The 57671-nt window shown below is 73.1% G+C and carries 51 protein-coding genes (2 of these 51 only partly in view); 27 read left to right on the top strand and 24 right to left on the bottom strand.

Annotated features, from left to right (window positions below; all coding sequences use genetic code 11):
* A protein-coding gene (locus tag HDA31_RS11000) for a glycoside hydrolase family 2 TIM barrel-domain containing protein (RefSeq protein WP_178064981.1) crosses the window boundary here: on the bottom strand, window positions 1-2728 show its 5' portion. 404 nt of this gene lie to the left of the window's left edge; the window shows 2728 of its 3132 coding nt (coding positions 1-2728); the start codon lies at window positions 2726-2728; the stop codon falls past the left edge of the window.
* A 385-nt stretch (window positions 2729-3113) separates the two neighbouring features.
* Between HDA31_RS11000 and HDA31_RS10995 the strand changes: the two genes are divergently transcribed.
* The gene (locus tag HDA31_RS10995) at window positions 3114-3458 is read left to right on the top strand and encodes a hypothetical protein (protein ID WP_178064980.1); all 345 of its coding nucleotides are present in this window, start codon (window positions 3114-3116) and stop codon (window positions 3456-3458) included.
* A gap of 13 nt (window positions 3459-3471) precedes the next feature.
* Here the strand turns inward: HDA31_RS10995 and HDA31_RS10990 are convergent, their stop codons facing one another.
* Window positions 3472-4491, bottom strand: coding sequence for a phosphotransferase family protein (locus HDA31_RS10990; RefSeq protein ID WP_219824897.1), 1020 nt, complete (start codon window positions 4489-4491; stop codon window positions 3472-3474).
* Window positions 4488-5705, bottom strand: coding sequence for an acyl-CoA dehydrogenase family protein (locus HDA31_RS10985; protein ID WP_074473122.1), 1218 nt, complete (start codon window positions 5703-5705; stop codon window positions 4488-4490). Before HDA31_RS10985 ends, HDA31_RS10990 begins: the two co-directional genes overlap by 4 nt.
* Window positions 5706-5797: 92 nt before the next feature.
* Between HDA31_RS10985 and HDA31_RS10980 the strand changes: the two genes are divergently transcribed.
* Both HDA31_RS10980 and HDA31_RS10975 read left to right on the top strand, forming a co-directional pair.
* On the top strand, window positions 5798-6454 hold the full coding sequence (locus tag HDA31_RS10980) for a TetR/AcrR family transcriptional regulator (protein ID WP_219824896.1): 657 nt from the start codon (window positions 5798-5800) through the stop codon (window positions 6452-6454).
* Between the two features lie 74 nt (window positions 6455-6528).
* Window positions 6529-8109: a long-chain-fatty-acid--CoA ligase gene (locus HDA31_RS10975; protein ID WP_178064979.1), complete on the top strand. Its 1581-nt coding sequence runs from the start codon at window positions 6529-6531 to the stop codon at window positions 8107-8109.
* Window positions 8110-8158: 49 nt separating this feature from the next.
* On the opposite strand, the gene HDA31_RS10970 is transcribed toward HDA31_RS10975, so the two are convergent.
* The 3 genes from HDA31_RS10970 to HDA31_RS10960 are packed head-to-tail and all read right to left on the bottom strand — an operon-like array spanning window position 8159 to window position 11042.
* Window positions 8159-8827, bottom strand: coding sequence for a LutC/YkgG family protein (locus tag HDA31_RS10970; RefSeq protein ID WP_178064978.1), 669 nt, complete (start codon window positions 8825-8827; stop codon window positions 8159-8161).
* Window positions 8824-10272: a lactate utilization protein B gene (locus HDA31_RS10965; protein ID WP_178064977.1), complete on the bottom strand. Its 1449-nt coding sequence runs from the start codon at window positions 10270-10272 to the stop codon at window positions 8824-8826. Before HDA31_RS10965 ends, HDA31_RS10970 begins: the two co-directional genes overlap by 4 nt.
* On the bottom strand, window positions 10269-11042 hold the full coding sequence (locus HDA31_RS10960) for a (Fe-S)-binding protein (protein WP_246383870.1): 774 nt from the start codon (window positions 11040-11042) through the stop codon (window positions 10269-10271). The genes HDA31_RS10965 and HDA31_RS10960 overlap by 4 nt, the downstream gene beginning before the upstream one ends.
* A 169-nt stretch (window positions 11043-11211) precedes the next feature.
* Between HDA31_RS10960 and HDA31_RS10955 the strand changes: the two genes are divergently transcribed.
* Both HDA31_RS10955 and HDA31_RS10950 read left to right on the top strand, forming a co-directional pair.
* Entirely contained in the window at window positions 11212-12000 is a 789-nt protein-coding gene (locus HDA31_RS10955; protein WP_178064975.1) for an IclR family transcriptional regulator, read from the top strand.
* Window position 12001: 1 nt separating this feature from the next.
* Window positions 12002-12859 (top strand): fumarylacetoacetate hydrolase family protein, encoded by an 858-nt coding sequence (locus tag HDA31_RS10950; RefSeq protein WP_178064974.1) that lies wholly within the window; start codon window positions 12002-12004, stop codon window positions 12857-12859.
* Window positions 12860-12917: 58 nt separating this feature from the next.
* Here HDA31_RS10950 and HDA31_RS10945 read toward each other — a convergent pair whose 3' ends face one another.
* The 10 genes from HDA31_RS10945 to HDA31_RS10900 form a co-directional block, all read right to left on the bottom strand.
* Window positions 12918-13700, bottom strand: a complete 783-nt coding sequence (locus HDA31_RS10945) for an MBL fold metallo-hydrolase (protein WP_043968338.1) — start codon at window positions 13698-13700, stop codon at window positions 12918-12920.
* A gap of 50 nt (window positions 13701-13750) precedes the next feature.
* Window positions 13751-14683 carry a zinc-dependent alcohol dehydrogenase gene (locus HDA31_RS10940; protein ID WP_178064973.1) on the bottom strand — a complete coding sequence of 311 codons (933 nt, stop codon included), beginning with the start codon at window positions 14681-14683 and terminating at the stop codon, window positions 13751-13753.
* Between the two features lie 3 nt (window positions 14684-14686).
* Window positions 14687-15616 carry an NAD(P)-dependent oxidoreductase gene (locus HDA31_RS10935; protein WP_178064972.1) on the bottom strand — a complete coding sequence of 310 codons (930 nt, stop codon included), beginning with the start codon at window positions 15614-15616 and terminating at the stop codon, window positions 14687-14689.
* 48 nt (window positions 15617-15664) lie between these two features.
* Entirely contained in the window at window positions 15665-16462 is a 798-nt protein-coding gene (locus HDA31_RS10930) for an SDR family oxidoreductase (RefSeq protein WP_178064971.1), read from the bottom strand.
* A 46-nt stretch (window positions 16463-16508) separates the two neighbouring features.
* A complete protein-coding gene (locus HDA31_RS10925) occupies window positions 16509-18101 on the bottom strand; it encodes an ABC transporter substrate-binding protein (protein WP_178064970.1) in 1593 nt (530 codons plus the stop codon).
* Between the two features lie 79 nt (window positions 18102-18180).
* A complete protein-coding gene (locus HDA31_RS10920) occupies window positions 18181-19173 on the bottom strand; it encodes an ABC transporter ATP-binding protein (protein ID WP_178064969.1) in 993 nt (330 codons plus the stop codon).
* On the bottom strand, window positions 19170-20201 hold the full coding sequence (locus HDA31_RS10915) for an ABC transporter ATP-binding protein (RefSeq protein ID WP_178064968.1): 1032 nt from the start codon (window positions 20199-20201) through the stop codon (window positions 19170-19172). Before HDA31_RS10915 ends, HDA31_RS10920 begins: the two co-directional genes overlap by 4 nt.
* A complete protein-coding gene (locus HDA31_RS10910) occupies window positions 20198-21088 on the bottom strand; it encodes an ABC transporter permease (RefSeq protein WP_178064967.1) in 891 nt (296 codons plus the stop codon). The genes HDA31_RS10915 and HDA31_RS10910 overlap by 4 nt, the downstream gene beginning before the upstream one ends.
* Complete coding sequence (locus tag HDA31_RS10905) at window positions 21085-22065, bottom strand: ABC transporter permease (protein ID WP_141723664.1); 981 nt, start codon at window positions 22063-22065, stop codon at window positions 21085-21087. The genes HDA31_RS10910 and HDA31_RS10905 overlap by 4 nt, the downstream gene beginning before the upstream one ends.
* The gene (locus HDA31_RS10900; protein WP_178064966.1) at window positions 22062-24764 is read right to left on the bottom strand and encodes a family 78 glycoside hydrolase catalytic domain; all 2703 of its coding nucleotides are present in this window, start codon (window positions 24762-24764) and stop codon (window positions 22062-22064) included. The genes HDA31_RS10905 and HDA31_RS10900 overlap by 4 nt, the downstream gene beginning before the upstream one ends.
* 309 nt (window positions 24765-25073) lie before the next feature.
* Between HDA31_RS10900 and HDA31_RS10895 the strand changes: the two genes are divergently transcribed.
* Window positions 25074-25436, top strand: a complete 363-nt coding sequence (locus HDA31_RS10895; RefSeq protein ID WP_246383868.1) for an ArsR/SmtB family transcription factor — start codon at window positions 25074-25076, stop codon at window positions 25434-25436.
* 68 nt (window positions 25437-25504) lie between these two features.
* On the opposite strand, the gene HDA31_RS10890 is transcribed toward HDA31_RS10895, so the two are convergent.
* Window positions 25505-26884: a hypothetical protein gene (locus tag HDA31_RS10890; protein WP_246383866.1), complete on the bottom strand. Its 1380-nt coding sequence runs from the start codon at window positions 26882-26884 to the stop codon at window positions 25505-25507.
* Entirely contained in the window at window positions 26881-27930 is a 1050-nt protein-coding gene (locus tag HDA31_RS10885) for an NAD-dependent epimerase/dehydratase family protein (protein WP_246383864.1), read from the bottom strand. The genes HDA31_RS10890 and HDA31_RS10885 overlap by 4 nt, the downstream gene beginning before the upstream one ends.
* A gap of 154 nt (window positions 27931-28084) precedes the next feature.
* Between HDA31_RS10885 and HDA31_RS10880 the strand changes: the two genes are divergently transcribed.
* Genes HDA31_RS10880 through HDA31_RS10850 form a run of 7 tightly spaced genes read left to right on the top strand, consistent with a single transcriptional unit; the run spans window position 28085 to window position 33501 of the window.
* Window positions 28085-28744 carry a glycosyltransferase family 2 protein gene (locus tag HDA31_RS10880; RefSeq protein ID WP_074473108.1) on the top strand — a complete coding sequence of 220 codons (660 nt, stop codon included), beginning with the start codon at window positions 28085-28087 and terminating at the stop codon, window positions 28742-28744.
* A gap of 11 nt (window positions 28745-28755) precedes the next feature.
* Complete coding sequence (locus tag HDA31_RS10875; protein ID WP_178067446.1) at window positions 28756-29427, top strand: TIGR04282 family arsenosugar biosynthesis glycosyltransferase; 672 nt, start codon at window positions 28756-28758, stop codon at window positions 29425-29427.
* Window positions 29424-30065, top strand: a complete 642-nt coding sequence (locus HDA31_RS10870; protein ID WP_246383861.1) for a class I SAM-dependent methyltransferase — start codon at window positions 29424-29426, stop codon at window positions 30063-30065. The genes HDA31_RS10875 and HDA31_RS10870 overlap by 4 nt, the downstream gene beginning before the upstream one ends.
* Window positions 30062-31279 carry a molybdopterin-dependent oxidoreductase gene (locus HDA31_RS10865; RefSeq protein WP_246383859.1) on the top strand — a complete coding sequence of 406 codons (1218 nt, stop codon included), beginning with the start codon at window positions 30062-30064 and terminating at the stop codon, window positions 31277-31279. The genes HDA31_RS10870 and HDA31_RS10865 overlap by 4 nt, the downstream gene beginning before the upstream one ends.
* Window positions 31276-31767: a hypothetical protein gene (locus tag HDA31_RS10860; protein ID WP_178064963.1), complete on the top strand. Its 492-nt coding sequence runs from the start codon at window positions 31276-31278 to the stop codon at window positions 31765-31767. The genes HDA31_RS10865 and HDA31_RS10860 overlap by 4 nt, the downstream gene beginning before the upstream one ends.
* 10 nt (window positions 31768-31777) lie before the next feature.
* Window positions 31778-32488: a response regulator transcription factor gene (locus HDA31_RS10855; protein ID WP_178064962.1), complete on the top strand. Its 711-nt coding sequence runs from the start codon at window positions 31778-31780 to the stop codon at window positions 32486-32488.
* Window positions 32485-33501: a sensor histidine kinase gene (locus HDA31_RS10850; RefSeq protein WP_178064961.1), complete on the top strand. Its 1017-nt coding sequence runs from the start codon at window positions 32485-32487 to the stop codon at window positions 33499-33501. Before HDA31_RS10855 ends, HDA31_RS10850 begins: the two co-directional genes overlap by 4 nt.
* A gap of 31 nt (window positions 33502-33532) precedes the next feature.
* Here HDA31_RS10850 and HDA31_RS10845 read toward each other — a convergent pair whose 3' ends face one another.
* The 3 genes from HDA31_RS10845 to HDA31_RS10835 are packed head-to-tail and all read right to left on the bottom strand — an operon-like array spanning window position 33533 to window position 36971.
* A complete protein-coding gene (locus tag HDA31_RS10845; RefSeq protein WP_178064960.1) occupies window positions 33533-35314 on the bottom strand; it encodes a hypothetical protein in 1782 nt (593 codons plus the stop codon).
* A 2-nt stretch (window positions 35315-35316) separates the two neighbouring features.
* On the bottom strand, window positions 35317-36363 hold the full coding sequence (locus HDA31_RS10840) for a macro domain-containing protein (protein WP_178064959.1): 1047 nt from the start codon (window positions 36361-36363) through the stop codon (window positions 35317-35319).
* The gene (locus HDA31_RS10835) at window positions 36360-36971 is read right to left on the bottom strand and encodes an NUDIX domain-containing protein (RefSeq protein WP_178064958.1); all 612 of its coding nucleotides are present in this window, start codon (window positions 36969-36971) and stop codon (window positions 36360-36362) included. Before HDA31_RS10835 ends, HDA31_RS10840 begins: the two co-directional genes overlap by 4 nt.
* A gap of 134 nt (window positions 36972-37105) precedes the next feature.
* On the opposite strand from HDA31_RS10835, the gene HDA31_RS10830 reads away from it, so the two are divergent.
* From HDA31_RS10830 to HDA31_RS10795, 8 genes are all read left to right on the top strand, one after another.
* Window positions 37106-39235: a TIR domain-containing protein gene (locus HDA31_RS10830; protein ID WP_178064957.1), complete on the top strand. Its 2130-nt coding sequence runs from the start codon at window positions 37106-37108 to the stop codon at window positions 39233-39235.
* A 28-nt stretch (window positions 39236-39263) separates the two neighbouring features.
* On the top strand, window positions 39264-39500 hold the full coding sequence (locus HDA31_RS10825; RefSeq protein WP_246383858.1) for a RyR domain-containing protein: 237 nt from the start codon (window positions 39264-39266) through the stop codon (window positions 39498-39500).
* 136 nt (window positions 39501-39636) lie between these two features.
* Window positions 39637-39897, top strand: a complete 261-nt coding sequence (locus HDA31_RS10820) for a hypothetical protein (RefSeq protein WP_178064955.1) — start codon at window positions 39637-39639, stop codon at window positions 39895-39897.
* 191 nt (window positions 39898-40088) lie between these two features.
* Entirely contained in the window at window positions 40089-40478 is a 390-nt protein-coding gene (locus HDA31_RS10815) for a hypothetical protein (protein WP_178064954.1), read from the top strand.
* A 122-nt stretch (window positions 40479-40600) separates the two neighbouring features.
* Window positions 40601-42067 (top strand): family 43 glycosylhydrolase, encoded by a 1467-nt coding sequence (locus HDA31_RS10810; protein WP_178064953.1) that lies wholly within the window; start codon window positions 40601-40603, stop codon window positions 42065-42067.
* Between the two features lie 279 nt (window positions 42068-42346).
* Window positions 42347-43606 carry an outer membrane protein assembly factor BamB family protein gene (locus HDA31_RS10805; protein ID WP_178064952.1) on the top strand — a complete coding sequence of 420 codons (1260 nt, stop codon included), beginning with the start codon at window positions 42347-42349 and terminating at the stop codon, window positions 43604-43606.
* Between the two features lie 357 nt (window positions 43607-43963).
* Window positions 43964-44542 (top strand): hypothetical protein, encoded by a 579-nt coding sequence (locus HDA31_RS10800; protein ID WP_178064951.1) that lies wholly within the window; start codon window positions 43964-43966, stop codon window positions 44540-44542.
* Window positions 44543-45166: 624 nt separating this feature from the next.
* On the top strand, window positions 45167-46825 hold the full coding sequence (locus HDA31_RS10795; protein WP_178064950.1) for an AfsR/SARP family transcriptional regulator: 1659 nt from the start codon (window positions 45167-45169) through the stop codon (window positions 46823-46825).
* A gap of 1 nt (window position 46826) precedes the next feature.
* Here the strand turns inward: HDA31_RS10795 and HDA31_RS10790 are convergent, their stop codons facing one another.
* From HDA31_RS10790 to HDA31_RS10780, 3 genes are read right to left on the bottom strand one after another with little or no spacing between them, the layout of a single operon-like run.
* A complete protein-coding gene (locus HDA31_RS10790) occupies window positions 46827-47465 on the bottom strand; it encodes a GAF domain-containing protein (RefSeq protein ID WP_178064949.1) in 639 nt (212 codons plus the stop codon).
* Window positions 47410-48276, bottom strand: a complete 867-nt coding sequence (locus tag HDA31_RS10785) for a S8 family peptidase (RefSeq protein ID WP_178064948.1) — start codon at window positions 48274-48276, stop codon at window positions 47410-47412. The genes HDA31_RS10790 and HDA31_RS10785 overlap by 56 nt, the downstream gene beginning before the upstream one ends.
* Window positions 48264-51275 (bottom strand): adenylate/guanylate cyclase domain-containing protein, encoded by a 3012-nt coding sequence (locus HDA31_RS10780; protein ID WP_178064947.1) that lies wholly within the window; start codon window positions 51273-51275, stop codon window positions 48264-48266. Before HDA31_RS10780 ends, HDA31_RS10785 begins: the two co-directional genes overlap by 13 nt.
* Window positions 51276-51653: 378 nt before the next feature.
* Between HDA31_RS10780 and HDA31_RS32160 the strand changes: the two genes are divergently transcribed.
* The 6 genes from HDA31_RS32160 to HDA31_RS10755 form a co-directional block, all read left to right on the top strand.
* Entirely contained in the window at window positions 51654-51785 is a 132-nt protein-coding gene (locus HDA31_RS32160) for an SH3 domain-containing protein (RefSeq protein WP_260422032.1), read from the top strand.
* Between the two features lie 93 nt (window positions 51786-51878).
* Window positions 51879-53048, top strand: a complete 1170-nt coding sequence (locus HDA31_RS10775; protein WP_178064946.1) for a radical SAM protein — start codon at window positions 51879-51881, stop codon at window positions 53046-53048.
* Between the two features lie 2 nt (window positions 53049-53050).
* Window positions 53051-55111: a prolyl oligopeptidase family serine peptidase gene (locus HDA31_RS10770; RefSeq protein ID WP_178064945.1), complete on the top strand. Its 2061-nt coding sequence runs from the start codon at window positions 53051-53053 to the stop codon at window positions 55109-55111.
* Window positions 55108-56322, top strand: coding sequence for a glycosyltransferase (locus tag HDA31_RS10765; protein ID WP_219824895.1), 1215 nt, complete (start codon window positions 55108-55110; stop codon window positions 56320-56322). Before HDA31_RS10770 ends, HDA31_RS10765 begins: the two co-directional genes overlap by 4 nt.
* A gap of 2 nt (window positions 56323-56324) precedes the next feature.
* The gene (locus tag HDA31_RS10760; protein WP_178064944.1) at window positions 56325-57275 is read left to right on the top strand and encodes a DUF6895 family protein; all 951 of its coding nucleotides are present in this window, start codon (window positions 56325-56327) and stop codon (window positions 57273-57275) included.
* 5 nt (window positions 57276-57280) lie between these two features.
* A protein-coding gene (locus HDA31_RS10755) for an MFS transporter (RefSeq protein ID WP_178064943.1) crosses the window boundary here: on the top strand, window positions 57281-57671 show its 5' portion. The gene runs 932 nt beyond the window's last position; the window shows 391 of its 1323 coding nt (coding positions 1-391); the start codon lies at window positions 57281-57283; the stop codon falls past the right edge of the window.

The following is a 57671-nucleotide window of genomic DNA, read 5'->3' as shown; positions in this document are numbered from 1 at the left end:
CGTTGGCCGGGGGCGGCGGCGCCACCACTGCCGGCGCGGCCGACACGACGGTGGCCCGGTCCAGCGCGACGGGGCCGTTGCCGACGACCCGTACCCGCACGACGTGCTGCCCCTGGGTGAGGGTGCCGCTGTTGAACAGCGCCACGTTGCCGCGGCGGGCGGACGCCTGGAAGCTGACCGTCTGCTCCGGACCGCCGTCGACCGAGACGGCGGCCGAGCCGTGCGACGGGTCCTGCACCCCGAACAGCACCACGCGGTTGCCGGTGACGGTGAGGGTGGCCGTGTCGCCGGCGGTGCCGCTGCGGGTGTAGTCCTTGCTGAAGGTCTGGTTGTCCCCGACGGCCTGCCAGCTGCCCGCGTAGACGAAGCTCTGCCGGTCGTTGACGTCGACCGGGAAGCCGAACGTGTACGCTCCGGCCGGCACGATCGGGTCGGTGAACGCCGTCGTGTTCACGGTGACGTTCGCCGACGTCAGGCCCGGCGCGGACGCCGTCAGCGTCACCGCGCCCGTCTGGCCCAGCGCGCTCTTGACGTACACCGCGCCGGTGCCGGCCTCCAGGGCCAGCGGGCTCTCCCCCACGACCGCCCCGGGCCCGGTGACGCTGAACGACACGGGGGCGCTGTTGGTGGGCACCACCTGGTTGTTGCTGTCCAGGGCCCGGACCACGACGCGGGTCATGTCGCCGCCGTCGGCCTTGATCGCGGAGTCGTCGGCCGTCAGCGTCAGCCGGGTCGCCGCGCCCGGGGTGTGCCGGGTGTCGGTGGCCACGACCTGCCCGCCGATCCAGCAGTCCGCCCGCAGTTGCCCACTGCTCACGGTGATCCCGGTGAACTGGAACATCGGGTGCGGCAGGCTCGTGTACGCGTTGGGGTTGATGCGCCCGCGGGACGCCCCGTTGACGAACAGCTCGACCTGCTGGCAGTTGCCGCCGACGTAGACGGTGCCGCTGGAGACGCCGGGCGTCCACTGGCTGGCGATCGACACGTACGGCCCGTACAGCGCGGGGTCGCGCTGCGAGGCGTACGCGGCGGCGGCGATCTTCGGGATCCGGAAGATGTCCGAGACGCCGTGGTAGCAGGTGTAGTCCTGGCACGACGGCGGGGTGACGAACGTGGTGTTGTAGTCGAACGCCGCCCAGCCCAGCGCGCCGGCCATGTTCGACCTGCCGGCGGCGGTGTTCTGCACGTTCAGGTGCACCCGCATCGTGTTGACCTGCGTCTGCTCCGGGTCCCACGACTTGTGCGGGGAGGTGTGCCCGACCGCCTCGGTGACCAGCCACGGCAGCACGGTCGGCGCCTCGGCGGTGCCGGAGAAGTCGTTGTAGGTGTAGACGTCCTCCAGCAGCTCGCTGCCCTTGAAGTTGCGCACGCCGCCGGTGGGACGCGACGGGTCGAGCTGCCGGGCCAGGTTGTTGGTGCGGGTGTAGAAGTTGTGGTTGTCGCCGGACTCGTTGATCCGCACCCCCCACAGCACGACCGACGGGTGGTTGCGGTCGCGCATCACCATCTCGCGGACGTTCTCCACCGCGATGTCCTGCCAGGCGGTGTTGCCGATGTGCTGCCAGCCGGGGATCTCCTCCATGACCAGCAGGCCGATCTCGTCGGCGCGGTCGAGGAACTCCGGGTCCTGCGGGTAGTGCGAGGTCCGCACGATGTTCGCGCCGAGCTCGTACTTGATGATGTCGGCGTCCTTGGCCTGGAGCCGGTTGGGCGCGGCCCGGCCGATGTAGGGGTAGGACTCGTGCCGGTTGAGCCCGCGCAGCTTCAGCGCCTGGCCGTTGATGTAGAACTTGCCGTCGCTCTTGTTGAACTGGATGCTCCGGATGCCGATCCGGGTCTTGTGCTCGTCCACGTAGGTGGAGCCGTCGCGCACCTGCGTGTAGACGGTGTAGAGGTACGGCCGGTCCGGGTGCCAGGCGGTGGGGTTGGCGATCGTGCTGGTGTTGTAGGCGAACTCGACGGCCGACTGCGCCCCGATGGTCTGGGTGGCCGTGCCGGTGGCCACGACGTTGTTGGTGGCGTCGACGACCTGGGTGACGACGGTGACCGAGCGGGACTGTGCGCTGTCGTTGCGCACCCGGGTCCGCGCGTTGACCGTGTTGGTGTTCGGCGTGGTGAGGTACGTCCAGTCCACGTGCACCGGGTCGGTGACGATCATGTTGACGTCGCGGACGATCCCGCCCCAGACGTAGTAGTCGATCGCGCCGCCCTCCGGCGGGATGTCGTTGCGGGTCATGGAGTCGACCTTCACCGCGATCACGTTGTCGGCGCCGCCGATGTTGAGGTACGGCGTGATGTCGTACGTGAAGGAGGTGTAGGCGCCCTTGTGCTGGCCGACGAAGGTGCCGTTGACGTAGACGTCGGCGACCTTCGCGACGCCCTGGAACTCGACGGCGATCCGGCGGCCGGAGTACTGGGCGGGCAGCGTGAAGTGGCGGCGGTACCACGAGGCGGGCGCCTCGAAGTCGCCCTTGGGGAAGCCCTTGTGCGGATGGGTCCGGAAGTAGGGCAGCGTCACGGGGACGAAGCCGCTCTCGTCCAGCCCCACGGCCTGCCCGGCGCCGCCGGGCACGTCGCCGGAGAACAGCCAGTGGGTGTTGAAGTTGAGCACGGACCGGTTGGACCCCTGCGGAACGTAGGGGGCGGCGGACGCCGGTCCCGGCGGCCCGATCAGCACGAGCGCGGCGGCGGTGACCAGCGCCGTGAGGGCAGCGGCTAGCTTTCGCATTGTCCTCCCCATCTCTCGGGAATGCGGGTTGAAGAGCCGGGCCATCCGGGCACCAGCGCCCGGCGCCGGAGTCGACATCGGTGTTCCTCACCCCCGCGTGGCCGCCAGCACCGACTGACCGGGGACGGCCAGCTTGACGACGCCCGTCCGGGTGCAGGCAGGGCTGCTGCGGCACGTGCGCTCCCCCGCCTGGCGGAGGGTGACGGGAGCATGGCCAACGTAATTCGTATGACATCTGATGTCAATATCGTTACATGGGAGTATGTCGATGAATTGGGCGGCTCGTACTGCGGTGCGGGCGGGCGGGCCGTACGGTCGGTCCAGGCGCGGTCGCGCCGGCTGCCACACCGTCCGGACGTGAACGCATGTCGATCGGAGGACCCCGATGAGCCTGATCACGACAGTCGCCGCCGGCCTGGCCGCGACCGCGCTGGGCGGCGCGACGCTCGGCGCCCCGGCCGCCACCACCACGCTGGCCGTCGACGGTCACTGCAAGGCCCAGTTCGGCATCGGCCAGTGGCGCGACTTCGGCTGCACCGCGTCGGCCACCGGCGGCGCCGGCGACTACCGCTACACGTGGCAGCCGCTGACGCCGTTCACGGGCCTCTACGCCGACCAGGGCCCGGCGAGCAGCGGATACTGTTCGGCGTACGCCGACGTCATCGTGCGGGTGACGGTCGCCAGCGGCGCCGAGACCGCCAGCGCGGACATCCGGTTCCCCTGCTTCTGAAGGGGTGCCCGGATCACCGGCCGAGCCGGGCCAGCCCGGCGGCGAGCAGGCCGGGCACGGCACCGCCCACCGTCTCGAAACCGGAGCCGACGGTCATCCCCTCCACGAACCGGCGGTGCACGCCCTCCGCGATCACGGCCAGCTTGTAGTAACCCAGCGCCTCGTAAAAGGTCAGATGGGTGAGGTCGCGGGACGTGCCGGCGGCGTAGCCCGCCACCAGCTCGTCGCGGGTCGGGAAGTGGTCGCTGCCGGTCACCGGGCAGCCGTGCGGCAGCACGGGCGCGCACACCGGGTCGGTGTAGACCAGCAGCAGACCCAGGTCGGTGAGCGGGTCGCCGATCGTGGCCATCTCCCAGTCGAGCAGCGCGGCCGCGCCGGACAGGTCCGCCGCGTAGATGATGTTGTCCAGCCGGAAGTCGCCGTGCACGATGCCCGGCGCGGACTGCGGCGGCACGGCGGCCGCCAGGCGTCGGTGCAGTTCGTCGGCGTCGGCGGACGGCCGGGTCGCGACGACGTCCCACTGCCGCTTCCAGCGGTGCACCTGTCGCAGCAGGAAGCCCTCCGGCCGGCCGAAGGCGTCGAGGCCGACGCTCGCGGGCGCCACGGAGTGCAGCCGCAGCAACAGGTCGACCATCGAATGCCCGACGGCGCGCACGGTCGACGGCGCGAGGACGGCGAGTTGCCCGGGGTCGCGGATCACCACGCCGTCGACCCAGGCCGCGAGGCTGAACGGCGCCCCGATCACGGCCGGGTCCGCGCAGTACAGCACGGGTGCCGCGACCGGCACGGTCGAGCCGGCCAGGGCGGCGGTGACCCGGAACTCGCGGTGGATGTCGTTCGCCGAGGGCGCGATGGTGCCGAACGGAGGACGCCGAAGCGCCCACGACCGGTCGCCGGCGTGGACGGCGTACGTCAGGTTGGAACGCCCACCGTCCACGAAGTCCACCCGCAGGCCCCCGACGAGGCCCGGGATGCGGTCGGCCAGGTACGCCTCCAGCGCGGGCAGGTCCAGCGGACGCAGGTCGGCGGTCATGCCGGCAGCGCTCCCCGCACCGCCGCGTCGCGCTCCTGGGCCCGGCGCTTGACCGCCCGACGGGAGATCGCCCAGCGATGGGTCTCGCTCGGCCCGTCGTAGATCCGGAACGGGCGCACCTCCCGCAGGTAGCGCCCGAGCATGAGGTCGCCCGAGACGCCGAGGGAGCCGCAGATCTGCAGCGACCGGTCGACGATCCGCCACACCGCCTCCGCGACGAACGCCTTCGCGACGGAGGTGGACTGCGCGGCGCGGCCTCCGGAGTCGAGTTCCCACGCCGCCCGCAGGATGAGGGCGCGGCTGGCCTCGATCTCGATCTCGCTGTCGGCGAGCATCTGCTGGATCATGCCCAGGTCGGCCAGCGCCGACCCGAAGGCCCGCCGGCCCGCCGCGCGGTCCAGCGCGACGTCCTGGGCGTGGCGGGCCAGGCCGAGCCACCGCATGCAGTGCGTCAGGCGTGCCGGCGCGAGCCGGACCTGGGCGTTGTCGAACCCCTGGTCCACCGCGCCGAGGACCCGGTCGGCCGGGACGAAGCAGTCCTGTAGCAGGAACTCGCCGTGCCCGCCGACCATCGCCTCGTCGAGGGTCTCGATCGTCCGGACCAGCTCCAGCCCGGGGGCGTCGGTGTCGACCAGGAACATCGTCGCCCCACCCCGGTCGCCGGGTTGGCCGGAGGTGCGGGCCATGACGATGGCGAACGCCGCCCCGTCGGCGCCGGTGGTGAACCACTTGCGCCCGTTCAGGACCCACCCACCCGACACCGGGCGGGCCGTGGTGGCGAGCGCGCTCGGGTCGGATCCCGCCCCCGGCGCCGGCTCGGTCATGGCGAAGCAGGAACGGATCAGCCCGGCCGCGAGCGGGCGGAGGTACCGCTCCTGCTGGTCGGGGTCGGCCACCGCCGCCAGCAGGTGCATGTTGCCCTCGTCGGGGGCCGCGATGTTGAGCGCCAGCGGGCCGAACAGCGAGTAGCCGGCCTCCTCGAAGACGAGCGCCTGCCCGCGCCGGTCGATGCCCAGGCCGCCCCACCGCGGGGGCAGGTGCGGGCAGAAGACCCCCGCCTGTCTCGCCGCGGCCTGCAGATCGAGCCGCACCTGCTCCGGCAGCGCATGGGCGCTGCCCCGGTGCTCGCGCTCGACGGCGAGCACCGTGCCCCGGACGAACGCCCGGGTGCGTTCGGCGACGGAGCGGGCAGCGTCGTCGGGGGTGAGATCCACGGCCAAGACTGCCTCCGATGCCGTCAACCTGAGCTAACGCTCACTAGCCGATACAGGGAAGCAGCCCCGCGGGAGCGTGTCAACATGTGCCGGTGGAATCCCGGAAGATGGACGACCAGGCACGCCCGCACACCCCCGCCCCCACCGCTGCGGGCGGGCGGCCGGATCGGGGCGAGCAGGTTCGGGCCGCAGCGCTCGACCTGTTCGCCGCCCGCGGCTACCAGCTCACCACCATGGACGAGATCGGCGAACGCGCCGGAATCCGGGGCCCCAGCGTGTACAAGCACGTGCGCTCGAAGCAGGACCTGCTCGCCGGGATCATGCTGCGCACCATGACGGCGCTGCTGGAGGACCAGCAGGTCGCCCTAGACGGCGGCACCGACGTCGGGAGCCGGCTGCGCCGGGCCGCCGAGGCCCACGTGCGCTACCACGCCCGGCACGCGGCGGAGGCGTTCGTCGGCAACCGGGAGATCAACAGCCTGGACGAGCCGCACCGCAGCGACATCCTCGACCGGCGCGCCACCTACGAGCGGCGGCTGCGCCAGCTCATCACCGACGGCGTCGACCTCGGCCGGTTCCGGGTCCCGTCGGCCCGGCTCGCCTCGTACGCGATTCTCGACATGGGCATCGGCGTGGCGATGTGGTTCCGGCCCGACGGCGAGTTCACCGAGGACGAGGTCGTCCGCCAGTACGGGGAGATGGCCCTGCGGATCGCGGGGCACCACCACCAGGCCGGTTCACATATTTGAACCTGTTGACAGCATCTGGAACAGGTGGAAACAATGGCCGGACTCTCCAGCCGAGCGAGACGGAACCCTCTGTTATGGCGAGCAGCGCCCGAGCGGGCCGTGCCGACCGGGACGGGCCCCACAGCAGCCTCAGCTTCGAACCCCTGACCCCGACCGCCTTCCTCGACCGGGCCGCGGCGGTGCACGCCGACCGGTTGGCGGTCGTCGACGGCGCGCTTCGGCTGACGTACCACCAGTTCCACGACCGGTGCCTGCGCCTGGCCGGCGCGCTGGCCGACCTCGGCGTCCGGCCGGGTGACCGGGTCGCCGTCCTGGCACCGAACACGCACCTCATGCTGGAGGCACACTTCGGGGTCCTCTACGGCGGCGCGGTCCTCGTCACCCTGAACACCCGGCTCTCCGCCGACGAACTGCGCTACATCCTCGACCACGCCGGCTGCCGGGTCCTGCTGCACGACCCGGATCTCGCCGGGTTCGCCGCCACGATCGTCCGGGCGCTGCCCGGGGTGCGGCTGGTCGACGGCGGCGCGGAGTACGAGCGGCTGCTCGCCGCCGCGCCGCCGCGCCGGGTGCCGGTGCCCGACGAGCGGGCGCTGATGGCGTTGAACTACACCAGCGGCACCACCGGCCGCCCCAAGGGGGTCATGTACCACCACCGGGGCGCCTACCTCCAGTCGCTGGCGATGGTCGCCCACTTCGGGCTGCGCGCCGACACCGTCTACCTGTGGACACTGCCGATGTTCCACTGCAACGGCTGGTGCTTCACCTGGGCGGTGACCGCGGCCGGGGGCACCCACGTCTGCCTGCCCAGGGTCGCGCCGGATCGGGTCTGGGAACTGATCCGCGACGAGCGGGTCACCATGCTGTGCGCCGCGCCCACGGTGCTCGTGTCCCTCGCCGAGGCGGACGCGGCCGGCGCCGGCGCGGGCCGGCAGGTCACGGTCGCGGTCGGCGGCGCGCCGCCGTCGCCCAGCCTGCTGCGCCGGTGCGCGGCGCTCGGCTTCGACGTCACGCACCTGTACGGGCTGACCGAGACCTTCGGCCCGGCGGCGATCTGCGACTGGCGGCCGGAGTGGGATGACCGGCCGGCCGCGGAGCAGGCGACGCTGCGCGCCCGGCAGGGCGTGGCCAACGTGGTCTCGTGCGAGCTGCGGGTGCTGGACGCCGACGAACGCGACGTCCCCGCCGACGGCGAGACGGTCGGCGAGGTCGCGATCCGCGGCAACAACGTGATGCTCGGCTACTACCGGGACGAGGCGGCGACCCGGGAGGCCGGACCGGGCGGCTGGTTCCGCACCGGCGACCTCGGGGTCCGGCACCCCGACGGCTACCTCCAACTGCGCGACCGCGCCAAGGACGTGATCATCTCGGGCGGGGAGAACATCTCGTCCATAGAGGTCGAGGCGGTGCTGTGCAGCCATCCCGCGGTGCTGGAGGCCGCGGTGGTCGCGGTGCCCGACGAGCGCTGGGGCGAGCGGCCGGTGGCCTTCGTGACGCTGCGGCCCGGCGCGCCCGCCGACCCGGACGCGCTGCGCGCCCACGTGCGGGCCCACCTGGCCGCCTTCAAGGTGCCCGACCACATCGAGTTCGGCGACCTGCCCAAGACGGCCTCCGGCAAGGTCCGCAAGGTCGAGCTACGCGCCACCGTCCGGTAGGGGCGGGACCTGCCGGCACTCGACAGGGCCCCGCCCGGCCGGGCTCGGCCTACCGGCCCTCGGCCACCACCAGCACGTCCAGGGTGCGCGGACCGTGCACCCCCTCGACCCGGTCGAACTCGATGTCGCTCGTGGCACTGGGCCCGCTGATCCAGGTCATCGGCCGGGTGGCGTCCAGTCGGGCGATCGCGTCCGGCACGGCCGGCACGATCTGGTCGGCACGCACCACCACCAGGTGGTAGTCGGGAACCAGGGTGACCGCGCGCCAGCCCTGGCCCGGCCCCGAGTCGAGCACGATCGTGCCGGTGAGCGCGATCGCCAGGGCGCAACCGGAGACCACGCCGTCGAAGGCGTCGAGCGCGACCGGGTCCGGTGGCGCGTCGCCGCCGACCACCTGCCAACCGGGCGCGGTCCACCGGGCGGGCAGGCCGTGGGGGACGCAGATCCGGGTCCGGCCGTGCTCGCCCAGGATGCCGGCGATCGTCTCGCCGACCTCGTCCGCGCCGCACCGGTACGCGCTCGCCCGGTAGTCGGTCAGCCGCTCCACGAACAACCCGACCGGGTCGTCGGCGGGGCGCGCGCCGACGCCCCGGTAGTCCCGGGACACCCCGACGCCGGGCGGCTGCGTCCCGACGGCGAGCCGGACCCGGCGCAGCACCTCGGCCCGCGCGGCGTCGGCGTCGCGTCCGGTCCCGCCGGCGGACCCGTCGCGGCTCACCGCCGCCTGCCCCGGGCCCGGAACGGGCGGCGCGGCGGGCGGGGCGCGTCCCGCGACCTCGTCCACGCCGACATCGGCGGCGGCAGCCGGCGGATCCAGCCGGTGCGCCGGCCCAGGACCCGCCCCAGCCACAGCGCCCGTAGGGCGGCGGACCAGCGCCCCGGGCTGGACATGAGCCAGCCGAGCACCGACATCGCGGCGGCCTCGGACGTCGGCAGCCGCCGCTGCCGCGCGCCCGCCGCCACCGCCTGCGCCCGCAGGTGCACCAGCATGCGCGGGATGTCGATCGCCACCGGGCACGCGTCGAAGCAGGCCCCGCACAGGGTCGACGCGAACGGCAGGTGGGGGTGGTCGGCCACCCCGGTCAGTTGCGGGGTGAGCACCGCGCCGATCGGCCCGGGATAGACCGAGCCGTAGGCGTGTCCGCCCGTGCGCTCGTAGACCGGGCAGACGTTCAGGCACGCCGAGCACCGGATGCACCGCAGGGCCGCCCGACCGGCCGGGTCGGCCAGGGTCGCGGTGCGCCCGTTGTCGAGCAGCACGAGGTGGAACTCCTGCCCCTCCACCGCGCCGGTCCACATCGACGTGTACGGGTTCATCCGCTCGGCGGTCGACGAGCGGGGCAGCAGTTGCAGGAACACCTCGAGGTCGCGCCAGCTCGGCAGGACCTTCTCGATCCCCATGACGGTGATCAGGGTGCGGGGCAGGGTGAGGCACATCCGCCCGTTGCCCTCGGACTCGACGACCGCCAGGGTGCCCGTCTCGGCGATCGCGAAGTTCGCCCCGGAGACGGCCACCCGCGCCGTGAGGAACCGCTGCCGCAGGTGGGCCCGTGCCGCCTCGACCAGCTCGGCCGGCTCGTCGCCGAGCGCGGGGTCCACGCCGACCATCTCGCGCCGGAAGATGTCGCGGATCTCCCGCCGGTTGCGGTGGATGGCGGGCACGAGGATGTGACTGGGGTGGTCCCGGCCGAGTTGCACGATCAGCTCGGCCAGGTCGGTCTCGACGGCGCCGATGCCGCCCCGGGCCAGCGCCTCGTTGAGGCCGATCTCGGCGGTGACCATCGACTTGACCTTGACCACTTCGGTCGCGCCGGCCTGCCGGACCAGGTCGACGACGATGGCGTTGGCCTCCGCCGCGTCCCGGGCCCAGTGCACCGTGCCGCCCCGGGCGGTCACCGCCTGTTCGAGCTGGAGCAGGTAGCGGTCGAGGTGGTCGAGCACGTCGTCCTTGATGGCGGCTCCGGCGGCCCGGAGCTGCTCCCAGTCGTCGAGCTCGGCGACCGTCTGCAGTCGCCGGCCACGGATGGTGCGGGTGGCGTGCGAGAGGTTGCGCCGCAGCTGGTCGTCGCGCAGCGCCTCGGCGGCGGCGGTCGGGAACGGCGTCGCGGCGTGCAGGTTGCCGACGCCGGGCGACGCGGTGGGCAGGCCCAGGAACACCGTCACGGTCGTCTCCTCGGGTGCGGCGGAGCACCGGGCGGTGCCCACGGTCGGTCTCGGGTCGCGGCCAGGATCTCGGCCAGGTGCACGGTGCGGGCCCCCGCCGCCGCGCGGGAGAGCCCGCCGCCGAGGTGCGTGAGGCACGAGGCGTCCCCTGCGGTGACGACGGTCGCCCCGGTGGCGTCGACCGCCCGCAGCTTGTCGGCGAGCATGGCGGCGGACACCGACGCGTTCTTCAGCGCGAAGGTGCCACCGAAGCCGCAGCAGGAGTCGGCGTCGGGCAGGTCGACGAGTTCGATGCCCTCGACCCGGTCCAGCAGTCGTCGCGCCCGGTCGCCGGTGCGCAGCAGGCGTAGCGCGTGGCACGCCTGGTGCAGCGTCACCCGGTGGGGGAACCACGCACCGACGTCCAGCACGCCGCACACGTCGACGAGGAACTCGGAAAGCTCGTAGGTGCGTGCCGCGACGGCGGCCGCCGCGGCGGCCAGCCCCTCGTCGCCGGCCGCCCGGGCGAGTTCGACGTGCTGGTGCCGGATGGCCGCCACGCACGAGCCGCTGGCCACGACGATCGCCTCGGCGTCGGCGAACGCCGCGACGTGGTTGCGGACCAGGGCCAGCGCCTGGTCGGGGTAGCCGGAGTTCACGTGGAGCTGACCGCAGCAGGTCTGTCGCCGGGGCACGGCCACGTCGAGGCCCAGCCGTTCGAGCACCGCGACCGTCGCGGCGCCGACGCGGGGCACCAGCCCGTCCACGAGGCACGTGACGAACAGCGCCACCCGGACCGGGGGCGGAGCTGACGCGGCGGTACGGGCGGAAGGCCCGGCATCCTGGCCCAATCGATGTCCTTTCGGCGTGCCGCCCGACCCGGTGACCCACGGGCGGCGACGAGGTTGTATGGTACCAGTATCAAAACCACGGTTCATCTACATGAACAGGGCCGTTCCTATGAGCACTCTCGTCAAGTCGGCAGACCGCACGCTGGCGATCCTCGACCTGCTGACCGAGCACCGTGACGGGTTGACCCTGACCGAGGTCCAGCGCCGCCTGGAGTTCCCGAAGAGCAGCACCTACGTGCTGCTCATGACGATGACGGCCCGGGGCTTCCTCGAACAGGACCCGGACACCCGCCGGTTCCGCATCGGCATCCGGCTGTGGCAGGCCGGCCAGAGCTACGTCGCGATCAACGACCTGGAGAAGGTCGCGCTGCCGTACATGGAGACCCTCCGGGACACGCTGAACGAGACGGTCCAGCTCGCCACCCTCGACGGCACCGACAACGTCTACATCGCCAAGGTCGATCCGGATCACCACCTGCGCCTCGCCTCCCGGGTCGGCGTGCGCCTGCCGGCGTACGCGACCGGCATCGGCAAGGCGCTGCTCAGCCAGCTCGACGAGGACGACCTGCGGGACCGCTTCGCCGACACGGAGTTCGTCCGGTACACGCCGCAGACCGTCACCTCGCTCCCCGAGCTCGTCGCCGCCGTCCGGCAGGCCCGCACGCACGGGTACGCGATCGACAACTGCGAGTACACCCCGGGCGTCTTCTGCGTCGCCGCCCCGCTGAACGGCCTGCGGGCCACCACCCGGGCCGCCATCAGCGTCTCCATTCCCGAGGTCCGCAAGACACCCGAACTCATCCGGCGCACCATCGACACGCTCTGCTCCACGGCCCACCAGCTCTCGCTGCGCCTGGGCTACCGGGACGGCGCCGCACCCACGACACGAAGGGACTGACATGGAGTTGTTCCGCTTCGGCGCTCCCGGCAAGGAACGCCCGGCCGTGCGCCACGAGGGCCGGGAGTACGACCTCACCGGGCTGACCGCCGACCTGGACGGTTCCTTCTTCGAGACCGACGGCATCGAGCGGGTGGCCGCCGCCCTCGCCGCCGGCACGCTCGACCCGGTCGACACGGCCGGGCAGCGGATCGGCGCACCGATCGCGCGCCCGCCCGCCGTGGTGTGCATCGGAATGAACTACGCGGCCCACGCCACGGAGTCCGGCGCCGCACCGCCGGAGCACCCGGTGGTCTTCCTCAAGCACCCCGGCTGCGTGGTCGGCCCGGACGACGACGTCGTCCTGCCGCTCGGGTCGACGAAGACCGACTGGGAGGTCGAGCTCGCCGTCGTCATGAAGCGCACGCCGCGCCACCTCACCGACCCGGCCGACGCACTGGACTACGTGGCCGGCTACGCGCTCGCCAACGACCTGTCCGAGCGCGCCTTCCAGATCGAGGTCTCCGGCGGCCAGTGGTCCAAGGGCAAGTGCGCGGAGACGTTCAACCCGCTCGGGCCGGTGCTGCGCCCGGCGAGCGAGCTCGACCCCGGCCGGCTGCGGCTGCGGTCCTGGGTCAACGGTGAGCCCCGGCAGGACTCCAGCACCGCCGACATGATCTTCTCGGTGCCCGAGCTGATCGTCCACCTCAGCCAGCACATGCTGCTGATGCCGGGCGACGTCGTCAACACCGGCACCCCGGAGGGCGTCGCGCTGTCCGGCCGCTTCCCCTATCTCAGGGTCGGCGACGTCGTGGCCCTGGAGATCGAGGGCCTGGGCCGGCAGGAGCAGACCGTCGTCGGGCACCGGGCGACCGGCTGACCCCGCCGCTTCCCGCTGTCCGGCCGGGCCGGACAGCGGGAAGCGCACCCCGGGCACGTCACCGCCCGGGCGGCTCGGCGACCAGCCCGTCCGGGTACGCGGTGAGCTGGTCGGCGTCGTAGAGGGTCAGCGGCACGTCGGCGACCCGTCGCACCCGCTCGTGCGCCGCCATGGCCTCGTAGATGTTCTCGCAGATCCCGATCGGGTGGTCGGAGTCCAGGTTGCGGCGGGTGAAGTAGGCGTCGGTGACGGTGACGACGCCGACGGTGCTGTCGATCTCGACGGCCATCGAGGCGCGGTGGTGCGACCCGGTCCACCAGGTACGGATGCCGGGCACGACCTCGTCCTCGTCGGCGAGCAGCCGGACCCGGTCCCACGCCTCGTGGGTGAGGTGGTGGAGCACCTCCGGCGACAGGGAGGACCAGCGGTCGTCGTGCGGGTGCTTCGTCGTCCGGTGGAAGTGGGTCCACCCCCGCTCGGTCAGGCAGATCTGCGCACGGGGGAAGAACGGCACGTTCGACGTGGTGTAGAGCTGCAACGGGGTCAGCAGGACGTGCGTGATGTCCTCGGGGGCGAGGCCATGGGCGGCCAACTGGTCGGGCAGCCACTGCCCGGGGGCCCGCCGCAGGGCGGCCCGCTCGCCGAGGAAGGTGGCCCACCGCGCGTTCATCGGGCCCAGGTCCCGGGCCGGGCCGGTGCTCACCAGCGCGTTGACGCCCGGGCCCTGGATCAGGACCGCCTGGAAGGCGAGCCGGTACCAGCGGTCCCAGTCCGACATCCAGTACACCTCGGGCCCCGGCACGTCACCGTCACCGAGATGAAGTAGCCGCACGCCGTACATGGCGTTCCTCCTTTCCTTGGGGTCGGCCGGCAGGGGTCGTCGCCGCGCCGTCACGGCCGCAGCACCGCCTTGACCACGTCCTGGCGGCCCCGCATCAGCTCGGTGAAGATGGTGGCCCCGTCGGCGAGGTCGAACGGCGAGGTCCAGTCCAGCGCGACCGTCTCCGCGAGGGCGACCGCGTGGGCGAACTCGGCGCCCGTGTAGCAGTACGAGCCCACGACGTGCTTCTCCTCCCGGACGATCTGCTGTCCGTCGAAGCCGGCGTCGCCGCTGAGCAGGCCCACCCAGACGGCCGTGCCGCCCGGACGCAGGCGCTGCACCGACAGCCGGTGGGTGGCCGCGGCGCCCACCGCGTCGATGATCACGTCGAACTCGCCGGTCAGGGTCGGGCCGACGGCCGCCGCGCCGAGGCGCTCGGCCACCGCCAGGCGGGCCTCGGACAGGTCGCAGACCGTCACCTCGTCCGAGTGCTGGCGGGCGACGAGCAGCGAGACCAGGCCGATCGTGCCGGCGCCCAGGACCGCGATCCGCGCGCCCTCGGCCGGGCGGGCCAGGTTCAGGGCGTGCACGGCGTTCGCCAGCGGTTCGATCATCGCGGCCGTCTCGAACGACATCGTGGGCGCCAGCGGGTGCAGCGCGTGCTCGGGCACCGCCACGTGCTCGGCGAACGCGCCGGGCCGGTGGATGCCGAGGATCTGCCGGCGGCGGCACAACTGCTCGCGGCCGAGGCCGCACAGGTCGCAGGTGCCGCAGCTGAGCAGCGGGTTCACCGTGACCCGACGCCCGTCGCTCGTGGTGCCGGAGAACTCGTGTCCCATGATCAGCGGCGGGCTGCGGAAGTGGGAGTCGCCGATGCCGTGCAGTTCGCTGCCGCAGATGCCGACGGCGCGGACGGCGACGACGACCTCACCGTCGGACGGCACGGGCGGCGCGACGTCGAGCAGTTCCACCGTGTTCGGCCGGGTGAAGACGAGAGCGCGCACCGGTCAGCCCGCCGTGGTCAGCAGGTCGCGCAGGATCTCGGCGGCCCGCCGCTGCAACTGCGGCAGCGACACCGTCGACAGGTACGCGAGGTGGGGGGTCACCAGGGCCCGCGGGTGCCCGGCCAGCTTCGCGGACGTCTGCTCGGGTGGCTCGCTGGCCAGCACGTCGAGCGAGGCGAAGCCCAGCGTGCCGGCGTCGAGCGCCGCCAGCAGGTCGGTCTCGACCACGAGGGCGCCCCGGGCCGTGTTCACCAGGTGGCCGTCGGCCCCGAGCGCGTCGAGCACCGCGCGGTCGACGATCCCGCGCGTCTGTGGCGTCGCGGGCACGTGCAGGGTGAGGTGGTTGACCGCGGCGGCGAGCTCGACCAGCGTCGGGTGCGCCGTGACGCCGGCGGGCACGTCGGGGACGAACGGGTCCCACACGTGCACCGGGAAGCCCAGGGCGAGGGCCCGCGAGGCGACCTCGCGGCCGATGCGGCCGAAGCCGGCGACGCCGACGGGGTCCTGCGCGGGCGGCAGCGCGGGGGCGATGCCCGCGGTGGTCCACCCCACGTCGGCGCACGACCGGCTGGCCGTGGTGAGCCGGCGGTTGTGCGCGTAGACGGCCGCCATGCTGTGGTCGGCGACCTCCGCCAGGCAGTAGTCGTCGACGTTGCGCACCTCGACCCCCCGCCGGGCGGCGGCGGCCAGGTCGATGTTGTCCAGGCCGATGCCGTAGCGCACGACGGCACGCAGCCGGGGCAGCCCGGCCAGCACCCGGTCGGTGATGGGCGCCCACTGCACCAGCAGCCCGTCGGCGTCGCCGGCGACGTCGAGGACGGCGTCCTCGGTCCTGGCGTCGAACCGGCTGACCGCGAAGTCGCCGGCCAGCACGGCTCGTTCGATCGAGCCGTCCCCCAGGTTGGTGTCGGTGATGACGATGTTGGTGGTCACTGTCGTTCCTCGAATCACTAGTCGATGCGCCCCGCGGGGCGGGCGGTGCTACCGGGAGCCGGCGAAGGACGAGTCGTCCCCGAGCCCTTCGGGCCCCATGGCGAGGTAGCCGCCGTCCACCGGCAGTTCGGTGCCGGTGATGAAGCTGGCGTCGGAGGAGCACAGGAAGGCGATGGCGCGGGCCACCTCCACCGGCTCCCCGAGGCGGCGCAGCAGGTGGAACCGGCCCCAGACCGGCTCCCAGGCGGCCCGGTCGCCGCCCGCCGCCCGGCTGACCTCGGGGGTCCAGATCCAGCCGGGGCTCACCACGTTGACGCGGATGCCGTCGGGGGCGAGGTCCATCGCCATGCACCTGGTCAGCGTGACGATCGCGGCCTTCGTCGTGTTGTACGTCCAGCGGGACCGCTGCGCGACGTGCGCCGAGATGCTGGCGGTGTTGACGACCGCCGCGCCCGGGGCGCGGGCCAGCAGGGGGTGGGCCGCCTGCACGACGTTGCTGATGCCCTGCACGTTGACCCGCAGCACGTGGTCCCAGTCGTCACCGGTCACGTCGAGGCCACGGGCCAGGAACGTCGCGGCGCAGTTGACCACGAGGTCGAGGCGTCCGTGCCCCGCCGCCACACCGGCGATCACGTCCTGCACCGCGGCCCGCTCGGCGACGTCGACGACGGCGGCGGTCGCGGCGCCCCCGGCGGCCTCGATCGCGGCGACCGTGGCGGACAGACCGGCCGGGTCGATGTCCATCGCGACCACGTGCACGCCGCGGGCGGCCAACTCCTGCGCCGTCGCGGCCCCGATGCCCGAGGCTGCCCCGGTGACGGCACCGACCCGACCGATCCACTCCATGTGGTTTCCCTTCCTCAGGCCGCCGGTCGGGTGACCGGCGGCGGCGTCAGTTCGTGACCCAGGCGTTGGCGAAGGTGGGCACGCTGTAGCGCAGCCGGCTCGGCTCGTCGTAGTCGGCGCTGTGCATCCGCTTCGACCAGATGAAGCCGATCGGCGCGCTGGTCGTCCACACCCAGGGCAGTTGGGTGGTCAGCACGGTGTCCGCCTCGTTCCACAGTTGCTTGCGCTTGGCCGGGTCGGACTCGGCGCGCGCCGCGGTCACCCGGGCGTCGAACGTCGCGTCGGTGAACCCGCCGGTGTTCAGGTCGCCGCCGGAGTGCAGGAACCGGTAGGGCAGCAGGTCCGGCGTCAGGAAGCCGGCCATGGTCCAGCAGATCGCCTGGTACTTCTTGCCGAAGAAGGCGGCCACCCACGCCGAGTAGTCCAGCGCGTCGAGCTTGACGTCGAAGCCGGCCGCCTTGAGCTGCGCGACGATGACGTCCGTGGCCGGGCGGATGGTGTTGCACGTGTAGGAGAAGCTCGGCTTCCGGCCCGTCGCCGTCTCGTACTCCTTGACCAGCGCCTGGGCTCCGGCCAGGTCGAAGCCCGGGTCGGCGGCCGTGCCGTGGAAGGCGTTCCCCTCGGGGAACAGGCTGACCGCCGGCTTGCCGAAGCCCTCGGTGGTCAGGTCGACGATCTCCTGCCGGTTGAGCGCCTTGGACACCGCCTGCCGCAGCCGCAGGTCGTCGAACGGCGGCTGGGTCAGGTTGAGGATGACGGCGTCCTGGTCGCCGCCCACCCCCTGGACGAAGTTGACCTGGCTGTCGGCCTTGGCCGTCTGCATCAGGGTGGGGTTGACCGTCGACATCAGGTCGATGTCACCCGCCTGCAACGCCTGGTAGGCGCTCTGCGGGTCGGCGATCGTCTTGATGACGACCTGGTCCAGGTAGACCTGCCGGTCCTTGTTCCAGTAGTTCGGGTTACGCACCAGCTCGACCGGCTTGCCGGGCGACCAGGACTTCAGCTTGAACGGTCCGACGCCGGCCGCGTGGGCCGTGTAGTCGTCGCCGTACTGCTTGAGGGCGGTGGGCGAGGCGACGTAGCCCGCGGTGCCGGAGCCGTCGTAGGCGAAGGCGTACGGCAGGCTGGCGAACGGTTCCTTCAGGCGCAGCAGCACGGTGGTCTCGTCGGGGGCCTCCACCGACTTGACCGACGACAGCAGCGCCGCGGCCGTGGAGCCCTTGGCCATGCCGCGCTCCAGGTTGAACTTCACCGCCTCGGCGTTGAAGGGCGTGCCGTCGCTGAACTGGACCCCGGTGGGCAGGGTCATCGTCCAGGTCAACTTGTCCGGGCTCGCGGTCAGCGACTTGGCGAGATTGGGCTGGGGCTGGTCGCCGAGCTTGGGAACGACCATGAGGGTGTCGTAGATCGACGAGCCGACCAGCGCCATCGCGTTGGCGGATCCCTTGCTGGGGTCGAGGGTCGTCACCTCGACCGCCAGGGCGACCGTCAGCGTCCCGCCGGCCCGGGGCGCGGTGTCGCCACCGGTGTCGCCGGTGCCGGCCTTCGTCGTGCAACTGGTCAGGACCACCGCCAACAGGGGGGTCAGCAGCAGGGCTGTCGCCCGGCCGAAGCGGCGGCGGGCTGGGGGAAAAGGCATGTCGGGGCCTTTCGGATGACGGGTTCGGGGGTGGTGGAACCGTGTCGCGGCGAGCCGGCCGGGCAGCCCGGAGGCGGGGTCAGACCGTGCTGGACGGCTGCGCCGCGACACGCGGGGTGGTCGACGGGAAGGGATGGACGCAGGCCACCTCGTGGCGCGGCGCGACCTGCCGCAGCGGAGGCGACGACGTGGTGCAGGCGGTGGTCACCGACGGGCACAGCGTGGCGAACCGGCAGCCGGCGAGCTGGCGGCCGTCGACGTCCTCGGCGCCGGGGGTGGGCTGGACCCGGGGCGCCCGGGCGGCGGCCAGGTCAAGGGAGGGCACGGAGTCCTGCAACATGACGGAGTAGGGGTGGCGCGGGTCGTGCGCGATGTCGAGGGCGCCGCCCTGTTCCACCACCCGGCCGGCGTACATCACCGCCGTGCGGTCGCACAGCGACGCGACGACGCCCAGGTCGTGCGAGATGAACAGCATGGCCAGCCCCTGCTCGGCGCGCAGCTCGGCCAGCAGTTCCAGGATCTGGGCCTGGATCGAGACGTCCAGCGCGGACACCGGCTCGTCGCAGACGAGGATCTCGGGGCGCAGGATGGTCGCGCGGGCGATCGCCGCGCGCTGGCACTGGCCGCCGGAGACCTCCCGGGGCCGGCGGTGGGCCAGTTGTTCGGTGATGCCCACCCGGTCCAGTTCGGCGAGGGCACGCCGACGCCGCTCGGCGGGGGTGCCGTGCCCGTGCACCCGCAACGGCTCGGCGACCGAGTCGAGCAGGGACCGCTTCGGGTTGAACGACGCCGCCGGGTTCTGGAAGATCGCCTGCACGGACCTGCGCAGCCGGCGGTCGTGCCGCCGCACCGGCTCGCCGTGCAGGAGCAGGGCGCCGCCGCTGAGCGGGACGAGGCCCAGCATGGCCCGGGCGGTGGTGGACTTGCCGCAGCCGGACTCGCCCACCAGGCCGAGGATCTCGCCCCGGTGCAGTTGCACCGAGACCTGCGAGACGGCCTCCACCGGGCCGGTGCCGTAGCGGACCGAGCCGTCCCTGAGTTCGAACACCGGGGCGCTTCGCTCGGCGGTCATTCCGTCACCTCCCTGTCCTGGCGCGGCGCGACCGCCGCGTCGACCGCCGGTTCGCCGGGGTGCCAGCAGGCGAACTCGTGCCCGGCCCCCGCCGCACGCGCCGTCATCGGCGGCTGCGCCGTGCGGCACCGGTCGGACGCGAAGCCGCAGCGGGGCGCGAACCGGCAGCCGGGCGGCGGGTCCAGCAGGTTCGGCGGCAGCCCCGGAATCGGCCTGGGCAGGACCTGCCGCGCCACGTCCGCCCGCGGGATCGCGGCCATGAGGGCGCTGGTGTAGCGCATGCCGGGGCGGGCGAAGACGTCGGCCACGGGACCGCGCTCGGCGATCCGGCCGGCGTACATCACCGCCACCCGGTCGGTGTGCCGGCCCACCACGCCCAGGTCGTGGCTCACCATGACCAGCCCGATGCCGAACTCCCGGCACAGGGCGTCGAACAGGTCGAGGATGCGGGCCTGCACGGTGACGTCCAGGGCGGTCGTGGGCTCGTCCGCGAAGATCAGCTTGGGTCGACCGGCGACGGCCATGGCGATCGCCACCCGCTGCCGCATCCCACCGGACAGCTCGTGGGCCCGGGACCGGGCCCGCTGCGCCGCCAACGGGATGCCCACCGTTTCGAGCAGTTCGACGGCCCGGGTGGCGGCCTGCCGGCGGGTCACCCGGGGATCGCGTCGCACCGCCTCGGCGATCTGCTCCCCGATCGGGGTGATGGGGTGCAGGGCGCTGAGCGGATCCTGGAACACCATGGCGACCTCCCGGCCCCACAGGGCGCGGCGGCGGCGCTCGCTCAGGTCGAGCACGGCGTGGCCGGCGAGCCGGACCTGGCCGGTGACCCGGGCCGCCCTGGTGCGGGTGAGGCCCATCGCGGTACGCGCCAGGACGCTCTTGCCCGAGCCGGACTCACCGACGATCCCCAGCCGCTCGCCGAAGCCGAGGTCGAGGCTGACCCGGTCGACGGCGCGCACCGGCCCGGCCGGGGTCGGGAACTCCACCACGAGGTCACGGATGCTCAGCAGGGCGTCCCCGGTCATCGCACACCGCCCGTCACGGCGTCCGCCCCGGACAGGAACCGGTCGGCGAGCAGGTTCAGGCTGAGGATCGTCAGCAGCATGAACACCGCCGGCACCACGATCAGCAACGGGTCGTTCGCGATGAAGGACCGGCCAAGATTGATCATGCTTCCCCACGAGGGTTGAGGCGAGGGCACGCCCAGGCCCAGAAAGCTCAGACCGCCCTCGATGAGGATCGCGGTGCCGATGCTGACCAGCGCGTACGACAGCACGGCGGTGCGGATGTTCGGCAGCACGTCCCGCCAGAGGATGGACCGGGCCGGGGTGCCGATCACCAGGCTGGCCTCCACGTACTCGCGGCCGGCCACCGCCAGGGTCTGCGCCTTGGCCAGCCGGACGAACACCGGTGTCATCGGCACGGTGATCGCGATCAGCACGTTGGTGATCGAGGCGCCGAGGAACGACGCCAGGGCGAGGGCGAGGATGAGGCCCGGGAAGGCCAGGATCACGTCCACCACGAACGAGACGACCGCGTCGAACCGGCCGCGCAGGTAACCCGCCAGCATGCCCAGCGGCACCCCGACGAGCGCGGCGGCGGCGACCGACCCGAAGCCGATGAACAGGGAGACCCGCGCCCCGGACAGCGCCCGGGCGAGCAGATCGCGCCCGTAGTTGTCCGTGCCGAGCAGGTGCGCGGCGGACGGCCCGCTCAACCGGTCGGCAGCGGCCATCTTCTGGTCGTCGAGGCCGAGCACGGTCGGCAGCAGCAGCATCGACAGGACCAGCAGCACCAGCCAGGCCATGGACAGCAGGTCGGTCACCCGCCACCGCCGGCCCGACCGCGCGGGGGTCTTCGCCGTGGCCGGGGCGGCGGTGGCCGGTGCCGTGGGTGCGACGTCGAGACTCATCGGGTCACCGCCTTGCTTCGCGCCCGCAGCCGCGGGTCGATCAGCCCGTAGATCAGGTCGACCGCCGCGTTGATCAGCACGAACGCGGCGGCGATCACCAGCACCAGGCCCTGCACCTCCGCGTAGTCGCGGGCGCTGACCGAGTGGGCGAGTTCGGCGCCGAGCCCGGGCAGGCTGAACAGGGTCTCCACGATCACGTCCGAGCCGATCAGCACTCCCACGGTGACGCCGACGGAGGTGGTGAGGTTGAGCAGGCTCGGCCGGAAGGCGTGCCGCATGGCGGCGCGGAGCGGCGAGATGCCCTTGGCCCGGGCGACCTGCATGAACTCCTGGCCGTACGTCTCGACCAGGTCGGCGCGCAGCACGCGCTGGTAGAGCGCGAACGGTGCGGCGGCCAGCGTGAGCGAGGGCAGCAGCAGGGAGCCGAGGTGCTGGCCGATCCCCGCGCTGACCGGGACGTAACCGTTGGCCGGGTAGAGCCCGAGCTGGACCGCGAACACCCAGATCAGGACGAATCCGACGACGAAGTTGGGCGTCGACAGGACGGTGAAGACCCACAGGCTCATCCCCCGGTCGACGGCCGAGCCGCGGCGGGCGGCGGCCGCCACGGCGGCGGGGATCGCGGCGGCGATCGCGATGAGCTGGCTGAGCACGATCAGCTCGATCGTGACCGGGGCCCGCTCGGCGATGATCTGGGCGACCGTCTGGTTGGTCGCGTAGGACCGGCCGAGGTCACCCTGCACCGCGTTGCCGAGCCAGCCGAGGAAGCGTTCCAGGAACGGCCGGTCCAGCCCGAGCTGCTCGTGCAGCGCGGCCACCGCCTGCGGCGACGCGGACTCGCCGAGGATCGCCTGGGCAGGGTCTCCGGGCAGCAGGCTGAGGCTGAGGAAGCAGAGCAGCGACACCACGAACAGCACCGCCGCGAGCCGGACGAGCTTCAGCAGCACGGTGCGGGCCAGCGGCCACCCGGGGGTCACGGCGCGACCAGCCCGTGCACGGCGACGGTGTGCCGGCCGGGGCCGAGCCGCAGCTCGGCGCCGCCTTGGCCGGCCGCGACGAGCCGGGCGCCGGCCGGTGCCCGGACGGTGGCGTACGCGGTCGCGGGGATCCGCAGCTCGTGCTCGACCACGTCGCCCACCCAGCGCCACGAGCTGCCGATCGGGCCCGCCGGGCTCTCGTAGGCGGCGCGGGCCCAGCCGAGCGCGGCGGAGTACGCGGCCCGCACCGTGACCTCCCCGGTCCAGGTGGTCTCGGTGGCGTCGATGCCGGCGACGTGCTCGAACAGGAACCGGCCCACGGCACCGAGCGCGCAGTGGTTGAAGGAGTTCATCTCGGCCGTGGCGAGGGTGCCGTCGGGGCGGATGCCGTCCCACTTCTCCCAGATCGTGGTCGCGCCCTGGTCGACCATGTACAGCCAGCTCGGCATCTGCCTGCGCAGCAGGAGTTCGAGCGCGAAGTCCGCGTGCCCGTGCGCGCAGAGCACGGGCAGGACGTGCTCCACGCCGTGGATGCCGGTGGTGACGTGGCCGACCCGTTCGATGGCCGCGCGCAACCGGTCCGCCGCCTCCTGGGCCTCGGCGCCGGTGAGCAGCCCGTATCCGACCGCCTGCGCGTACGCGGCCTGGGTCGCGTCCTCGACGCCGCCGGTCGCGAGCGGGAACGCGGCACGGTACGCGGCACGGATCTCCGCCGCCCGGTCCGCCAGCCGGGCCGCCTCCCGGTCCCTGCCCAGCCAGGCCGCGATCTGGGCGAGCTGGACGAAGGAGCGGTAGCTGTGGGCGGTGTCGACGATGGCGGTCGGGGTGGTCGAGTAGGCGCCGGTGTAGGCGTAGCCCGGGTGCAGCTCCAGGCCGTCGCGTTCCGGCAGCGACAGCCAGTCACCGAAGTCGGCCCCGACCTCGTTGACCCGCAGCCCGGCCGGGTTGGCCCGGTCGACGTGGTCGAGGAAGCGGACCATCGACGCGAACAGCCGCTCGGCGGTCGGCAGGTCCCCGTACCGCTGCACGAGCAGGTGGACGAGGCGGACGAAGCCGTCGGACCAGCCGGGCGCCCCGGGCCGCATGCTGGCGGGCGGGATCGCCGGGGCGTAGTTGCGGATCTCCCCGTCGGGGCCCTGGGTGTCCGCCGCGTCCCGGGCGAACTTCGCCAGGAAGGCGGACACGTCGAAGTGGTACGCGGCGGTCGGCGCGATCGCCCCCGCGTCCCCCAGCCAGCCGAGGCGTTCGTCGCGCTGGGGACAGTCGGTGGCCACTTCGAGGAAGTTGTCACGGATGGTCCACGCCACGTTGGCCGCGAGGCGGGTCAGGTGCTCGTCGGAGCAGGAGAACTCGCCGACCGGGCTGGGCAGTCCGGTGACGGAGACCGCCTCGATCGAGGTGTCGGGCAGCAGGGTGAAGTTGTGGTGCGGCAGCTGGCTGGGCAGGCCCCAGACCTCCGCGTAGCGGAACCCGTGCATGGTGAACGACGTGGCGAGCTGGTGCGGCCCGGCGTCGGGCACCACGAAGCGGTCCTCCTGGAAGGCCCCGCGCAGGTTGTCGCGGTAGACGAGCTGCTCGGGGGTCAGGATCTCGCCGTGGCGCACGATCAACTCGACCGACGGCAGGCATCTCGTGGTGAGCTTCGTCCAACCGACCAGGTTCTGCCCGAAGTCGAAGACGGCCGGGCCCCGGGCGTGTTCGTGCACGAGCCGGCCGGTGTGCGCCTGGTAGGTCGTGATCGGGTCGTGGGGCTGCGGTTCGACCGGGGGCGTGACCCCGGCGAAGGGTTCGGCCGGCGCCCACCCGGCGTCGTCGAAGCCGGCCAGCCGCCAGCCCGGCGGCTCCTGCCGCAGGTCCTGGGACTCACCGCGCAACAGGTCCGTCGCCTGTAGGGCCCCGTGCCCGGCGCGCCAGCCGGCGCCGGTCGAGGCGACCGGCCTGCCGTCGATCTCCAGTTGGGCCAGCAGCGCCGGCCGGTCGCCGTAGAAGCCGGGCTCGCGCAGCAGTCCGAGGCGTCCGGCGTACCAGCCGTTGGCCAGGACGGCCGCCAGGGTGTTGCGGCCCGGACGCAGTGCCGCCCCGCAGTCGAAGGTCTGGTGGTAGACCCGGGTGCGGTAGTCGGTCCAGCCGGGGCGGTACAGCGCGTCGGCGGTCAGCTCGACGCCGTTGAGCCACAGCCGGTACAGCCCGAGCGCGCTCGCGTAGACCCGGGCGGCGCCCACCTCGTCGACGTCGAACTCGTGCCGCAGGTACGGGCAGGGGTCCCAGCTCTCCCGCCGGTAGGTCGGCACGGGTGCGCTGATCCAGGTGGCCGACCAGTCCCCCGGGTCGGTCAGCCCGACCTCGAAGGCCGCCGTCGCGCTGCTGACCGGGCGGCCGGAGCGGTCCGTGGCGGTGACCCGCCAGTAGCGGCGGTCGCGCGAGGCCAGGGGCGGGCCCGCGTACACCGTCCAGGGCCGGGCGCAGGTGGTGGCCCAGGCGAGGTCCCTGTCCGACTCGACCGCCTGTCGGGAGGCCGCCACGGACACCTGGAACCCGCGATCCGGGTCGATCTCCGCGCCGCCCGGCACCGACCACGACAGGTGGGGTGCCGTGCCGGGCACGCCGAGTGGCGCGACCCGCCCACCGACCCGCATCCCGCGCGGCCCGCACCCCGGCTCGGCGGTCATCGCGCGCCGGCCGATGTCGGTTGTTGGCACCGATTGTTTACAGGGATTTTGCACACGCCCGGCATCGTCTGCCAGGCCGCGCTCGACTGTCAAGGATAAGAACATAAGTTCATATACATGAACCTCTTGCCCCGCTCCTCGCTGACCAGCGCATTCCCGAACTCCACCGGAACGTCGCCCGCGCTCCGCGACCGGACAGGAGGCACCTCCACCGTCCGACCGACCCGGCCACCCTTGGTCGCCGGCCTGTCCGGCCGGGCGTCACCCCGCAGGCTGGTGGCGACACCCGAGTTCCGGATCCGCCGGCCGATCGATGGCGTCGGTGCGACGATGAGGGGCGTGGCAACTCCGAGAACCGCCCCGCCCGCCGTCTCGCCGCTCACCGGCGAGCCGATCAAGCGCGCCGACGCCGAGCGGCTCGCGGGGGTGCTGAAGGCGATCGCCGACCCGGCCCGGCTGCGGCTGCTCAGCCTGATCCAGTCTTCCCCGGAAGGCGAGGCGTCCGTCAGCGACCTCACCGCGCCGCTCGGGCTCTCCCAGCCGACCGTGAGCCACCACCTCCGGATCCTCACCGAGGCCGGCCTGCTCGAACGCGAGAAGCGGGGCGTCTGGGCGTATTACCGGCTGGTGCCGTCCGCGATCGCGGCCATCGCCGACCTGTTGACCCCGCCCCGCAAGCGGGCGACGCGCAAGACCCGCTGACCGTCGGCCCGGCCTCCCGTGCGCCCGGCCACCGGGGGCGACCTGGCGGACCGCCGCCCCCGGCGCGCCTACCAGCCCGTCAGCAGCAGGTGGTTGACCGTCAGGGCCACCCCCGCCTGCACGGCGAGCCACGTGCGGCGGTCGGCGGGCGGGATCAGCGCCGCCCCGGCCATCAGCCAGGCGGTGAACGGCAGCCAGATGCGTTCGACCTCGGCCTTGCTGTAGCCGGACAGGTCCGCGGCGACGATCGCCGCCATGGCGGCGAGGGGCAGCAGCCAGGTCGCCCGCTCCGCACCCGGCCGCCGCAGCGCGACCGCCCGCCAGCCGGCCAGCACCGCGCGGCGCAGCAGCACGGCCGCCGCCGGACCGGCGGCGGCGACCACGAGCGCCAGGTTGGCCCAGACCCAGTAGCCGTACGCGCGATCGGCGGCGATGCCCTGGTAGTAGCGCTCGACGACGAGGTGGTAGCCGGTGGGCCACCAGAAGCCGGCGGCCGTGAACGCGGCCACGACCGGTGCCGCCCCGGCGAACGCCCAGCCCACGGTGGGCCGGTGCCGGCCCGCCAGCACGACGACCGCCACGGCGACCGGGGCCATCAGGACGAGCCCGTAGGAGAGGTAGCAGCCGAACGCCAGCACCGCGCCACCGGCGACCGCGCCCGCGGCACGCCCCCGGGTGACACCGTGCGCCAGCAGGGCGACGCCGGTGGCGGTCACCCCGGCGAACAGCCCGTCGGCCGACACCCCGGACCAGACCGCGCCGGGGAACAGCGCCGCGAACGGCAGCACGGCACGGGCCGCCGCACCGCTGCCGAGCAGCCGTACGGTGTGCGGCACCGCGACCGCGACGAGCGCCCCGGCCAGGATGCACAACACCCCGGCCCAACCGCCGCCGCCCAGCCCGGCCCGGTCGAGCCAGACGAAGACGAGCAGCGCCCCCGGCGGGTGACCGGACACGTGCGTGGTCCAGGAGTCCGGCTGGAAGTCGAGGATCCGGGTGGTGAACTCCCCCAGCATGGCCGGGACGTCGGTGACGCCGGGCACCTCGTGCAGATACTCGTGGACGGTGGTGAGCCGGCCGGCGACGCCGCGCCGCCAGCCGTCGACCAGGGCGAGCGACAGCGTCCAGGCCACGGCGGTGGCGTAGGACAACGCCAGCAGCGGCCGCCAGGGCAGCCGGGCGGCCAGCGCCGGTCCCCGCCAGCACACCAGCGCGGCCAGCAGCAGCGCCGCCGGTGTGCCGGGGCCGACGTGCGGCAGCCAGTGCGCGGACAGCGGCGCCGCGCTGGCGTACACCGGGCGGCCCAGCGCGTACAGCACGCCGCCGGTGACGGCGGCCGCCGCGAACAGGCCGAGTGCCGCGGCGGCGGCGATCAGGTCGGCCCGCGGCGGACGCCGCCCCCGCTCCGTCGAGGGGGACGGCACCGCGCCCGGCAGCCGGACGCTCATCCGCGCAGCGGCGCGTGGGCGAACTCCGCGATCCCGGCGGCGAGCCCCACGGCGGCCCGGAACCCGAGCTCGGCCTCCGCCCGGGCGGGCGAGGCGACCACGTGCCGCACGTCGCCGAGCCGGAACTCGCCGGTGACCACGGGCGGGGGCCCGCCGGCGGCCCGCGCCAGCTCCGCGGCCAGCTCACCGACGGTGGCCGGGCGACCGGAGGCGACGTTGTACGCGCGCCAGCCGGTGCGCGTCCCGGTCGCCGCCAGCGCGGCGAGGTTGGCCGCCGCCACGTCGCGCACATGCACGAAGTCGCGGCGCTGGCCGCCGTCCTCGAACACCTGCGGCGCCCGCCCGGCCTCCAGCGCGGAGCGGAAGATCGCCGCGACCCCGCTGTACGGCGTGTCGCGGGGCATCCCGGGCCCGTAGACGTTGTGGTACCGCAGCGCCACGACGCTGCCGCCGGTCTGCCGGGCCCAGGCCGCGGTGAGGTGCTCCTGGGCGACCTTCGTGGCGGCGTACACGCTGCGCGGATCCAGCGGGGCCTCCTCGTCGACCAGTCCCGGGGTGACGGCGAGGCCGCAGCTCGGGCAGCCCGGCTCGAAGCGGCCGGCGGCCAGGTCGGCGACGCCGCGCGGCGCGGGGCGGACCGGGCCGTGCCCGGCGCAGGCGTACGCGCCCTCGCCGTAGACGACCATGGAGCTGGCGAGCACGAGCCGGTGCACGCCCGCGCGGGCCATCGCGGCGAGCAGGACGGCGGTGCCGAGGTCGTTGCAGCCGACGTACTCGGGCAGGTCGTCCAGGTCGACGCCGAGGCCCACCATGGCCGCCTGGTGGACCACCGCGTCGACGCCGGCCAGGGCGTCGGCGACGGCGGGCCGGTCCCGCAGGTCGAGCCGGACGAGCGGGGCCCCCGCCACGGTGTCCGGCAGCGGCAGGCGGTGCGCGCCGGGATGGCCGGCGTCCACGACGGTCACCCGGTGGCCGGCGTCGTGCAGGGCGGTCACGACGTGGGTTCCGATGAATCCGGCGCCGCCGGTAACGAGTACGTGAGTCACGGCGCCGACGGTAGAGCCGGGACGCGGCCGTCCACACCGGCGACGGCCCGTCGTCAGCGGTTCGTAAGAAACTCCGGCCCGGGTCACCGTTCCGTAAGACTCTGTCACCGCCAGGTAAGGAATTCCGGGCGGATCGCGTCCTAGCGTCCGCGGCATGACCGATGTGGTTCTTCCCTGCCGCAACGAGGCGCCGGCCCTGCCCGGCCTGCTCGCCCGGATGCCGGCCGGCTACCGGCCGATCGTGGTGGACAACGGCTCGACCGACGGCTCGGCGCAGGTGGCCCGCGCCTGCGGCGCCGAGGTGATCAGCGTGGCCGAGCCCGGGTACGGCGCCGCCGTGCACGCCGGGGTCCTGGCGGCCGACCCCGGCGACGGCGTGGTGTGCGTGCTGGACGCCGACGGGTCCTTCGACCCGGCGCAACTGCCCCGGCTCGCCGACCCCGTCCGGGCCGGCGAGGCGCACCTGGGCACCGGACGTCGCCGCCCCACCGCGCGGGGCGTGTGGCCCCTGCACGCCCGGGTCGCCAACGCGGTCCTGGCCCACCGGCTGCGCCGCACGACCGGCCTCGACCTCCACGACATCGGGCCGATCCGGGCCGTGCGCCGCGCCGACCTGCTGGCGCTGGGGCTGCGCGACCGCCGGTTCGGCTACCCGCTGGAGCTGCTGATCGAGGCGGGCCGGGCCGGCTGGCGGGTGGTCGAGGTCGACGTCGACTACCACCCCCGGGCGGCCGGCACCCGCTCGAAGGTGACCGGCACCGTGCTCGGCACCGCCCGTGCCGTGCGGGACATGAGCGCGGTGCTGGCCCGGTGAGCGCCCCCCAGATGCTGGTGCTGGCCAAGACGCCGGAACCCGGGCGGGTCAAGACGCGGCTCTGCCCGCCCTGCACCCCCGAGCAGGCCGCCCGGATCGCCGCGGCCGCCCTGGCCGACACCCTCGACACCGTCGCCACGGCCACGGCCGGCACCCGGATCCTGGTCGTCGACGGCGTCCACCCGGCCCCGGCGGGCTGGGAGCGGCTCGCCCAACGCGGCGGCCCGCTCGCCGACCGCCTCGCCAACGCGTTCGCCGACACCCGCACGGTCGACCCGGCCGCCGACCGTCGCGGGGCGGCTGCGGCGACCCTGCTGATCGGCATGGACACCCCGCAGCTCACCGCCGCACACCTCGACGCCGCCCTGGGGCTGCTCGGCACGGCGGACGGGCCGGACGCGGTGCTCGGCCCCGCCGACGACGGCGGCTGGTGGGCGCTGGGCCTGCGCGAGCCCGGCCACGCCGAGGCCCTGCGCGCGATCCCCACCTCCACGGCGCGCACCGGGCGGCTCACCCTGGCCGCGCTGCGCCGCCGCGGCCTGCGGGTCCACCTGCTGCCCCGGCTGCGCGACGTGGACACCGCGGCCGACGCGCACGCCGTCGCCGCCCTGTGCCCGGTGGGCAGCCGGTTCGCCGTCGCCGTCGCCGTCGACGTGCCGTCAGCGGCGGCGGTCGGCCGGTGAACGCCGTCGCAGTCTTCGACGCCGTGTTCGACCGGGCCGCGTCGGGCGTCCCCGCCGCCTTCACGGCCCGGCACGCGAGCGGCGGCGAGCTGCGGTTCGACCCGACCGTCTGGTGCCGGGACGCGACCGCCGGGGACGCGACGCTGCTCGCCCGCTGCACCGGGCCCACCCTCGACGTCGGCTGCGGACCCGGTCGGCTCACCGGCGCGCTGATCGCCGCCGGCCGTCCGGCCCTCGGCATCGACATCAGCGCCGCCGCGGTCCGCCTGGCCCGCAGCCGCGGCGCGGTCGCGCTGCAACGCGACGTCTTCGACCCGGTGCCGGGGACCGGCCGCTGGCAGCACCTGCTGCTGGCCGACGGCAACGTCGGCATCGGCGGGGACCCGCACCGGCTGCTGCGCCGCTGCCGCCGGCTGCTGGCTGCCGACGGCCGGCTGCACGCCGAGGTCGCGCCGCCCGGCACGCCCGCCTGGTCCGGCACCGCCGTGGTGCAGGCCCCGGGCGGCGTCGGCACCCCGCTGAGCTGGGCCTGCGTGCCCCTCGACGACCTGCCCGCGCTGGCCGGGGCCACGGCGCTGCGCATCCAGGACACCTGGACGGCGGCGGGCCGCTGGTTCGCCACCCTGGTCCCCGCGTGAGCGGCCCTCCGGCGGTCCTGCGGCGGCTCGCCCGCTGGTGGTCGACGCCGCTGCCGGCACCGCCCGCGGCGCTGCGGCGGGGACCCATGCGCGCCGGCGGCGCGTTCCCGTCCCGGCTGCGGTCGACGCGACTGACCAGCCAGCTCGGCGTCGCCCTCGGCGTGGCGTTCGCCGTCTGCTTCCTCACCGGGCTGCTCAGCCACCTGATCCAGCACCCGCCGGGCTGGTTCCGGTGGCCGGCCCGCCCGGTGGGGCTCTACCGGTTCACCCAGGGCCTGCACGTGGCGACCGGGCTCGCCACGGTGCCGCTGCTCGGCGGCAAGCTGTGGTCCGCCTACCCGCGCCTGTTCGCCTGGCCGCCGGTCCGCTCGGTCGCCCACGCGCTCGACCGCGCCAGCGTCGGCGTCCTGGTCGCCGCCGCGCTGTTCCAGGTGGTCGGCGGCGTCCTGAACGTCTCCCGCTGGTACGCGCCGATGCCGTTCTTCTTCACCGCCGGGCACTACTGGGTGGCGTGGCTGGCGGTCGGCGCGCTGCTGGTGCACGTCGGCGTACGACTGCCGACCGTGCGGGCCGCGCTCGCCCGGCCCGCCGCGGAGCCGCCGTCGGGCCGGCTGACCCGGCGCGGTCTGCTCGGCGGCGTCGCCGCCGCGGCCGGGCTGGTCACCCTGGCCACGGTCGGGCAGACCGTCCGGCCGCTGGCCGGCCTGGCGGTGCTCGCCCCCCGCCGGCCCGACGTGGGGCCACAGGGGCTCCCGGTCAACCGGACCGCCGACGACGCCGGGGTACGCGCCCGCGCGCTCGACCCGTCCTACCGGCTGGCGATCGTCGGCCCCGACGGTCGGGCCGACCTGGACCTCGCCGCTCTGCACGCCCTCGCGCAGCACACCGCCGACCTGCCGATCGCCTGCGTGGAGGGGTGGAGCGCCGGCGGGCGGTGGACCGGGGTGCGGCTGCGCGACCTGGTGGCCCTCGTGGGCGGCGACCCGGACCGGGCGAGCGTCCTCGTCGAGTCGCTGGAGATCGCCGGCCGGTACCGCACGTCGACCGTCGCGCCGGCCCACGTCCGCGACCCGCTGACGCTGATCGCCCTGCGGCTGGACGGCGAGCCCCTGCACCCCGACCACGGCTACCCGGCGCGGTTGATCGCCCCGAACCGGCCCGGCGTGCTCCAGACCAAGTGGGTCGGGAGCATCACCGTGCGGGGCGGGCGGTGAGGGTCCGGGCGGCGCTCGTCGCCGCCGGCGTCCTGCTGATGGGGTACGCCGTCGTGGGCGGCAGCGCCGACCCCGACCTGAAGTCGGCCGGCGTGCTGCTCTTCCTGGCCGGGGTGCTGGCCGGGCACGACCTCGTCTGGATGGCCGCGCTGCTGGCCGTCGGCGCGGCGGTCGCCCGGTTCGTGCCGCGCCGGCACCGGCCCGTGACGCGCGCCGCCGCCATCAGCGCCGCCGCGCTCACCGTCGTGGCGACGCCGCTGGTCCTCGGCTTCGGCCGACGCCCGGACAACCCGTCGGTGCTGCCCCTGCCCTACGGCCGCAACCTCGCCGTCGTCCTGCTCGTCGTCGCCGGCGCGACGCTGGCGGCGTGCCTGGCGGCGGACCTGCGTCGCCGGTCGACGGCGGGCCGCGGGCGGGGCCGGTCGACGGCGGGCCGTAAGCGATCCGAAAGACCCGGCGGTGGCGGCCCGCCGGCGGCCGGTGGGTAGCGTGGCCGGGATGGGACATCGGGTGCTGGTGGTCGACGACGACCCCACGGTCAGCGACGTCGTGCGGCGCTACCTGGAACAGGACGGCTGCGAGGTCCGGCTGGCCGCCGACGGCGCCGACGGCCTCGCGGCGATCGCCACCCACCGGCCCGATCTCGTGGTGCTCGATCTCATGATGCCCGGCATCGACGGCCTGGAGGTGTGCCGCCGGATCCGCAGGCAGCTGCCGGACCTGCCGGTGATCATGCTCACCGCCCTCGGCGAGGAGGCCGACCGCGTCCTGGGGCTGGAGGTCGGCGCCGACGACTACGTGACCAAGCCGTTCTCGCCCCGCGAACTCGTCCTGCGGATCCGTTCGGTGCTGCGTCGCACCGGCGGGCACACCGTCGGCCCGGCCGACCCCACCCGGCTCGTCGACGCGGAGCTGACCGTCGACACCGCCCGCCGCGTCGCCGAGCGCGACGGCGCGCCGCTGGCGCTGACCGTCCGGGAGTTCGAGCTGCTGGCCTTCCTCCTGCGCCATCCCGGGCGCGCGTGGTCCCGCGCCGATCTGCTGGACCGGGTGTGGGGCTGGCAGTTCGGCGACCAGTCGACGGTGACCGTCCACGTCCGCCGGCTGCGCGAGAAGGTCGAGAACGACCCGGCCGAACCGCGCCGCATCCGCACCGTCTGGGGCGTCGGCTACCGCTACGACCCGCTCGACGGGGGACCCCCGCGGTGACCGACACGCTGCTCATCGGGCTCTACGCCCTGGTCGCCGGAGGCGTCGTCGGGCTGGCCGGCGCCGGGGCGCTGCGACTGCTGCGCGGCCGGTCGATCCTCGTGCACGTGCTGGTGCTGCTCATCGTCACCGTGCTGGCCGTGGTCGTCGGCGTCGCCACGGTCGCCCAGGCGATGTTCCTGTCCCCGCACGACCTGTGGGTCGTCCTCGTCACCGTGAGCGCCTCCGCGGTGATCAGCCTCGCCGTCGGCGCGGTCTTCGGCAGCCGGCTGGCCGCCTCCGCCGTCTGGGCGCAGGCGGCCCGGGACCGGGAACGGCGGCTGGAGGCCGGACGGCGCGAACTCGTCGCCTGGGTGTCACACGACCTGCGTACCCCGCTCGCCGGGCTGCGGGCGATGGCCGAGGCCCTGGAGGACCGCATCATCGACGACCCGGCCACCGTCGACGAATACCACCGGCGCATCCGGGTCGAAACCGACCGGATGACCCAACTCGTCGACGACCTGTTCGAGCTGTCCCGGATCAACGCGGGCGCGCTGCGGCTCGCGCCCACCACCGTGCCGCTGCGCGACGTCGTGTCCGACGCGATCGCCGGCGTCGCCCCGCTCGCCGCCCGCCGCCGGATCCACCTGGTCGCCGCGGACAGCGGCTGGCCCCTCGTCCGCGCCGGCGAACGCGAACTCGCCCGCGTCGTCAGCAACCTGCTGATCAACTCCGTCCGGTACACCCCCGAGGACGGCACCGTGCACATCGCCGCCGGCCACGAGCGCGACGACGTGTGGCTCGCCGTCTCCGACACCTGCGGCGGCATCCCGGAGGAGGACCTGGACCGGGTCTTCGACGTCGCCTTCCGCGGCGAACGCGCCCGCACCCCGGGGGCGGCCGGATCCGGTGGCGGCGGCGGTCTCGGCCTGGCGATCGTGCGCGGCCTCGTCGAGGCACACGGGGGCCGGGTCGACGTGCGCAACACCGGCCGCGGCTGTCAGTTCGAGGTGCGGCTGCCCGCGGCCTGACCCGCCCGCCCCGGTGCCGCGCGGGCGCGCCCTACGCCCGGCCCCGGGGCCGGACCCGGTCGAGCAGGAGACGGCCCAGCAGGCGCACCCGGTGCCAGGCGCCGAACTGCACGGCGGCGCAGCCGACGACCGCCTCGCGCAGGGTGAACACCTGCCCGGCGCGCGGGAGCAGCAGCACCCGCCACGCCGCCGCCGTCGAGCCGAGGAGCTCGGCGCGGCGCTGCTGGTCACGGTAGCGCCGGGTCAACTCGGCGACGGGCGTGGCGGCCCGGTGGTTGTCCCGCAGCCGCCGGTGCTGGTAGGAGAGCGCGGCGTGCACGTTGCCGGCCTCCAGGAACCACTCCTGCGTCTCGGCCGCCTCGGCCTCCGGCCGGGGAACGGCTGCCATGGCGTGCCGCAGGCTGCCGTGGACGTCGGTCAGTCGCCGGAAGCCATGCAGCCCGTCCTGCCGGCTGGGCCTGGGCAGCCAGCGGCCGACCCCGCGGCCCAGGAGACGGGCCAGCCAGCGCAGGTCGGGCACCAGTCCCATGTGCTCGATCACCCGGGCCTCGGTCTCGGCGATCAGCCGCAGCTCCGCGTCGTCCGACACTCGCCGCCGGTGCCATGTCAACCACGCGTACGCGGGCAGCAGCCGGCCCTGGACCCACAGCGTCGCCCCGATCCGTTCGGTGCGCCGCGGCGACGGTGGCTGCCGCCGCCACCAGCGGCGCAGGTCGGCGTACCGGCCCTCCTCCCACATCAGGTCGGAGCGGGACAGGACCAGCTCCTCGGCGGGGACGTCCGGCTCGGCGGGGAGCAGCCGGCGGACCTCGGGGACGAGGCCGACCGCCCGGTAGAACAGGAAGGTGCCGGCCAGCCGGCGTCGGTCGTCGACGACGGCGCTGACCGGGCACGGTGGCCGCAGCACCGGCGGCGGCACCGGGTCGAACCCCCAACGGGACGCGAGCCCGTCGAGGAGTTCGGTAGTCGGGCCACAGAGGAAGTCGACGGTGGCCCCGGCCCTGCGCAGGTGTCCCGCCAGGGCGGGCAGGGTGCCGGCCGGGTCGCCGGCCTCGACCCCGAACACGGCGGCGGGCGGCTGCGGATCCGGCCGGTGCCAGGCGCAGGACGAGTGGTTGACCCAGTGGACGGTTCGCCCGTGCAGCGCGCCCGGCGGCAGGTCGGCCACCGCCACGTCCACGTCGAAGAAGTCGCTGCCGCTGTAGCCGACGACAACGATCCGGCGGGCGGGGCCCCGCAGGCGTTCGACGAACGCGGCCCGGGCGGCGTCGTCGAAGCCGCGTTCGATGTGCGCGAGGGTGGCGCCCAGGCGGGCCGGGTCGGTGCCGTCGGCGAGGGCGTGGTGGAAGTGGTGGAGCTGCTGCGGGCACGGCGGCCGCCCGCGCCGCGCCGCGAAAGCGCGCTCCACGCAGAGGTCGAAGTTGGCGGTGAGCTGCCGCCCGCCCGCGTCCAGGTGGGCGGCGAGGAACTCGTGCACCGGGTTGGGCCGGGCGTCCCGCAGGTCGGCGAGGATCTCCCCGACCACGTCAGGGCTCTGCCGGGCGCCCGCGCCGAGTGCGGTCTCCAGCCGGGGCACACGGGTCCGTGCCGGCTCCGCCGGGCAGATGGCGCCACGCCGCCAGCCCAGCAGTTCGTGGTACGCGAGGACGGTCTCCAGGGTGAACGGCCGGAACAGCGCCGAGAAGGTCCGCTCGGTGAGCTGCCAGCCGGTCGGCAGGCAGCTCGGCGCGCCCCGGGAGATGCCGGCCCCGGTCCAGAACAGGACGCCGGCCGGGCCGGCCCCCGCGATCGTCTCGACTGCGTCGGCGAGCACGGTCACTCCCGCACGAGACCGCTGATGTCGCCGTGCTCGGTCAGCGCCAGGCGGACGATCTGCTCCTCCAGGTCGGTGAAGGCGAGCAGGTAGACGGTGCGTACCCGGGAGGCGGGGTGCGCCCGGAAGTAGTCCAGCGCGGCCTCGATCATGACCTTCGCGGTCCGCTCCGGGTCACCGCCGCCGTTGCCGGTGCCGAGCAGCGGCAGGAGGACGCTGCGCAGCTGCTCGCCGGCGGCGTTGAGCCGGTCCAACTCGGCCAGCACGTTGCGCATGCAGCCGCCGACGTCGGCGACCTGCCGGTAGCCGGTGCCCGGTGAGCCGTCCACCGAGGCGACGTGCAGGATCCGCTTGACGCCGTTGGCGTCGGCGAGCGCGCCGGACGTGGTGGTGAAGACCGTGGCGGGGGCGACCGGCGTGCGCCGGGCCACCTCGCGCAGCTCGGTGTAGATGAGGTCGTCGACCAGGGTGCCGGCCGCGTCCCGCCGGCCACCCCGGTAGCGGATCGTGCCGGAGATGGTCGGCTCCGTCGGGCGGGCCATCTCCATCTGGGTGTTCTCGGCGTTCACCCAGACGTCGACGCCGGTGACGTTGGCGATGTTGCCGGTGACGATGCCGAGCCGGTGCCGGCGGTCCTGCCGGACGAGGGCGAGGGTCCGGACGGTGCGTTGCAGGCGCTGCGGCTTCCGCGCGGCCTCCACGATGGTGAGCCGCAGCTTGAGCTGCTCGACCTCATCCCGGGCGCGGCGGGCGTCAGCTTCGAGTTCGTCGCGCTTGCCGGCGCGTGCCAGCCACTGGAAGGAGAGGGTGGTGAAGGCGAGGACGAACGCCGCCGCGCCGCCGATGCTGAACCCGAGGGCCCGGCCGTCGGCGTACGAGTCGGGGAAGATCGAGAACATCAGCAGTGACACCGCGACCGCGTAGAGCAGCACGGACGGGAGCTGCATCGCGGCCTGTCGGCCGGCGCGCCGCGGGTCGGAGAACAGGATCTGCAGCAGGATGCCGATCGACACCAGCACGCCGGTGACGGCGAGCAGCAGGGGCGTCACCGGCGGGACCGCAACAGGCGCAGCCAGAGGAGCCCGGCCAGGGTCTTCGCGTCGCGGATCGTGCCGCTGTCGATCAGGTCCGGCAGGTCGCCGAGCGGCACGGCACGGCGGGCGATGTTCTCCGCCTCGTCGGCGCGACCGCCGCCCTCGCCGACGCGCAGGCTGTCGTCGATCTCCCCGTAGAAGAGGACGACCCGCTCCGACGATCCGCCGGGCGAGGGGTAGAGCGTGGAGATCCGGTCGAGGGCGCGGACGTCGTACCCGATCTCCTCCCGGATCTCGCGGCGGATCGCGGATTCCGGTTCTTCGTCGGCGCGGACCATTCCGGCGACGAGCTCGACCAGCCACCCCGACCCGTCGCCCAGGGTCGGATAGCGGAACTGCTCGACGAGGACGACCTCGTCGCGCGAGGTGTCCACAATGACCGCCGCGGCGGAGTCGCCCCGGTCGGCGTTGACGAGGGTGACCTCCTCGCTCCAGTCGCCCGACAACGAGCGGTCCGCACCGAAGCGGCGATAACGGAGTCTGGCCTGTCGAATGGTGAAGATGGCGGTGGTGAGAAGCACATCCTCGGAGAGGATCTCGACGTTCCGCTGGTTTTCTGACACGGTGCCCGCTCCTTGATCAGGAAATCAACGCGTTCGTTGAGTGAGCGCGGCGGTTAACCTGAGCATAACTCCGGCGGCGGTGGTCGTTGATGTTGAGCGGTCTGTCGGATAGTGGCCTGAACAGGAGAGCGGAGATGCTGGACGAGCGGCCTGCGGCATACTTCAGCCACAGCTACGACGTGCTGGATCGGCGGGTCACGGACTTTTTTCTGGAGGCGCTCTCCGAGCGGTTCGCGCTCGCCGTCGACCCGCGCTCGGCGACTTTGTCCACTATGCACCTTGAGTTGATGATGCGGCGTACCGCGTGTTTCGTCGCCGTCGTCACCCGTCGGGAAAACCAACCGCAATACCGCTGCTCACCGTTCGCGGTGCACGAGTACGGGATGGCGGTGCTGGCGAATCGGCCGAGGCTCGTGATCCCGGAGATCAACATTCCGGCCCGCCATTTCATCGGCGCGGACCTGGCCCGTCCGTTCAACCGCAACCGGCTCGCCGCCTACCGGATGCCGCTGGAGGCGCTCGACGAGCTGGTGGCCCGCGCCCGGGAGCACGCCGACGAGGTGGACCGGCCGCTGGGCGCCGCCGCGCTGATGCTCCCGCCGACCCGCGAGTACGCGGCCGCCGCGCCGGAGCTGCGCCGGCTCATCGCGCAGGCCGGCTGGCAGGTGGAGAACATCTCCGAGGCGCTGCTGCGGGACGAGGTCGACGCCGCGGGCGCAGCGACGCTGCTGGACCGCTACGACTTCGTCCTCCTCGACGTCCTGGACCCGCGGACGCCGTCGTGGGTGCTGCCGTTCCTCCAGGCCCGTGGGGTGCCGACGGTCCGGCTGGTGTGCCACCGCGCCGAGGACCGCGCGGCCCGGCAACTGCCCCGGCTCGCGGTCAGCCACGCCCTCCAGGCGTCCAGCGCGGTCAACCGGCACGCCATCTGGTGGTCCGACGTGGACGGGCTGCTGCCGGAGCTGGGCCGGGAGATCGGCCGGCTACAGATGCCCCGGCTCCAGTTCGCCGGCCTGGAGGAGGCCCGCCGGTACGTCTGGAGCCTCGGCCGCGACCAGGGCCCCGTCTTCCTCAGTAGCGCCCAGGGCGACAACGACCTCGCGCAGCTCGTCGCGCAGGAGCTCGACCTGCGCAACGTCGAGCACTTCCACTACCTGTTCAACAGCGACCTGCCCCGCGGCAAGGCGTGGGAGCACCGCCTGCTCGCCAAGGTCGGCGAGTGCCGGATCTTCGTGCCGCTGGTGAGCCGGCACTACCTCGACAGCACGTGGTGCCGCAAGGAGATGGACATCGCGCTGGAGCTGAGCGGCCAGCGGCGCATGCGGGTCCTGCCCTACTTCCTCGACCACGACGCCGGCGCCTCGGTCCCGATCCAGGGCACCTCGATCATGCACCTGGACGACGTGGCGCGGGTGCGGCGCATCGTCGACGACGTGGACCGGGCGCTCACCGACCTGACCGACCGGCGACACCGCCCCCGCATCGAGGTCTCCGTGTCCGGCGGGCGGATGGCGCCCGACGTGGACGTGGTCGTCCTCGCGACCGGCCCGACGGAGTACGTGGCGGCGGCCCGCGCGCTGCGCGACCCGTCCCCGGTGGTCGGCACGGCCGAGCACCCCAACCGCTTCGGCTGGCTCGGCGGCACCGTGGCCCGCCCGCAGGGCAGCGGCTACCAGCTGGTGCTCTGCCAGGCCGGCGCGGACGGCGGCCGGGAGGCGTTACGCGCGGCCGTCGAGGCGTTCGGGCCGGAGCACGTCGTGCTGCTCGGCACCGCGTCGGCCCTGGTGCCGGCCGACGTGGTGGTCGCCGACCGGATCTGCGGCTTCCACCGGTTCAGTGTGGACAGCTCGTTCGTGCCCAGCCTGGACCGGGACTACCCGACCGACCCCGGGGTCGCGGCCTCGGCCGACGGGCTGCCGTCGGTGGCGCGGGGCACGCTGGCCGTCGGCGACGAGGTGGTGCACGCGCCGCAGGAGTCGGCGTTCGCCCCGGTGCTGGAGGCGTGGCCGGACGCGGTGGCGGTGGGCGTGCTCTCGGTCGACACGGTCGAGCAGCTGGAGGAGTTCCGGACGTACGGGCGGATCAGCCACTTCAGCGCGGTCGCCGGGGTCGCGCCGCCCGGCGCGGACGATGCGGGCCGGGAGGCGGCGGCGGAGCGCGCCTTCACCGTCGTCAGCCGGCTAGTCTCGGCGCACTGGCCGCGACCGCCGCGCACCGACGCGGCAGACGAGGGGGCATCCGGTGTGGCAACCGCAGCCGATTGACACCAGCGGGATCGAGGTGCCGAAGTCGGTGCGCGACGAACGGGAGACGCTCTCCCGGCAGGCACACGACATCTGGGCCGCGAAGCGGCTCGCGGACGGATGGACATACGGTGAGGCCCGCGACGACGAGAAGAAGACCCACCCGAACCTGGTGGCCTACGAGGAGTTGGACGACGACGACAAGTCCTACGACCGGGAGCTCATCGACGGGACCATCCGGTTGTTGATCAAGCTGGGCTTCCGGATCGAGCGCGACTCCACCTGAGCGGCGACTTCCGGTCCGGACGTGCCGGGTGGTCGCCGCGGGCGGCGCCACCCACCCGAACGGCGGATCATCAGATCGGCGGTCCTGGATCTACGGTAGGCGAACAGTCAGTCGCCGCTCCGGAAGGGATCCCCCCATGACCCAGCCGCTCCGCCGCCGGCTCACCCGCCTCGCGGTCGTCGCCACCGCCGCGGCAGCCGTCAGCTTCACGGCACAGCCGACTCCGGCCCTCGCCGTGCCATTCGACTGGAACGGCTACTTCACGACGTACGAGGAGTGCGAGGCCTACCGCATCCAGGCCAGCTACTGGGGCGAGGTGAGCAACAGCTGCGAATACCGCACGCTGCCCGACAGCCAGTACAACGGCTGGTACTTCCGGGCCTGGCTGCCGGGCTAGGGACACCGGGTCGACCGGATCAGGTGGCGGCAGCGCGGGCCGGGCACGCGGACCGTCCTGCCGCCACCGGGGCCGTCGACCGCAGCCGGCGTCAGCAGCCCCGACAGGCGTCCGCCCACATTCTTGACCGCTCAACTTTTCGGCGATAACTTTGACGTCCATCGATTGACTTCTCTCGAAGCGGGTGGACCATGCTCTGGAGATCCATCGCCGTCGCCGCGTCCGTCGCAGGCGTGCTGGCCACCGCCCCCGCCGCCGCGGCGGCGCCCTCGCCGGTGTCGGCCCAGAGCTGGGGGGCCGGGAACTGCCCGCAGGGCATGCTCTGCATCTGGCCGAACTGGAACCACCCGCCGGAGGGCCCCACGTCCACCCCGTCCCTGACGACGAACAGCGAGTGGACCGGAAACGTCCCGGCGTTCAACTTCTACAACTACACGGCCAAGAAGGCCGAGATCACCTGGTCCTACACGTATCTCGGCACGCCGCTCACCGGCACGATCTGCGTCGTGCCGGGCAGCGACGGGGACCTGTACGTGCCCATGTACGTCATCAAGGTGACCTGGCAGCCGCGTAGCTGCTGATCCGGCACCCGCCCCGACGGGCGCCCCAGGGCGTCGGCGCGGGGGGATCCGTCCGTCGGGCGCCGGGCGTCGCCGCCACGGCGCAGCGCCCCGGGCCGGCCGACCACTCGAAGGAGGCTTCGATGACCAGGCTGAATCGGCTGCCGAGGGTGGGCCCGCGACGGCATGCACGGCGGGTCGGGCTGGCCATCGGCGCGGCGGTGACGATGCTGGCGGGCACTGCGGTGTTCGGCCCGCCGTCGGCCTCGGCGGCGACCGTGGACACGTCCGCATCGTACGTCTTCGTCAACCGGCACAGCGGCAAGGCGATGGACCTGTACGACTGGTCGACGGCGGAGAACGCGCCGGTGAACCAGTGGACCCGCAACGACCTCGCGGTGCAGCAGTGGCAGTTCGTCGACGCCGGCGACGGCTTCTACAAGGTGCGGTCGCGGCACAGCGGGAAGGTGCTGGAGCTGCCGAGCGCCGCCGACGGCACCCAGTTGGTGCAGACCACCGACCGGGGCTCCGCCACGCAGCAGTTCCGGTTGCAGGACTCCGCCGGCGGGTTCGTACGGTTCGTCAACCGGCAGTCGAGCAAGGTGATCGACCTGTGGGAGTGGTCGACGGCCGACGGGGCCCGGCTCACCGCATACTCCAACGTCGACGGCGCCAACCAGCAGTGGCAGCTGGTGCGCCTGGGCGGCGGGACGCCGACCACCACGGCGCCGGCCTACCCGCAGCCGGGCAGGGTCGCCGGGGACGTCGGCGTCCACGATCCGACCGTGGTCAAGCGGCCCGACGGCACCTACCTCGTCGCGCACACCGGGGACAACATCGCGCTGAAGACGTCGACGGACCGGATCACCTTCCGCAACGCCGGCGCGGTCTTCCCCGGCGGCGCGCCCTGGACCACCACCTACACCGGCGGCTCCCGCAACCTCTGGGCGCCGGACCTGTCGTACCGCAACGGCCGCTACCACCTCTACTACTCGGCGTCGACCTTCGGCTCCAACCGCTCGGCCATCTTCCTGGCCACCAGCGCCACCGGCGCGTCCGGAAGCTGGACCAACGAGGGTCTCGTCATCGAGTCGCGCACGTCGGACGACTTCAACGCGATCGACCCGAACCTCGTCGTCGACGACCAGGGCCGCTGGTGGTTGAGCTTCGGTTCGTTCTGGTCCGGGATCAAGCTGATCCAGATCGATCCGGCCACCGGACGCCGGCTCGGCACGTCGATGCACAGCCTCGCCAGCTACGGTCCCGGCATCGAGGCGCCCGTGATGGTCAAGCGTGGCGCCTGGTACTACCTGTACGTCTCGTTCGACCGCTGCTGCCAGGGCGCCAGCAGCACCTACCGCGTCATGGTGGGCCGGTCGGCGAGCCCGACGGGGCCGTTCGTCGACCGGGCCGGACGCGCCATGCTCTCGGGCGGGGGCACCGAGATCCTCGCCTCGCACGGCAGCATCCACGGCCCCGGCCACCAGGCGGTCCTCGGCGACAGCGACGGCGACTGCCTGTTCTACCACTACTACGCCGACAACGGCACGTCGCTGCTCGGCATCAACCGCATCGGCTACGACGCGGCCGCCTGGCCCTACGTGTACTGACGCGGCGGCCGGGCCACCCGGCGCCCGGTGCGGGCATGGGCGGGCGTGGGCGGCCATGCTCGCCCCGCCCTGACCTGATCGGCGGGTCGCACCACGGACGGGCCGAGCGCGAGGGTGCCGGCGGGTCCTACGGTGGGCACGGACCGCCGATCGAGGGGAAGACCATTGTCGCCGTCGCACCGCCCAGCCCGTTGGAGTGTCGCCGCCCTCGCCTTGAGCCTGGTCGCAGGGCTCCCCGGCTGCACCGCGCCCCGGGCCGAGCGGACGGATCGACCGTCCGTGCGGGTCGAGGAGACTCAGGAGAGCCTGCGGCAGAGGGTCACGTCGCCCGCCGCCGAGGGCCCGCCGCCAGCCTGGTCGGTGCCGCTGCGGCGGCTCGACCAGGAGCTGGGCGAGATCGGTCCGGTGGTCCTGGTCCCCGACACGAGGGAACTGCGGGCCGTGGACCGCGCCACCGGCCAGGAGCGGTGGCGTCATCCGTTCACCACGGGCTACCAGTATGTGATCGCCGGCGAGTCGATCGTGGCCGCCGACAGCGACGACGGCGGCATGGAGGTGCTCGACGCGGCCACCGGCGTCACCTGGTGGCGGACGGCGGGGAGCCAGGACGTCGTCGTCCACGAGCAGACCGTCTACGCCAGGGAGTGCGCCGGCACCGGCGATTCCGCGACGTGCACGATCGTCGGCCGGGACGTGCGGAGCGGTCGCCAACTCTGGGAACGGCCCGCCGACCGGTTCGCCAGGGTGAGCGACGTGACCCTCGGTGCCCGCGCGCCGTACGCGCCGGCCAGCGGCCGATACGTCGCGGTGCGGCTGAGCACGTCCCCCCGGTCGGCGGCCTACGCCCCGGTCGCTCCCACCACCGGTCGGGTCGGCGCCGGACGGCTGCCGAACCGGGCCTGGTACGGCTTCGTGGCCGGGGACCTGCTGGTGACCACCGACAACGACCCTGCGCGGGGCGAACAGCGTTGCACGGTCAGCATCGCCACCGTCGACGCGGCCACCGGCGACAAGGGCTGGTCCGGCGTGGTCTTCAGCGGACGCAAGGAGGACGGTGGGTGCGGCAAGCGGTTGGCCCACCAGCACAGCGGGCTGACCCTGATCGGGGCCGGCACCCGGCTCGTCGCGGTCACCGCCGACGGACGGCCGCAACTGGTCGACCTACGGACCGGTCGGACGGTCTGGAAGGGCGCCGCCGCCGGGGTGCCGATCGACGGTGACAGCCACTCGGTGCTGGTGCGGGGCAACGCCGATACGGGTGAGCTGGCCTTGCTGGACCTGTCCACCGGCGTGACCCGCTGGACAGCGCCCGATCCGCTGCTGTCGGGCGCGTCGGCGAGCTGGCGGTCGGCGGTGACCGAGGGACTGGTGGCGGTCAGCGCGGCGGAGGACGACCGGCCGGTCGTGCTCGTGTACGAGGCTCGCACCGGCCGTCAGCTCGGCCGTTATCCGGGCTGGCTCGCCGGAGCCGGAGCGGACTGGGTCGCGGTCAGCCACACCGGCCCCGACGGCCTCGCGGTGGACCTGCGCGCCTTCTGACCGATCAGCCCGGTGCCGCCCAGCAAACCCACACCAACGCCCGTCGATATTGCCAGAGCCGATCCAGACGTGTTGGAATAGCTCATATCGCCGCAGCGCGGGGGCAACCGCGCTGAGCAACGGCAAGCACGGGAGCAGCGCAGCAGTGCCGGCAGCACGCCGCTTCGGCGGTCGCCCGCACGCCACATCACCGGGTCATCGCCCGATGACGGGCACCACGCCGGGCGGGCGCTCCCGCCCGCCACGATTGTCCCCCGGCACGTGTCCCCGACAGCCGACGCGCTCGACGCCCGGCGCGCGGGGGCATCCGATCGGCCTGCCAGCGCGGCAGGGCCGGCAACGAGGTGAGAAGCGATCATGAGTTCCCGAGAGGGTTTCGCAGGGTGGTATCGCCACCGCCTGGTGTGGGTGGCGGTGATCCTGCTGACGGTGGCGGCCGGCGTGGTCTTCCTCAACCGGGCCGCCGGCGGGAAGGCGGAGCCGGCGGACCTGCAGGCGCAGATCGTGGCCCGGATGCGCACCACGCTCGAACAGGCGGACCCGGGGCAGCACAACCACGCCGGGCACAACGCCCAACAGGCCGCCACCGAGGAGAAGCCGCCGGTGATCTGCGGGGTCCGCGTCTACGGCTACGAGCCGGCCGCGGCCGCCACCCTCGCCGACGTCCAGAAGGTGTACGGCTTCCACCTCTGCGGGATCGCCGAGCGGAAGCGCCCCTGGGACGTGGCGGTCAAGCTGGCCGGGCCGCTGATCATGGACATGTCCACCGAGCCCCTGGGCATCCAGGTCGTCGAGGCGACCGAGAACGTCAGGTTCATCGACCGGCTGCACCAGATGTTCCCGGCCAAGTACGCGACGCTGGCGCAGGAGGAGGCGCTGGCCGCCACGGAAATGGCCGACCTGCGCCGGAGGTACGACGCCGCAGCCGGGCTGTGAACACGCCGGAGGGCCGGGCAGCACGCGTACCCCCCCTCGCAGACGGACCCGCGCCAGTGCCGCGACGGCGGCACCTGGCGCACAGACCCGTCCTTGTGTCGGCGTCCCCGGACAGCCGGTCCCCATCAGACCGGCCTGGCCCGCGCCACGCGCGTTGATGATCGAGCTCGTTCACTTCACGCTCCGGCGGCCGAAGCGGTGGCGCAGGGCAGCTTCGCGCGATTGCATGCGGGACACCTCCGCACCTTTTCAAGTCGCGCCGTAACGCACCGGCAGTCTCTGCCTGCCGGCCGGCCGAGCACAGTCATCGGCGCAGCCCAGCGCCGCTAGCGGAATCTGCGGGAGTGGCTCCGATCCCGTCAACGCCGACATCGGCGACGCTGGTGAGCAGGCGTCGATCGGTCGGGCGCAGGCCGGGACGCCGCCGGTTTCCGTGCCTGCCCGGACGGGACGGCGCGACACGACGACGGGCCGCAGGAAGCCTGGCGTTCCGCAGGCAGTCGGCGCGGCAGGAGGTGGCTCGTGAGCGATAGACCTGAGGCGGGTTCGAGGTTCGCCATCCTGGGACCTCTCGTCGTGCTCGCTGGAAACGAACAGGTGGATCCCGGGCCGTACAAGCAACGCGTGCTTCTGGGCATGCTGTTGTTGCGGGCCAACACGGTCGTCTCGGTCGACCAACTCCTCGGGGCGGTGTGGCCCGAAGGGTTGCCGAGAACGGCGCGTAAGAACCTCCAGGTGTACGTCTCGACACTGCGCAGGATCGTCGGCGACCGCATCCGGCACGCCTCCTACGGATATGTCCTCGACGCCGGTCCGGACGAGTTGGACGCGCTGCGGTTCGACGATCTGACCGCCCGCGGCTACGCCGCGTACCGGGAGGGGAACCTGCACGAGTCTCGTGGCCTACTGGGCCGTGCGGTGGGTCTGTGGCGGGACGGCGCGTTGGTCGACCTCGCGGGCAACCCGGTGATCGCTGCCGACGCGGAGCACCTGGGCCAGCGATACCTGGCCGCCTTCGAGGACTGGGTGGACCTTGAGATCGACGAGGGCAACCACCTGTCCGTCCTCGCCCAGCTCACGGGGCAGGCTCGACGGCACCCGTTCCGGGAGCGGCTGATCGCCGCGACCATCACCGCGTTGCACCGAGCGGGGCGACGGCGTGAGGCACTGGCGACCTTCGAGGCCCACCGTCAGCTCGTCGCCCGCGAACTCGGTGTCGCTCCCAGCCAGGTCCTGCAACAGCTCTATCGCAGCATCCTGGTCGACGGCGCGGAGGCGGCCACACCGTCCGGGTCCGGCCCCGGACGCGTCCGTCCGGCGCAGCTGCCCCGCGACGTGTCCGAGTTCGCTGGCCGGGCCGAGCACGTCAACGCCCTGGTCGAGACCCTGACCGGGTCGCATGGCACCGACGTCGCGGTGGTCACCGGCGCGGTGGGCACCGGCAAGACCGCGCTGGCGGTCCGGGCAGGCCGACGGATGGCTGGCTCGTTCGCCGACGGTGAGATCTTCGTGTCGCTACGGCAACCGGACGGACGGCCCAGGTCCGTGCGGGACGTGCTCACCGAGCTGTTGCGGGCCACCGGGCTCGACGCCTCCGTTCCCCGGGACGAGCACGAGGCGCCGGCTGCGTGGCGGTCCTGGATCGCCGACCGCGAGTTCCTGATCATCCTGGACGATGCTGTCGGCGAGGACCAAGTGCGGTGCCTGCTGCCCGGAAACGGCCGGAATCGAATGTTGGTGACGAGTTCGTACCGCCTCAGCGGCCTGGAATCGGTGTACCGGGTCACGCTCGACGAGATGACCGACGACGAGGCCGGTGAGCTGCTGACAGGCACGCTGGGACAGCACCGAACCGCGAGTGGGCCGCTACAGCGCATCCTGCGCCGCGCGGGCGCCACGCCGTTGGTCGTGCGGGCCGTGTCGACCAGGCTCGACGCGCTACGACACCTCTCCATGGATGAGTACGCCGACCTGCTGGAGTCGGCCCCGTCTGTCTTCGATGAGTTGCCGTTGGGCGGGACCCCGATACGGGAGCGGGTCGCGCGGGTCTATGCCGACCTGCCCGAGCCCCAGCGACGGGCGGTTCGCGTCCTCGGTGGGCTGCCGGCCGGTCCGGTCTACTGGTCAGAGTTGGTGGCGGCGTGTTCCACCCTCTTCCCGGCAGCCGCCGAGGTCGTCCACCGCCTGGTCGAGGCCAACATCGTCGCGGCTTCGCACACCTGCGCCGTGCGGTACACGGTGCCCGCCCTGGTGCGGCACTTCGCCGCCGACCTCAGCCGCTGAGTCAGCGCGCCATCCCTGCCAGTATCCCGTGCAGCGACTCGACCATCTGTACGCCTCGGCCACGCTGCTCGGCGTCCATCCCGTTGAGCAGGGTGGAGATCCTTCCCAGAACGGCGAACCCGGCATCGCCCGCTGCCCGTGCGGCGTCGTCGCGCAGCAGGATGTGCAGTGACAGCGCTGCCTGGTCGGCGAACATCGCCAGCAGGTCCAGGTCGGCGATGCTGGACCGGGACTGCGGATGTGGGTCGAGGACCTGCAGCACGCCCAGCGTGTCGTGCCGATGCACGACCGGGACGGCCATGATCGAGTCGGGCACGTAGCCGGTCCGCTCTGCCAGGTCCCGGGCGAACACCGGGTTTGCGGTCAGATCGGCGGTGGTGACCGCCTGACCGGTCGCCACCACCCAGCCGGCAACGCCGCGGTCGGCCGGGAAGCGGGTGCCCACTAGGAGCCCTTCGCCCTTACCGGACACCGCCTTGAAGACCAGTTCGTTGCTCTCCTGGTCGAACAGGAAGACCGAGCTGGCCGCCGCACCGAAGATCGACCTGGAAACCGTCACGATCGACGTGAGCAGTTCCCGATTCTCAGCGGTGTCGACCGATTCTGTCGAGGTCGCCTGCGGCTCCGTAAAGTGGCTCATCGAGACGTTCTCCTCGTACGTTGGATGCCGTCAAGAACAGGATCGTCTTCAGCTGGAACGCCGTCAGCCGTGGGTGCTTACTCAGAATCAGGGCACACCGCCCGGCCACGTGCGGGGTGGCGAAGCTGTTGCCGGAGCTGCGGATGACACTGCCCCGCAGACCTGCGACCTGGACCGCCTGACCACGGGCGAAGAACTCAACCGGGGGATTCGGGTTGTACAGGATGCGGTTCGGGTCGAGATGCGTATGGCTGCCCACCGAAATGACCGACGAGAACCGCCACGGAAAGCTCTCAACCGGCGAGTTGTGCGCCGATGCCACGATGACCGACCCGGCGAAGTATGCTTCGTCGGCCAGTTCCCGCAGCGCCTGGACGAACTCCGGACGGGTCGTGGAGAGACTCATGTTGATCACGTCGAATCTCTGCCGGATCGCCCATTCCAGACCCGCCAGCAGAGTGCGCCCGGTGCCACCTCCCCGCTCGCTGAGCACCCGGACGCTGTGGATCTCACAATCCGGGGCGATCTCCCGCACGATTCCCGCGCAGGCCGTTCCGTGACCGAAGGAGTCGCCGTGGGAGACCTCGACGACCTTCCGCTCGCCGTCCCGGTCGACCACGGCGTGTGAACTCGCCACCGTGCCGACCAACGGGTGCCCGGACTCGATGCCGCCGTCGACGACGCACACCCGGACATCCGCGCCGGTCGCCCCGCCCCACGCCCAGGCCACGGTGATCGGGCTCGGCTCGCCCAGATCCACCGCGATGCGGCTCTCGTCGGGGTCGAGGAGCTTCCACGTCAGCGCGCCCATCGACCGCCCGTCCCATCCAGGACGCCCAACGCGCTGACCAGCCGCCGTGCCTGCATCTGGCCCACCACATGTTCCTTGGCCGCGTAACGGCTGGCGGCGGCGCTCGCCGCGAGCCGCGCCGAGGTTGGCCGATCCAGCCGGACGTGGGTCTGCGCGAGGTCGAGCAGCGCTCTGCCCTGGTCGATCGGCGAGTCGGTGCGTCGCGCCACCCCTACGGCAAGCCGGCCGAGTTCCAGGGCCCGGCTGCCACCGGGATCACGGTGCGCCTCGACCCGCGCGGCCAGGCCGAGCAGGTTGGCCAGATCACCCAGGTCGTCCTCGGACACCACCAGACCCGACAACTGCTCACCCGCGCTCTGCGGGTCGGCCTGGGCCAGGCAGACCCTGGCCAACTCCAGCCGGGTCTGCCGCACCAGGGCGTCGGCCCGCACGGCGTTCGCCGCCACCAATGCCTCCCGCAGCAGGTCGCGCGCCCGGCCCGTCTCGTTCCGACAGACGGCGACCAGTGCCTCCAGCAGGGGGCGGAAGCAGTGGGATTCGGCGTACGACATCCCGGCCATCGCCTCCTGGGTCTCGGCGAGAGCCCTCACCGCCTCCTGCATCCGGGCTTGGCTCGCATAGAGCACGGTCAGGGGGAAACCGAGCGTGGCCTGCACCCCACCGTGGTCGCGATGGGCGGCCAGCAGCGTCCGACACCGCTGCGTCGCCTGTCCGGCTGGGATCGGGCCCCGCCACAGCGCGAGCCCTGTCGCGCCGAGCGCATTCGCCACCTCGCGATCGGTCCCCGCCGCCACTGCATGGCGCAGGGCCGGGTCGAGCACCTCCAACGCCTGCTCGTACCGGCCCTGTCGCATCCGTGACTGGGCCAGGATGAGCCGGACCCGCGCCAGTCCCCGGTCGTCGCCGTGCGCGGTGAACACCGCGAACTCGCTGGCCGCGACACGATCGAGCGCGGCGGCGTCCCGGCTCAGCACCGCCAGGTTCAGCCGGGCGTGTGCGGCGGCGACCGGTCGGCTTCCGCCCGCCTCGGTCTCCGCAGTGGTGAGGGCCTGCTTGGCCTGGTCGTGCGTGCCCTGGGTGAGATGCACCTCGCCCAACCGCTCCAGGCACTCCGGGCGGCCCGGATCGCCGGGCTCGGAGAGCTCGACGGCCTGCTCCAGCAGGGCCAGCGCCCACGGCAGGTCCATCCGGTGCAGCGCGCCCGCGCCGGCCCGGAACAGGTGGTGGAATGCCCGCCGCCGGAGGCCGCGTGCCTGGTCACCGGTGATGCCGACAGCCGACTGGTAGCGGTGGGCCCGCGCGAGGTGCCCGCCGACCAGCGAGTCGGGGCCGCCGCGGCGGATCAGGTGCTCGGCGTAGCGCTCGTGCAGTTCGCCCCGCCGGCGCTTGGTGAGCCCACCGTAGGCCACCTGCCGGGTGATGCCGTTGGGGATCCGGAACCCTCCGTCGCCGGCGGGCTCGACCAGTCTGTGGTTGACCAGAGCGGCCAAGACCGGACGACAGTCGCCGTCCAGCGGAGGACCCATCACCCCGACGTCGTCCCGACCGAAACCGTTACCGTCGGGGTCGACCAGCGATCCGATCCGCAACGCCAGACGCTCCTGCTCGCCCAGCCGGTCGATCCTGGCGGCGACCATCGCGTGCAGGCTGAGCGGCAGCGCATCGGCAGTCGCGGTGTCCTGATCGGCCGTCGCCACGAGCTGCTCGAGGTAGAGCGGGTTCCCGCCCGCCTGGTCGACCATCCGGGCGACGGACGCCTGGTCGTGGGGGCTCACCTCGGCGAGGTGCGCCACCAGCCGTGTCGAGTCCTCGACGGGCAGGCTGTTGACCAGCACGGTGGCGGTGTCGAGGGTGGTTGTGGACCACGTGGCGAAGGTCTCCGGCAGGTCCGGCCTGGCCACGCAGAGCAGAAGGACCGGCAAGCCACGCAGCCCGGTGGCCAGCCGTTCCAGCATCCCGACGAGGGCAGGTTGGGCCCACTGGCAGTCATCGAGGACCAACGCCACCGGCCGCGTCATCGCGACGGTCGCGACGACCTGCATCACGGCCTTGCACGTCGCGTCGACCGACGGTGCGGGCGTGCCGTCGCGCAGCAGCCCTCGTCGCAGCAGAGCCACCGCCGCGAGGTGGTCCGCCTCCGCTGCCAGCGACGCGATGCACTCGCCCAGGGCGGTGAGGGTCCCCCCGTCCCCGGCGGGCCGACATCGTCCTATCGCCAGCTCCGCCGCAGCGTGCGAGCCCCGACGGCACAGCCACTCGACGATCAGCCGGGTCTTGCCGATTCCGGCCTCTCCGAGCACGGTCAGCAGGCCGACGTTGCCTGCTTCGGCCACGCGCCGCCACGCATCGTCCAGCAGGGAAAGCTCGGCCTCGCGCCCGACGAACGGCACGTCGAAGCGACGCGTGCGCCGAGGATCCGGCGGCGGTACGTGGACGAGCCGGAACGCCTCGACCGGAGCTGCCACTCCCTTGAGAGCCAAGGAGCGTCCATCCGTGACGGTGACCCCCTCCGCCGCCGCCCGCGACGCCGAGCTGATCAACACCTGGCCCGCCGCTGCGGCTTGTTCCAACCGGGCAGCGATGTTGACCACCTCGCCCGAGACGAACGCGTGCCGTCTCGCGGGGTCCGGCAGTGCCACCACCTCGCCGGTGTGCACCCCGATGCGCACCCGTAGCCGCACCCCGTGGTCCCGCCACAACTCGGCGTCCAGCTTGGCGGCCGCTTCCGTCATGCCGAGTGCTGCCACGAGCGCCAGCCGCGCGTCGTCCTCCCGGGTCTCGGTCAACCCGAACACCGCCATCACGGCGTCGCCGATGAACTTCTCCACCACTCCCCCACCGGCGGCGACGATGCCGGACATCACGTCGTAGTAGCGCAGCAGCACCATACGCAGCAGTTCGGGGTCGAGCGCCCCGGCCAGTTCGGTCGAGCCGACGAGATCACAGAAGAGGACCGTGACGACCCGCCGTTCCTCGGCCCTTCGGTCAGGTGCGTCCACCGCAGTTCCGCAACGCGAGCAGAATCGTGCGTCGGGAATTAACGGCCCACCACATTCCACACAACTCATCGCGGCTACTTCCGGTCGGTGCCCAGAGGCGACAGGTCCTCGCCCGCAGCCTTGCGGAGTCCGCCTAAACATCGGTTGGTTATCGGCATGGGGGCAGGTGACTGCCCTGCGCCGCGTCCGGGCAGGCATTCTCGTGTCGCACCGGCGGCCGGCGAAGCAAGAAACCGGCGAGACCGCCGGGCCGCGGGTGGCCCAAAGGTCCCATGGATCGCCCCCACCCACTGCCCAACACTGTTGCCAGTTGGCTGATTCACCGCAGTGCCCCGCTTCCCAGGGTGGATCAGCAATCACTGAATTGGAGGCAGGCGCATGTCGGAGAACAAGCCCGAGAACCCGGACCTGGAAGCCACCGCGGCCGAGGACATCGAGGTCGTCGCGCACAGCGACGAGGAGGAAGAGGTGCCGGGCACCTGCATCACCAACAACTCCAACGCGTTGTAGCAGCGGCGAATGGGTTCCGGTCCGGATCCGGGCCGGGGCCCCTCGTAAACGGGATTCCATTGCCCGGCGCGGCAGTCGAACAGGGGGTGCCAGATGGGGCACGTTGGGGAGAGGCTTCTTCGCGGACGGGACACCTGGTGGCTGCTGGGGCCGGGCGGGGTCGCTCGTGTCGGTCATCGCCAGGTCACCGACACCGGCGAGCTGCGGCCGTCGGCCCACCGCCTGCTGGATGAACGCGGCCTGTTCAGGTCGACGCCGGAGCGGGTCTATTCGCTGACCGTGCTGACCAGCACCGACTGCAACCTGGGCTGCGGCTACTGTTTCCAGAACACCGGCCAGGATTCGAGCGGCGGTAGCCGTCCGCCGCGGATCAAGCGTGCCCGCCTCACCTCGGCGACGATCACCTCCATCCTGGGCTTCGCTGACCGGCAGATGGCCAGTGCCGGGCTACACAAGCTGGGCGTCCTGCTGTTCGGCGGCGAGCCGCTGCTGAATCCGCGGGGGTGTGTCGAGCTGTTGTCCCGGGCGGCGGACCACAATCTGGTGTCCGCCTGGATGATCTCCAACGCGACCTTGCTGACGCCACCGCTGGCCCACGAACTGACCGCTCTCGGGCTGCGGTCCGTCCAGGTCACCTTCGACGGGGACCGGGACGACCACGACCGCATCCGGGTCCGGCGCTCGCCGGGGGGAACGTTCGACACCATCGTCCGCAACATCGTCCAGGTCACGGCCGCGACGGAACTGCGCTGGATGCTGCGGGTCAACGTCTCGCACCACAACTACCAGGGAATCGACGCGCTGCTCGAGCGGCTCGCCGGCAGTGTCGACCCCCAGCGGTGCTCCATCTACTTCGCCCGCGTCGGTGACGTGGGAGTCGGCTACGCCAACGAACTGCTGCACAGCGGCGAGCTGAGAGCCAGGTTCACCCGGTGGCACCGAACGGCGCTGGAGCATGGCTTCACCGTGCCCCGGCCGCGGGCCGACCTGCCCTGCGTCACGTGCGAGTCGGGCGAAGGCCGCCACGGCGCGGTGGTCAACGCCGACGGCACCCTTGCCAGCTGCTGGGAGACAGCGGGACAGCCGGGCTGGGAGGTCGGCACCGTCGACGAGGGCTATCTGCCGGTCGATCGCAGGGCGAAGCGCTGGATCTCCTGCGGGGACATGTACCGCCATCACGAGAGCGCCCAGGCACTGGCCGACTTCCGGGACGCGGTGGACGCCGCGCTCCTCGACGACCTGCACGAGAAGGGGCTGCTGTAGCGATGCGTGGCAGATATCCGACCGCGCCTCGCGAGGAGACCGCCGACGACGTCCACGGGGTACGCGTTCCTGACCCCTACCGATGGCTGGAGGACGACACAAGCCCGCAGACGCAGCGGTGGGTCGAGGAACAGGATGTGCTCTACCAGCAGTTCCGAGCCACCTTGCCGGACACCGATCGGTGGCGGGCCGAGCTGACCGCGCGCACCGCCCACGACTACCGGGGCACACCGCGGGCCCGCGGTCGACGGCTGTTCTTCGAGCACCGGGCCGCCGGCGCCGACCTGCCGGTCCTGATGGTGCGCGAAGGCGACGTCGACCGTCCGCTGGTGGACGTCAGTGGGCTCGACCCCGGTGGGCGAATGGTGCTGGACGCCTGGGAGCCGTCCCTGGAGGGTGAGCGGCTCGCCTTCCAGGTCTCCCGGGACGGCACCGAGGAATCGCTGCTGTACGTGCTCGACGTCGCTACCGGACGGACGGTGGACGGGCCGGTGGATCGGATCCGACGCAGCTCGGTCGGCTGGTTACCGGGCGGGGAGTCGTTCTACTACGTCGCTCGACTCCCGTCAGGGCACGGTCCCGGCGGCGGGCACTATCACCGCCGCGTCTATCTGCACAAGGTCGGCGCGGACCGCGACTCCGACATCCTCGTCTTCGGCGACGGCCAGGCGATGACGCGCTTCTTCACCGTCGGCATGAGCCCGGACGGCCGCTGGTTGGTCGTCACCGCCACCACGGGCACGGCGCCGGACACAGAGGTCTACCTGGCCGATCTGACCGCCAGCTCGCCGGAACGGCCTGATCTGCGGCTCGTCATGGCCGGTGCCCGCACCCGGCTGCACCTGGCGCCGGGCACCGACCCGGACGGGTCGATGTGGCTGCGGACCGACCACGGCGCGCCGCGCCGGCGGATCCTGAGTTGTCGTCCGTCCACGCCCGAGCGGTGGCGGGAGCTGATCCCCGAACGAGGCGACGCGGTCCTCGACCACTTCGCCGTCCTCGACGGGCCGGAGCTGGACCGGCCGGTCGCGGTGGTTGGCTGGATCAGGCACGCCGCCGCCGAGATCACCGTGCACGACCTGGTCGACGGCAACCAGGTGGGCGCCATCGAGCTACCCGGCACGGGCATGGTCAGCGCCTTCTCGGTGCGCCCCGAGCCCGGCCACGAGATGTGGTTCTCCTACACCGACTTCACCACACCGCCCCGGGTGCTGCGCTTCGATGCCCGGACCGGGCTCACCACGCCGTGGTGGACCGCCACCGGCGGCTCGGACGTGGTGACCACCCAGGAGAGCTACCCGTCGGCGGACGTGACGGTCCGCCTGTTCCTGATCTCCCGGACCGGCCGCCCCGACCGGCCCCGACCGGTGATCCTCACCGGCTACGGCGGTTTCGGCATCTCGATGGCCCCGGCCTACTCCCCGCAGGCCGCTGCCTGGGTCGAGGCAGGTGGCGTCGTGGCCATCGCGGGCCTGCGGGGCGGCGGGGAGGAAGGCGAACAGTGGCACCGCGCTGGCCGCGGCAACCTCAAGCAGAACACCTTCGACGACTTCCATGCTGCGGGCGACCATCTGGTCGCCAGGGGCTGGACGACACGCAGCATGCTCGGGACGCTGGGCGGCTCCAACGGAGGCCTGCTCGTCGCGGCTGCGGTCACCCAACGGCCGCGGGCCTATGCCGCCGTGGTGTGCATGTCGCCGCTGCTGGACATGGTTCGCTACCACCTCTCCGGTCTCGGGCCGAGTTGGGTGCCCGAGTACGGCAGCGTCGACGACGAGGATCAGGCGCAGACCCTGCTGGCCTACTCGCCCTACCATCACGTGACACCGGCCACCGCCTTCCCGCCGGTCCTGCTCACGGTCTCCGACGGCGACACGCGGGTCGATCCGGCACACGCCCGCAAGATGTGCGCGGCGCTGCAACACGGCTCGACAGGCGGTCAGGTGCTGTTCCGGCTCGACCGGGGGGTGGGCCACGGCAGCCGGGCGCTGAGCCGCACCGTCGCGTTGCAGTCGGATTGCCTGGCCTTCCTCGCCGCCAACCTCGGGCTGACGGCACCGTGAACATCCTGCTCTGTCCGTTGAGTGACGGGGGTTACCTGTATCCGGCGATCGCCGTCGGTCGGGAACTGGCGCGGCGCGGGCACGCGGTCCGGGTGCTCGGCCGGGCGTCCGCCGCGCCGGTCGTCGCCCACGCGGAGCTGCCGTTCGTCCGAGCCGAGGACCACGACGGACAGGGTGGCTACTCCGTATCACAGTGGCGTGACGGCGGACCGGCCCAGTACCGGGCATCGCTGCGCGCGGCCCGGCTGACAGCCGCCGACGTCGTTGTCACGTCGGTGCTGTGTCACGGGGCTTTGCTGGCCGCCGAGGCACTGGGCGTCCCGGCCATCGTCCTGGGGCTGTCCGTTCACCTGTGGGACTACCACTCGGGTGGCGTCGACGAGCCGCAACCCGCCACGAGCCGACGGACACGCACCCGCGAGATGCTGCGGTACTACCACGAGCTGCGCGCAGAGGTCGGGCTTACGCCCCGAAGCGACGCGTGGCCGTCGACGCCGCTGTTCGGCGCGGGTCTGCTGCTACGCGGTCACCCCAGTTTCGAGTATCCGGGCGCGGTGCTGCCCGAAGGCGTGCGCCACGTCGGGCCGATGCCATGGGAGCCACCCGCCGACCCGGCCACCGTCGCCGCGGTGCAGGAGCACCTCGACCGGGTGGGCAAACCGATCGTGTACGTCCACCTGGGCCGGTTCTTCGGCGGACGAACGCAGTGGCCACGGCTCAGCGCCGCGTTCACGGGCGGCCCCTACCAGGCGGTGGTCGAGCAGGGGCGCTCGACCAGTCCTGCTCCGGCTCCGGAGGCAGACATACTGCTCGTTCGCAAGCGGTGGATGGGTCCACTGATCGACCAGGCCGGGCTGGTCCTCAGCAGTGGCACGTCGGCCCCGGTGCTGGCCGCTCTGCTGCGTGGCCGGCCACTGGGCGTCTCCCCGAACGGCTCCGAGCAACCCGTGCTGGCGGCAGCATGCGTGCGCGCGGGCGTGGGCGTGTACGTGACCGACGACCCGGGTGCTGACCACGAGACGGTGCTCCGGTCGGCATGGCGCGACGACGCGATGCGCGAGCGAGCCCGCGTGCTTGGCCGGCTGCTGGCCGGGGCCGAGGGTGCGGCTCGTGCCGCAGACATCGTCGAGCGGACCGTGAGCCCCACTACACCTGTGCGGCGGGATGTTCCCGTCGACGGATTGGCCGTAGGCCACCACGAGAGGAGCTGACGATGGTCGAGGCGACACCCACGGCGGTCGACGTGGCCGACCAGGACGCCGCTGCGGCGGATGAGGCGGCACGCCGAGGGATGCGGCGGCTGTCCGAGGGAAGCCGGGCCTGGATGAGCGCCGTCCCCACGCAGTTCCTGGCCCCGGACTTCGGCGGACTGCCGGTGACGCCGAGGGCAAAGGCGTGCCTGGAGCTGGCGCTGCTGCGCCGCCTGTGGGCCCGGGTCGGTCCCGGCGATCCGGCCCTGGCCAGGGTGACCAGCGCGGTGGACGCGATCTGGGCCGACCCGAGCTTCCCCGGCCAGATCGCCGCCGAGCCCCGGTACGCCCGCCAGTACGGGCTGGCCTACGCCGCGCTCGCCCCGGCCGGAGCCGGCCTGGACCAGGCGACCCTGGAGAGGATCGCCCCGGCGGGCCACTTCACGCCGTACAGCAGATCGTCGTATCTGCGCCTGGAGATGAGGTTCTACGCCGACCTAGCGGGCCTCGACCACGACATCGAGTCGTATCCGGTGCTGTACCAGGGTTGCGAACTGCCGCGCTTCGCGGAGGCGCCCACGGACATCGAAGCCGCCTACCGGGTCACGCACACGCTGTTCCACATGACCGACTTCGGCGCCCACGCGCCGCAGATCACCGAGGCCGAGCGGCGACACGCGCTCACCCTCGTCGACCGGATGACCACCCACTTCATCGCCGTCGAGCACTGGGACCTGACAGCGGAGCTGCTGCTCAGCCAGCACTGTCTCGGGCAGGATCCGACCCTGACCGGTTCCGGCGCCGCAGGAGTCCGCGCCCTCCTCGCCGTACAGACCGCCGACGGGCGGATACCAGCCCGGTTCGCCGCGCAGCGGATTCCGGAGACGTCGCCCCCGGTGGATCTGTTCCGGCGTGCCTTCCACACCACACTGGTCACCGCGTTCGCCTCGATGATCTCGCTCGCGGACGCCTGACCGCCATGACGACGGTCCGGCCATCCCGGTTTCTGATCAATCGCGAGTACGCGCGCCTGTGGTGTGGCCAGGCGGTGTCGATGGTCGGGGACTACGTGTTCAGCACCACCCTTGTTCTGTGGGTGGCCACCGTCCTGGCGAAGGATCAGCCCTGGGGACCGGCCGCGGTCAGCGGAATCCTGCTGTCGGTCAGCGCCGCGGTGCTCGGCGTCGGTCCTGTCGCCGGAGTGTTCGTCGACCGGTGGAACGCCCTGCGCACGATGCTGGGCACGGAGGTGATCCGTGGCGGCACGGTCATGCTGCTGGCTCTGCTGTCCCTGCTGCCCACCGACGCGCTGCCGGTCTGGTTGTGGCTCGGGCTCATCTACGTCGTGGTCTTCGTCCTGCACGCCAACG

Origin of the sequence: Micromonospora carbonacea, assembly GCF_014205165.1 — a bacterium.
Lineage (GTDB): Bacteria > Actinomycetota > Actinomycetes > Mycobacteriales > Micromonosporaceae > Micromonospora > Micromonospora carbonacea.
Note: the sequence above shows the minus strand (reverse complement) of the source record. Positions and strands in the feature narration are given on the sequence as shown.

What these genes read in the sequence shown, in the direction of transcription:
- HDA31_RS10995 (WP_178064980.1), top strand. Translation starts at nt 3,114, where the DNA reads ATGAGCCTGATCACGACAGTCGCCGCCGGCCTGGCCGCGACCGCGCTG.
- HDA31_RS10990 (WP_219824897.1), bottom strand. Translation starts at nt 4,491, where the DNA reads ATGACCGCCGACCTGCGTCCGCTGGACCTGCCCGCGCTGGAGGCGTAC.
- HDA31_RS10975 (WP_178064979.1), top strand. Translation starts at nt 6,529, where the DNA reads ATGGCGAGCAGCGCCCGAGCGGGCCGTGCCGACCGGGACGGGCCCCAC.
- HDA31_RS10955 (WP_178064975.1), top strand. Translation starts at nt 11,212, where the DNA reads ATGAGCACTCTCGTCAAGTCGGCAGACCGCACGCTGGCGATCCTCGAC.
- HDA31_RS10950 (WP_178064974.1), top strand. Translation starts at nt 12,002, where the DNA reads ATGGAGTTGTTCCGCTTCGGCGCTCCCGGCAAGGAACGCCCGGCCGTG.
- HDA31_RS10945 (WP_043968338.1), bottom strand. Translation starts at nt 13,700, where the DNA reads ATGTACGGCGTGCGGCTACTTCATCTCGGTGACGGTGACGTGCCGGGG.
- HDA31_RS10930 (WP_178064971.1), bottom strand. Translation starts at nt 16,462, where the DNA reads ATGGAGTGGATCGGTCGGGTCGGTGCCGTCACCGGGGCAGCCTCGGGC.
- HDA31_RS10925 (WP_178064970.1), bottom strand. Translation starts at nt 18,101, where the DNA reads ATGCCTTTTCCCCCAGCCCGCCGCCGCTTCGGCCGGGCGACAGCCCTG.
- HDA31_RS10920 (WP_178064969.1), bottom strand. Translation starts at nt 19,173, where the DNA reads ATGACCGCCGAGCGAAGCGCCCCGGTGTTCGAACTCAGGGACGGCTCG.
- HDA31_RS10915 (WP_178064968.1), bottom strand. Translation starts at nt 20,201, where the DNA reads ATGACCGGGGACGCCCTGCTGAGCATCCGTGACCTCGTGGTGGAGTTC.
- HDA31_RS10910 (WP_178064967.1), bottom strand. Translation starts at nt 21,088, where the DNA reads ATGAGTCTCGACGTCGCACCCACGGCACCGGCCACCGCCGCCCCGGCC.
- HDA31_RS10890 (WP_246383866.1), bottom strand. Translation starts at nt 26,884, where the DNA reads ATGAGCGTCCGGCTGCCGGGCGCGGTGCCGTCCCCCTCGACGGAGCGG.
- HDA31_RS10880 (WP_074473108.1), top strand. Translation starts at nt 28,085, where the DNA reads ATGACCGATGTGGTTCTTCCCTGCCGCAACGAGGCGCCGGCCCTGCCC.
- HDA31_RS10875 (WP_178067446.1), top strand. Translation starts at nt 28,756, where the DNA reads ATGCTGGTGCTGGCCAAGACGCCGGAACCCGGGCGGGTCAAGACGCGG.
- HDA31_RS10855 (WP_178064962.1), top strand. Translation starts at nt 31,778, where the DNA reads ATGGGACATCGGGTGCTGGTGGTCGACGACGACCCCACGGTCAGCGAC.
- HDA31_RS10830 (WP_178064957.1), top strand. Translation starts at nt 37,106, where the DNA reads ATGCTGGACGAGCGGCCTGCGGCATACTTCAGCCACAGCTACGACGTG.
- HDA31_RS10820 (WP_178064955.1), top strand. Translation starts at nt 39,637, where the DNA reads ATGACCCAGCCGCTCCGCCGCCGGCTCACCCGCCTCGCGGTCGTCGCC.
- HDA31_RS10815 (WP_178064954.1), top strand. Translation starts at nt 40,089, where the DNA reads ATGCTCTGGAGATCCATCGCCGTCGCCGCGTCCGTCGCAGGCGTGCTG.
- HDA31_RS10810 (WP_178064953.1), top strand. Translation starts at nt 40,601, where the DNA reads ATGACCAGGCTGAATCGGCTGCCGAGGGTGGGCCCGCGACGGCATGCA.
- HDA31_RS10800 (WP_178064951.1), top strand. Translation starts at nt 43,964, where the DNA reads ATGAGTTCCCGAGAGGGTTTCGCAGGGTGGTATCGCCACCGCCTGGTG.
- HDA31_RS10790 (WP_178064949.1), bottom strand. Translation starts at nt 47,465, where the DNA reads ATGAGCCACTTTACGGAGCCGCAGGCGACCTCGACAGAATCGGTCGAC.
- HDA31_RS10785 (WP_178064948.1), bottom strand. Translation starts at nt 48,276, where the DNA reads ATGGGCGCGCTGACGTGGAAGCTCCTCGACCCCGACGAGAGCCGCATC.
- HDA31_RS32160 (WP_260422032.1), top strand. Translation starts at nt 51,654, where the DNA reads ATGTCGGAGAACAAGCCCGAGAACCCGGACCTGGAAGCCACCGCGGCC.
- HDA31_RS10775 (WP_178064946.1), top strand. Translation starts at nt 51,879, where the DNA reads ATGGGGCACGTTGGGGAGAGGCTTCTTCGCGGACGGGACACCTGGTGG.
- HDA31_RS10770 (WP_178064945.1), top strand. Translation starts at nt 53,051, where the DNA reads ATGCGTGGCAGATATCCGACCGCGCCTCGCGAGGAGACCGCCGACGAC.
- HDA31_RS10760 (WP_178064944.1), top strand. Translation starts at nt 56,325, where the DNA reads ATGGTCGAGGCGACACCCACGGCGGTCGACGTGGCCGACCAGGACGCC.